The organism is Burkholderia sp. BE17, assembly GCF_009362305.1.
GTDB classification, from domain to species: Bacteria; Pseudomonadota; Gammaproteobacteria; order Burkholderiales; family Burkholderiaceae; genus Burkholderia; species Burkholderia pyrrocinia_C.
The window spans coordinates 114,232-171,902 of sequence record NZ_WHNU01000002.1 but is presented as its reverse complement, the minus strand read 5'-3'; the positions used below and the strand labels follow the sequence as shown (position 1 = coordinate 171,902).

The following is a 57,671-nucleotide window of genomic DNA, read 5'->3' as shown; positions in this document are numbered from 1 at the left end:
CGCGACAACGGATTATTGGGCATCTTGTCCGGGTTTCCGTTTGCGGCGGGGTGCCAACTGCCGCGACATCCGCGCCGTGCGCCGGCGCGATGCCCCGTCATGCCACACCCACGATCGTGACGGCGGCGCCCTATCGAGGAGTGCATTCATGTTGAAACCCGAAGTCGACAGCCTAGTTCCCCACGTCCCGTTCTCGCGCCGCAAGTTCATGCAGGCCGCGCTGGGCGGCACCTTCGCGGCGGCCGTGCTGCCCGTGTCGGCGCAGACGGTCACGACCGACAGCGCCGGGCTGGACGTCGACACCGTCGAGATCCGCTCCGGCGACGCGAGCGTGCCGGCCTATCGCGCGCAGCCGGCCGGCAAGACGAACCTGCCGGTCATCGTCGTGATCCACGAGATCTTCGGCGTGCATGCGCATATCGCCGACGTCTGCCGCCGCTTCGCGAAGCTCGGCTATCTCGCGATCGCGCCCGACCTGTTCGCGCGGCAGGGCAACGCGTCGAAGTATCCGACGATGAAGGATCTTTACGATCACATCATCAGCAAGGTGCCGGACCGGCAGGTCACCGAGGATCTCGATGCGACGGTCGCGTGGGCCGGCAAGAACGGCGGCGACCCGGCGCGTCTCGGCGTGACGGGGTTCTGCTGGGGCGGCCGCCAGGCGTGGCTGTATGCCGAGCACAATCCGCACGTGCGTGCGGCCGTTGCGTGGTACGGGTTCGTCGAGGGCAAGACCGACGAGATGACGCCGTTCAATCCGGTCGATCATGCAGCGTTGCTGAAGGTGCCCGTGCTCGGTCTGTACGGCGAGAAGGATACGAACATCACGCAGGCCTCGCTCGCGGACATTCGCAAGGCGATCCAGACGAGCGATTCGAAGCTCGCGCGCGAATCGGAGATCGTCGTGTATCCGGATGCCGGCCACGCGTTCTTCGCCGACTACCGGCCGAGCTATGTAAAGGGTGATGCAGAAGACAGCTGGAAGCGCGCAGTTGCGTGGCTCCACAAGTACGGTGTGATGTAAACGGAACGCGGCGGCCGAATGGCCGCCGCTTCGCTTCGCCGCCGCGCGCCGGATTACGGGTTGGGGCCGGTCGCGATCGGCCGCGACGGATCGGCGCTCCACTCGCTCCACGAGCCCGGATACAGCGATGCGCCGTGCAGTCCTGCGATCTCCAGCGCAAGCGCGTTGTGGCAGGCGGTGACGCCGGAGCCGCACTGCAGGATCACGAGATTCGGTTCGGTGCCCGCCAGAAGCGTGGAGAACGTCTCGCGCAATTCATGGCCGGTCTTGAAGCGGCCGTCGGCGGTCAGGTTGTCCTTGAAGAACCGGTTGCGCGCGCCGGGGATGTGGCCGCCCACCGGATCGATCGTTTCGTTTTCGCCGCGATAGCGGTCCGGTGCGCGAGCATCGATCACGACGCGCGAGCGCGACGTCACGTTCGCGAGCACGGCTGCCGCATCGACCGTCGATTCGAGCGGCGCTGCCGCGCGGAAATCGCCGGCGGCCGGTTGCGGTACGTCGGCCGTCAGCGGCTGGCCGGCCGCTTCCCACGCCTGCAGGCCGCCGTCGAGCACGGCCACCGAATCGTGGCCGAGCCAGCGCAGCAGCCACCACAGGCGTGCCGCGTAGGCGCCGCCTTGCGCATCGTATGCGATGACCTGCTGGCCTTGCTTGAGTCCGCGGCTCGCGAGCAGCGTGGCGAGCGCGTCGCGGGTCGGCAGTGGATGGCGGCCGTTGGTACCTGTCTTGCGTCCCGACAGGTCGCGATCGAGATGAAGATACTGCGCGCCGGGGATGTGACCGGCTGCATAGGCGGCTTCGCCCGCGCCGGGATCGACGAGATCGAAGCGGCAGTCGAACAGCACGACGCTGCCGGGCGCCGCGGCCAGGCGCTCGGCGAGATTGGCGGCGGAGATGAGCGTGGTGTAATGAGTGTGTGGCATGACAGCTCCCTGGAGTGCGAATGGCCTGACACTCCAAGTCTAAACAAAAAAAGACGGGCCGAAGCCCGTCTTTTCGTCTGCCGGATGCCGTGCGGCGTCAAAGCGCCGCACCGGCCGTCAGATGTCGCCGAGGTGGCGGCGCAGGAACTCGTGGAAGTGCTGCATGCCGTCTTCCATCGGGCTCTGGTACGGGCCGACCTGCGACTCGCCGCGTGCCATCAGTGCACGGCGGCCTGCGTCCATTCGCATCGCGATCTCGTCGTCCTCGACGGCCGTTTCCATATACGCGGCGCGCTCGGCCTCGACGAATTCGCGTTCGAACAGCGCGATTTCCTCGGGGTAATAGAACTCGACGATGTTGGTCGTCTTCTGCGGGCCGCGCGGGATCAGCCACGACACGACGAGCACGTGCGGATACCACTCGATCATCAGGCCGGGGTAGTAGACCATCCAGATCGCGCCGAACTCCGGCGGCACGCCGTTGCGGAACTTCAGCACCTGCTCGTGCCATTTCTGGTAAGTCGCGCTGCCCGGTTTCGCGAGTGCGTTGTGCACGCCGACCGTCTGCACGCTGTACCAGTCGCCGAATTCCCATTTGAGGTCGTCGCACGACACGAAGCTGCCGAGGCCCGGGTGGAACGGGACGACATGGTAATCCTCGAGGTAGACCTCGATGAACGTCTTCCAGTTGTAATCGCACTCGTGCACTTCGACGTGATCGAAGTGGTACTCGGAGAAGTCGAAGTGATGCTTCGTGCCGAGATTGGCGAGGTCGCGCGCGACATTCCGGCCTTCGGCCTCGAACAGCAGCCCCTGCCAGTTTTGCAGCGGGCTCTTGCCGAGGTTCAGGCACGGCTTCTCGGGGAAGTGCGGCGCGCCGAGCAGCTCGCCTTCCAGGTCGTACGTCCAGCGGTGCAGCGGGCACACGATGTTCTGCGTGTGGCCGCGCCCGTTGAGCATGATCGCCTGACGATGGCGGCAGACGTTCGACAGCAGTTCGATCTGGTTCGTCTGGTTGCGGACCAGCACGCGGCCTTCCTTCTCGGACGGCAGCGCAAAATAATCCCCCGCCTCGGGCACCATCAACTCGTGCCCGACGTAACGAGGTCCTTTCTTGAAGAGGGTTTCGATCTCGCGCTCGAGCAGCGCCTCATCGAAATATGCAGTGACTGGAAGCTGGCTGTGAGCCGACTTCAACTGAAGCGCATCGCTCAGATTGGACATTCCCACTCCCGGTGTTAGCGTGAAAGCAGTGAACAACCCAACCATCGAAAAATCGATTTAGGGAAACGCGGAATTATACCCGGTTCGCCTCGCAAGGCCAGGATTAAGTGCCTGATTTGTGTCAATTTTTTGTCGGGCGACAATCGGCAGGTGCACACTGTGTGTCGGAGATGGGGCCGGAATATGTGTCCGGGGGCCAAGTCGGCAGATCGGAGAATTCTCTTTTGCCGTAGAATGTCCGACTTGTTTTGAAATTTGACACCCTCGTCCATGGCGAAAACCGCATCCCCAGGCGCCACGCCGCCCGGCAATGGCACCGAACCGTTGCCGGACAATTATGAGATGGCGCTCGCGGAACTCGAGACGCTGGTTGCCCGGATGGAAGGCGGCGCGTTGAGCCTCGAGGATTCACTGGCGGCGTATCGCCGCGGTGCGACCCTCGTTGCATTTTGCCAACAGCAGCTCGAGAAAGTGGAGCAGCAGGTTCGCGTGCTCGACGGCGCGACGCTGAAGCCGCTTTCGTCCGGAACGGCCGCCACGGACGGCGAAGACGACGATCTATGACATTCGAACAATGGATGCGGTCCGTGCTTGACCGTGTCGAGGACGCACTCGGTCACTATCTGCCCGCTGAAACCGCGATGCCCGCGCAACTCCACGAGGCGATGCGCTACGCGGTCCTCGGCGGCGGCAAGCGCGTTCGCCCGCTGCTGTGCCATGCAGCAGGCGAGCTGACCGGCGCGACGGAAGCGGCGCGCAATGCGGCGGCGGCGGCGCTGGAGATGATCCACGTCTACTCGCTCGTGCACGACGACATGCCGTGCATGGACGACGACGCGCTGCGACGCGGCAAGCCGACGGTGCACGTGCAGTACGACGAGCCGACGGCGCTGCTCGTCGGCGATGCGCTGCAATCGCAGGCGTTTGTCGCGCTGACCGATGCCGACGCGCTGTCGCCGGTGCAGCAGGCCGCGCTCGTGCGCGAGCTTGCGCTTGCGAGCGGCTCGCTCGGCATGGCCGGCGGGCAGGCGATCGACCTGGCGAGCGTCGGCCTCAAGCTGACGCGCGAGCAGCTCGAGACGATGCACCGGATGAAGACTGGCGCGCTGTTGCGCGCGGCCGTGCGGATGGGCGCACTGGCCGGCGAGACGCCGTCGGCGGAAACGATGGCCGCGCTCGACGTCTATGCGGGGGCCGTGGGCCTGGCTTTCCAGGTCGTCGACGATATTCTCGACGTCACGACCGATTCGGCGACGCTCGGCAAGACGGCCGGCAAGGACGCGGCGAACGACAAGCCGACCTACGTTTCGATCCTCGGCCTCGAGGCGTCGCGCGAGCTCGCAGCGCAACTGCGCACCGAAGCGCACGACGCGCTGAAACCGTTCGGCGCACGCGCACAGCGTCTCGCCGAACTTGCCGACCTGGTTGTGAACCGGGTCAGCTGACGCGAAAGCCCGCCGCCGCGCACATGCTACGGTGCGTGCAATAGAATGCGGGCGCGTTTGATTTCCTACAATGGAACGACGATGTACGACTTGCTGAAAACCATCGACGACCCGGCGGATCTGCGCCGCCTCGATCGTCGCCAACTGCAACCGCTCGCGGATGAACTGCGCGCGTTCGTGCTCGACAGCGTATCGAAGACGGGCGGCCATTTGTCGTCCAACCTCGGGACGGTCGAGTTGACGATCGCGTTGCACTACGTGTTCAACACGCCGAACGATCGCATCGTCTGGGACGTGGGCCACCAGACCTACCCGCACAAGATCCTCACGGGCCGCCGCGACCAGATGCATTCGCTGCGCCAGTACGACGGCATCTCGGGCTTCCCGCGCCGCAGCGAATCCGAATACGACACGTTCGGCACCGCGCACTCGAGCACGTCGATCTCGGCCGCGCTCGGCATGGCGATCGGCAGCCAGCTGAACGGTGACGACCGCTTCTCGATCGCCGTGATCGGCGACGGCGCGATGACGGCCGGCATGGCGTTCGAGGCGATGAACAACGCGGGCGTGTCGGAAGATGCGAAGCTGCTCGTGATCCTGAACGACAACGACATGTCGATCTCGCCGCCGGTCGGCGCGCTGAATCGCCATCTCGCTCGCCTGATGTCGGGCCGCTTCTACGCGGCTGCGCGCGCGGGCGTCGAGCGCGTGCTGAGCGTTGCGCCGCCGGTGCTCGAACTCGCGCGCAAGCTCGAGGAGCACGCGAAGGGCATGGTCGTGCCGGCCACGCTGTTCGAGGAGTTCGGCTTCAACTACATCGGCCCGATCGACGGTCACGATCTCGATTCGCTGATCCCGACGCTGCAGAACATCCGCGAACTGCGCGGCCCGCAGTTCCTGCACGTGGTGACGAAGAAAGGCCAGGGCTACAAGCTCGCCGAAGCCGATCCCGTGCTCTATCACGGCCCCGGCAAGTTCAACCCGGCCGAAGGCATCAAACCGTCGACCACGCCCGCGAAGAAGACGTACACGCAGGTGTTCGGCGAGTGGCTGTGCGATGAAGCCGAGCGCGATACGCGCGTCGTCGGCATCACGCCCGCGATGCGCGAAGGCTCGGGCATGGTCGAGTTCGAGAAGCGCTTCAAGGATCGCTACTACGACGTCGGCATCGCCGAGCAGCACGCGGTGACGTTCGCGGGTGGTCTCGCGACCGAAGGGCTCAAGCCGGTCGTCGCGATCTACTCGACGTTCCTGCAGCGTGCCTACGATCAACTGATCCACGACGTCGCGCTGCAGAACCTGCCGGTCGTGTTCGCGATCGACCGCGCGGGCCTCGTCGGCGCGGACGGCGCGACGCACGCGGGTGCATACGATCTCGCGTTCATGCGCTGCATCCCGAACATGACGGTCATGGCCGCATCCGACGAGAACGAATGCCGCCAGATGCTGCACACCGCGCTGCAGCAGCCGAACCCGACCGCGGTGCGCTATCCGCGCGGCGCGGGCACGGGTGTGCCGACGGTGAAGGAATTCACCGAGATTCCGCTCGGCAAGGGTGAAGTGCGTCGCCACACGGCTCAGCCGGAAGGCAAGCGCGTCGCGATCCTCGCGTTCGGCACGATGGTCGCACCGTCGCTCGCCGCGGCCGAGGAGCTCGATGCGACCGTCGCGAACATGCGCTTCGTGAAGCCGGTCGACGCGGCGCTCGTGCGCGAACTCGCCGAGACGCACGACTACCTCGTCACGATCGAGGAAGGCTGCGTGATGGGCGGCGCGGGCTCGGCCTGCGTGGAAGCCCTGATGGAGAGTGGGGTTATCCGACCCGTACTACAATTGGGCCTCCCTGACCAGTTCGTCGACCACGGCGACCACGCAAAGCTGTTGTCGCTATGCGGCCTCGACGGCGCGGGCATCGCGAAATCGATTCGCGAACGCTTCCTGAACCCGGCGGCCGATGTCGCCGGTCAGGCGAAGCGCGTCGCATAAGCTGGCGCCGCCCGCGGGCGGCGCTGGTGCGACTGGCGCAACCGGTCTTCATTGATGCGGAAAACATGGGCCTGCGGGCCCATGTTGCTTTTCCGGCTGCCGCGTGACGCGGCGTGCGCGTCGTCGAACGCGCGGCTTACAAGGATTGAACAAGATGAACCAGATGAATCCCGCCTTCGTGATGCCCGACGTGCAGAGCACGGTGGATACCCGTCAGATCCCGATTCAGCGCGTGGGCGTGAAGGCGGTCCGGCATCCGTTGACGGTGCGTACCGAAAGCGGCGACGTGCAGCCGACCGTCGGTGTCTGGAACCTCGACGTGCGCCTGCCGGCCGACCAGAAGGGCACGCACATGTCGCGCTTCGTCGCGCTGCTCGAAGAGAACCGCGCGCCGCTGACGGTCGAGCGCTTCCGCGCGATGCTCGCGTCGATGCTGGAGAAGCTCGAGGCCGAGGCCGGCCGCATCGAGGTCACGTTCCCGTACTTCGTGAACAAGACGGCGCCGGTGTCCGGCGTGCAGAGCCTGCTCGACTATGAAGTGACGCTCGCGGGCGAAAGCCGCAATGGCGACGCGCGCCTGTTCCTGAAGGTGCTCGTGCCGGTGACGAGCCTGTGCCCGTGCTCGAAGAAGATCTCGCAGTACGGCGCTCACAACCAGCGCTCGCACGTGACGATCGATGCCGAGCTCGCGGCCGACCTGCCGGTCGAGGCGCTGATCCGCATCGCGGAGGAAGAGGCGTCGTGCGAACTGTGGGGCCTGCTGAAGCGCCCGGACGAGAAGTTCGTCACCGAGCGCGCGTACGAGAATCCGAAGTTCGTCGAGGATCTCGTGCGCGATGTCGCACAGCGTCTCGATGCGGACGAGCGCGTGGCCGCGTACGTGCTCGAAGCCGAGAACTTCGAGTCGATCCACAATCACAGCGCGTATGCGCTGATCGAACGCGACAAGCGGCAGGCTGCATAACGCTGCGTCGTTTTGTCGCGCCGATGAAAAAGGCCGCTCGTTTGAGCGGCCTTTTTACGTCTGCACGGTGCGTGCAGCGTCGCGTTACGTTGCGCGGCTCAGCGTGCGAGCGACGCGAGATCCCAGCGCGGCTTCACCGTGAACGCGTAGTCGGCATTCGCCTGCTCGGGCCAGCGGCCGAGCCGCAGTGCGCCCGCGAGCGCGATCATCGCGCCGTTATCGGTGCAGAGCGCGAGATCGGGGTAGTGCACGTCGAAACCGCGCTTGGTCGCGGCGGCCGACAGCGCCTCGCGCAACTGGCGGTTCGCGCCGACTCCGCCTGCGACCACGAGGCGCTTGAGCTTCGTCTTCTTCAACGCGGCGAGCGACTTCGCGACGAGCACGTCGACGGCCGCGTCGACGAAACCGCGCGCGAGGTCGGCTTTCGCGCGTTCGAGCGCTTCGCCCGTCAGCTTCGCTGCCTCGAACTTCTTCATCTGCGTGAGCACGGCCGTCTTCAGGCCGCTGAAGCTGAAGTCGAGGTCGCCCGAATGCAGCATCGGACGCGGCAGCACGACCGCGCCCGGCGTGCCCGTTTCTGCGAGCTTCGACACTTCCGGGCCGCCCGGGTAGCCGAGGCCGATCAGTTTTGCCGTCTTGTCGAACGCTTCGCCGGCCGCGTCGTCGAGCGTTTCGCCGAGCGTCTCGTACACGCCGACGTCGGTCACGCGCATCAGTTGCGTGTGGCCGCCGGAAACCAGCAGCGCGACGAACGGGAACGGCGGCGGCTCGGCGACGAGCAGCGGCGACAGCAGGTGGCCTTCGAGATGATGGATGCCGACGGTCGGCTTGTTCCATGCGAGCGCGAGCGCATTCGCGATGCTCGCGCCGACCAGCAGCGCGCCGGCGAGGCCGGGGCCCTGCGTGAACGCGATTGCGTCGATGTCGTCGCGGCGCGTGCCGCTTTGCGCCATCACTTCCTCGAGCAACGGCAGCGCGCGGCGGATGTGGTCGCGCGACGCGAGCTCGGGCACGACGCCGCCGTATTCGCGGTGCATCGCGATCTGCGAATGGAGCGCGTGCGCGAGCAGGCCGCGCTGCGTGTCGTAGAGCGCGAGGCCGGTTTCGTCACAGGAGCTTTCGATGCCGAGAACGAGCATGGGTACGGGCAGGGCGCGCCATATCGGGCGCGCCGCGGGAAGGTCGACGTAACCGGAAAGTATAGCAGGCGAGGGCAGGCCGCCGCTGGCGGCGGCCCGGGCCCGATGCCGGGCAGGTACAATCCGCGCCATGGAAACTTATGACATCGCCGTGATCGGCGCGGGCGCTGCCGGGATGATGAGCGCCGCGGTCGCCGGACAACTCGGCCGCCGCGTCGTGCTGATCGATCACGCACCGCGGCTCGCCGAGAAAATCCGCATCTCGGGCGGCGGCCGCTGCAACTTCACGAACCTGTACGCAGGCCCCGACAACTACCTGTCGGCGAATCCACATTTCGCGCGTTCGGCGCTGGCGCGCTATACGCCGCGCGACTTCCTCGGTCTGCTTAAGCGCCATCATGTGACCTGGCACGAAAAGCACAAGGGCCAGCTCTTTTGCGACCACGGCAGCGATGCGGTCATCGACGTGCTGAAGCACGAGTGCGACGCGGGCGGCATCGCGTGGCGCCGGCCCGTCGTCGTCGACGCGGTGCGCCACGCACCGGCCGACGGCTTCACGCTCGACACGCAGCAGGCTGGGTCGATCGGTGCGCGCGCACTGATCGTGGCGACCGGCGGCCTGTCGATCCCGAAGATCGGCGCGACCGACTTCGGCTACCGGCTCGCGAAGCAGTTCGGCCACAAGCTCATCGATACACGGCCCGCGCTCGTGCCGCTCACGTTCGCGCAGCACGACTGGGAGCCGTTCGCGGCGCTCTCCGGTGTGTCGCTCGAAGTGCGCGTGTCGACCGGCGACAAGAAGCGCGGCGGCGAATTCGTCGAGGACCTGCTGCTGACCCATCGCGGCCTGTCGGGGCCCGGCATCCTGCAGATCTCGAGCTACTGGCAGCCTGGCGACCCGATCCGCGTCGACCTGCTGCCGCAGCGCGACACGGTGGCCGACCTGCTCGACGCGAAGCGCACGTCGAAGCGCCAGATCGGTTCGCTGCTCGCGGACTGGGTGCCGTCGCGCCTCGCGCACGCATGGCTCGACACGCATCGCGTCGCGGCCGATGCGCGGCTCGCGGACCTGCCCGACAAGACGCTGCGCCAGATCGGCGACGCGCTCGCCGGTTGGACGCTGACGCCGAACGGCACCGAAGGCTACAAGAAGGCCGAGGTGACGAAGGGCGGGATCGATACGCGGGAGCTGTCGTCGGCGTCGATGATGAGCGCGCGCGTGCCGGGGCTGTTCTTCGTCGGCGAGGCGGTGGACGTGACGGGCTGGCTCGGCGGCTACAACTTCCAGTGGGCGTGGGCGTCCGGCACGGCGGCCGGGCAGGCCGCCGCGGAGTATGCGCGCGGCGCCTGACGGGCCGGGCAAGCCCGGTTTTAGCGGGACCAGGCCCCGTGCCTTTGGGCAATCGCTCTGCTATACTCGGTAGTCTTTCCCTGCAATCCTTTATTCGTGTCGGATCATGACGATCATTCGCGTTAAAGAGAACGAGCCGTTCGAAGTTGCAATGCGTCGCTTCAAGCGCACGATCGAGAAGAACGGACTGTTGACCGAACTTCGTGCGCGCGAGTTTTACGAGAAGCCGACCGCGGAGCGCAAGCGCAAGAAGGCGGCTGCGGTGAAGCGTCATTACAAGCGTATCCGCAGCCAGACGCTGCCGAAGAAGCTGTACTGAACGATTGGGCGCCGCGCGGTTCGCTGGGCGGCGCACCGGCGACTCCGTGCGATCGGGTGCGATCGCGCAGCCGATCAGGCGGCGAGTCGCCGATGCCGGATTCGAGCAACCCGCTTGAGACACTGTCCCAAGCGGGTTTTTGTGTTGACGCCCGTTCGCGGGCGTCGGATTCACGTTTCCATCCCGGGTGAAAGATGAGTTTGAAAGAGCAGATCAGCGAAGACATGAAGGCCGCGATGCGCGCGAAGGAAAGCGAGCGCCTGGCGACGATTCGCCTGCTGATGGCCGCGATCAAGCAGCGCGAGGTCGATGATCGGGTCGCGCTCGACGACGCGGGCATCACGGCCGTGATCGACAAGATGATCAAGCAGCGCAAGGATTCGATCAGCCAGTTCCAGGCCGCCGGCCGCGATGATCTCGTCGCGAAGGAGCAGGCCGAGCTGACCGTGCTGGGCGGCTACATGCCCGCGCAACTGTCGGACGCCGAAGTGGCGGCCGAGATCCAGGCGGCGGTCGCGCAAACCGGCGCAGCCGGCCCGCAGGACATGGGCAAGGTAATGGGCGTGCTGAAGGGCAAGCTCGCCGGCCGTGCCGACATGACGGCCGTTTCCGCGCAGGTCAAGGCCGCGCTCACGAAGTAAAACCCGTTCCCGGCGCGCGCGGCGTTGCGTGCGCCGGGCGTCGTATTGTCTTTTTTCGCTCGATCCCACGGTGATTCCGCATTCGTTCCTGCAGGACTTGCTGAACCGCGTCGATATCGTCGACGTGGTGGGTCGGTACGTGCAGCTCAAGAAGGGCGGCGCCAACTTCATGGGGCTGTGCCCGTTCCATAACGAGAAGAGCCCGTCGTTTACCGTCAGTCCGACCAAGCAGTTCTATCACTGCTTCGGCTGCGGCGCGCACGGCACGGCGATCGGCTTCCTGATGGAGCATGCGGGGCTCACGTTCCCGGAAGCCGTGCAGGAGCTCGCGCAGTCCGTCGGGCTGACCGTGCCGCACGAGCCGTCGATGCGCGGCGGTGGGGGCGGAGGCGGCGATTATCCGGCGCCGGTGTCGAAATCCGTCGCGACCGCGCTGTCCGACGTGATGTCCGCCGCGTGCGATTACTACCGCAAGCAATTGCGCGGCGCGACCGTCGCGATCCAGTACCTGAAGAACCGGGGCCTGACCGGCGAGATCGCCGCGCGTTTCGGGCTCGGTTATGCGCCGGACGGCTGGCAGAACCTCGAAACCGCGTTTCCCGACTATCGCGACGAGTCGCTCGTCGAGTCGGGGCTCGTGATCGTCAGCGAGAAAACCGATGCACAGGGCGTCGCGCGCCGCTACGACCGGTTCCGCGAGCGGATCATGTTCCCGATCCGCAACGTGAAGGGGCAGGTGATCGGCTTCGGCGGCCGCGTGCTCGGCAGCGGCGAGCCGAAGTACCTGAACTCGCCCGAAACGCCGCTGTTCAACAAGGGCAGCGAGCTGTACGGGCTGTTCGAGGCGCGGCTGGCGATTCGCGAGCGCAAGTACGTGCTGGTCGTCGAAGGCTACATGGACGTCGTCGCGCTCGCGCAGCTCGGTTTCCCGAACGCGGTCGCGACGCTCGGCACCGCGTGCACGCCGATTCACGTGCAGAAGCTGCTGCGCCAGACCGACACGGTCATTTTCAGTTTCGACGGCGACTCGGCCGGGCGGCGTGCGGCCCGGCGCGCGCTCGAGGCGTGCCTGCCGCATGCGGCGGACAACCGCACGATCCGGTTCCTTTTTCTGCCGGCCGAGCACGATCCGGACAGCTATGTGCGCGAGTTCGGCGCGGATGCGTTCTCCGAGCAGGTCGAACGCGCGATGCCGCTGTCGCAATTTCTGTTGAACGAAGCAATTGCCGGCAAGGCGCTCGATCAGCCGGAAGGCCGCGCGAAGGCGCTGTTCGATGCGAAGCCGCTGCTGCAGGCGCTGCCCGCGAACGCGTTGCGCGCGCAGATCATGCACATGTTCGCGGACCGCCTCGATATCCCGTTCGAAGAGGTCGCGGGGCTGTCCGACGTCGACGCGCGGATCGCGGCGCCGCCGCGCCAGGCGCCCGCGCGCAGCGAGCGGCGCCGCGTGACGGACAGCGAAAAGCGTGCGTTGCGCACGCTGGTGATGCATCCGCGTATCGCGTCGCAGCTCGACGACGAACAGATTGCGACCCTGCGCGCGTTGCCGCGCATCGGCGAATTGTTCGCCGAAGTCGTCGACCATGCGCGTGCGCTGGGCGACGGCGCGGAGTTCCGGCTGCTGTCGGATGTCCTGCGGACGTCCTCGAACGGGGCGACTTACGAGGAAATCTTCCGCGAAATTCTGGACTATGATGAAAACGTCCGCGATTTGCTGTTACAGAATCCGGAAGACGAGACGGTGCCCGAGCGGCAGCGTGAACAGGAACGGATCGCGGGGGAGGAACTGCAGGCGGCGGTGCTCAAGATGCGTTACGACGCCTGCTGCGACCGGCTCGATCGGCTGGCGCGGCAATCCACCTTCACACCCGAGGAACTGGCTGAATTGACGGAATTGAACCAGCAGCGAACCGACATGAAGCGTCGGCTCGGGCTGTAGGCGGCCGGGGCGCTTAGAGAGGGCTCCCCAGCGTGCTATAATATAAGGTTTCCAGCGGTTTGTTTTCCAAGCAGAGGCGAGAATCGCGATGGCAAAGACGACAGGCGGAAAGAAAGCAACAGGCAAGGGCTCGACGGAGCCGACCAAGAAGGTCACAGCGGCCAAGTCTGCTTCTTCCACCAGGACAACGTCTTCAGCATCGTCAGCCCCGGCAGGAAAGAAAACCGCGGCCGGCACTGCTCAGGCTGCGCCGGCGCCGGCAGCCAGAACACGGGCTGCCGCCAGACCCGACTCCGGGCCGGCCAAGCCGGCGGCGAAGCGGGCAAGTGCGAAAAGCGCAAGGGACACGACTGCCGCCGCGGACGAAACGGCAGTACGTACTACTCATGCACCCACGGTTCAACCGGCTGTCGTCCAGCAGCCGCGAGTCGATATAGCCGGTACGGCGAACTCCATGACCAAAAAGCTGAACGAAGTATCCGTCGTTGACGACGCAAATCAGAGCGACGAGCAGCCCGCAGCCGCGGCTGCACCGGGCAAATCCAAGGTGCGCGATCGTCGCGCCAAGGAAAAGGCGCTGCTGAAGGAAGCGTTCGCGACGAGCACGCCGGGCACGGCCGAGGAGCTCGAAGAGCGCCGCGTGAAGCTGCGCGCGCTGATCAAGCTCGGCAAGGAGCGCGGCTTCCTTACGTACGCCGAAATCAACGACCACCTGCCGGACAACTTCACCGAGACCGAAGCCCTCGAAGGCATCATCGGCACGTTCAACGACATGGGCGTGGCGGTCTACGAGCAGGCGCCGGACGCGGAAACGCTGCTCCTGAACGACAACGCGCCGGCCGCGTCGTCGGACGATGAAGTCGAAGAGGAAGCGGAAGTCGCGCTGTCCACCGTCGATTCGGAATTCGGCCGCACGACCGATCCGGTCCGAATGTACATGCGCGAGATGGGCACGGTCGAGCTGCTCACGCGCGAAGGCGAAATCGAGATCGCGAAGCGGATCGAGGACGGCCTGCGCCACATGGTGATGGCGATTTCCGCGTGCCCGACGACGATCGCCGACATCCTCGCGATGGCCGAGCGCGTCGCGAACGAAGAGATCCGCGTCGACGAGCTCGTCGACGGCCTGCTCGATCCGAATGCTTCGGACTCCGCCGATACGGACGGCTTCTCCGCGAAGGAAGCGGAAGCCATCGAGAACGAGGACGAGGAAGCCGAGGAGGAAGAGGAAGAAGAGGAAGAGGAGGAGGATGACGGTGCCGCACAGGCATCGGCCAACGCCGCCCAGCTCGAAGCCCTCAAGCGTGCCTCGCTCGACAAGTTCTCGCAGATCAGCGAGTGGTTCGACAAGATGCGCCGCGCGTTCGAAAAGGAAGGCTACAAGTCGAAGGCCTACCTGAAGGCGCAGGAAACGATCCAGACCGAACTGATGACGATCCGCTTCACCGCGCGTACCGTCGAACGCCTGTGCGACACGCTGCGTGCGCAGGTGGACGAAGTGCGTCAGGTCGAACGTCAGATCCTGCACATCGTCGTCGACAAGTGCGGCATGCCGCGTTCGGAATTCATCGCGCGCTTCCCGGGCAGCGAGACGGATCTCGACTGGTCCGAGAAGATCATGGCCGAAGGCCATTCGTACAGCGCGGTGCTGTCGCGTAACGTTCCGGCGATCCGCGAACAGCAGCAGCGCCTGCTCGACCTGCAGGCGCGCGTCGTGCTGCCGCTGAAGGACCTGAAGGAAACCAACCGCCAGATGGCGGCCGGCGAACTGAAGGCACGCCAGGCGAAGCGCGAAATGACCGAGGCCAACCTGCGTCTCGTGATCTCGATTGCGAAGAAGTACACGAACCGCGGCCTGCAGTTCCTCGACCTGATCCAGGAAGGCAACATCGGCCTGATGAAGGCGGTGGACAAGTTCGAATACCGTCGCGGCTACAAGTTCTCGACCTATGCGACGTGGTGGATCCGTCAGGCCATCACGCGCTCGATCGCCGACCAGGCGCGCACGATCCGAATTCCGGTTCACATGATCGAGACGATCAACAAGATGAACCGCATCTCGCGGCAGATCCTGCAGGAAACCGGTCTCGAGCCGGATCCGGCAACGCTCGCCGAGAAGATGGAGATGCCGGAAGACAAGATCCGCAAGATCATGAAGATCGCGAAGGAGCCGATCTCGATGGAAACGCCGATCGGTGACGACGACGATTCCCATCTCGGCGACTTCATCGAGGACAACAACACGGTCGCGCCGGCGGATGCCGCGCTGCATGCAAGCATGCGCGACGTCGTGAAGGACGTGCTCGATTCGCTGACGCCGCGCGAGGCGAAGGTGCTGCGGATGCGTTTCGGTATCGAAATGAGCACGGACCACACGCTCGAGGAAGTCGGCAAGCAGTTCGACGTCACGCGCGAGCGGATCCGTCAGATCGAGGCCAAGGCGCTGCGCAAGCTGCGTCACCCGAGCCGTTCCGACAAGCTGAAGTCGTTCCTCGAAGGGAACTGATTTCCAGCGTCTCTCCTGCGAACGCCGCCGGCATCTGCGTGATGCCGGTGGCGTTTGTCTCCTTTGTTGTTACAATGCCGGCCCGGCTTCTTTGCCGGGGCTGCGTGTAGCACGCGTCAAATCTCATCAGGGCTTGTAGCTCAGCGGTTAGAGCAGTCGACTCATAATCGATTGGTCGCGGGTTCGAACCCCGCCGGGCCCACCAGATTTCATGCCGCGCCGTGTCGTGGCATGCTGTGCCGTTAAGCATAAAGTGGCCGGCTGGCCACCTTATGCTTTATTGCCTATCGATGGATGGCAATTTGAGAAATTTTGCCGCCCAAGTGGAAGGCAGGTGCTGACAGGTGCTCGTCCGTCCTACCCAGCAGGATCACGGCAACCGCCAAGTTCGGCGAAGAGTCGGTGATCGTGGGCACCCTCTGGCAATGCGACGAGGACCCGGTTCTCCCGTTCTTCCACGACACTCCCTAGCTTCAAGTGCTTGTACGAGGGCACGCCATCACTCTTCCGAGGGGCTTCAGCCTCCGCGACAATAAATCAGTCCATTGAGTGCCACCAGGGGACTCGGAGCGAATCTCAAGGAAAAGGTATTCCTCGCCGCGGTAGCCGTGAGCCGTGAAACCTGACGCTTGGTGACCTTTGCTGTGCTGTTGATGCCTTGAACGATTTTGATATTGAGCAGATGCCGGCAGTGAGCCGGAATTCCGTGCCGGTAACCAACAGTTCCGCGTGCTGATCGCGAGATAGCAGATCACCCAGGCTTCACCCGTGGATGCGGAGCGGTTCGTACCGATCCCGTTCATGCACGCGGTATACAGGCTGGCGTGGCGTCGTGACGGATGTCCGGCATGCTTACCCGGTACTGGCAACGGACGGCCGGCGCGGTACGAAAGCGTACAAAGTGTGCGCCGGACCGGACATGGGTCTGTTGGATCGACGCGGATCAGGATAATGAATCGCCCGGAATCGAAAGGTCGATGTGTTTCCGATGTTCACGAGTCGCGCGGATGGTCGCTTCGAGTGGATGCGCGGCGGCTACTCCTTCCTGTCGCGCGCATTGGCCCCGTACTCGCGGACACGGCTTCGCACGACGGTCGACGAATCCACGGGCCAACGGATCTCATGCCGCACCGTGTCATGGCGTGCCGAAAACCGCGATGGCCCCATGCGTCGCAGTTTTTCTTTGCGTAGGCGAGCGTCCGGACCGCATGCCGGACCGCCGTGAAACGGGGCGCACTGTGCCGCGTATGCCCGCATCGATCTCCACCCTGAACCTCAGCGCGAGCGTTTCCGCCGCGAGCGACCGCGGCAAGTCGCGCATCTTCGGAACACCGCCGCCGGGAAAACACAGGGAGGGTGCCGTCCCGACGGCAATCGAAGTATGCTGTGGCGCGGCACGGTCCGCGCGCGATGCCTGTCGGGCGCCCGGGCAGCCGTCGAGCCCCGTGGTCCATCCGGCGGCCAGAATAAACATACTTCGCCGGGGAGTGGCGACGGCAATCATGATCATGCTGCGTTCGTGGGGTGCGATTCTTTCGTTGCTGGCGCTCGTCGCGTGCGCCAGCCTGCCGCCGCAGGCCGACCGCGCGTCGACGCATGCGTTCACCGACACGGAAAACACGCGGCTGGGCGTTGCGTTCCGCCAGCAGGCCGGCATGCATACGGGGCAGGACGCGTTTCATCTGCTGACCGATCCGGTCGATGCGCTGGATGCGCGTGTGCTGCTTGCGGACCGCGCGGACCGGTCGCTGGACCTTCAGTACTACATCTGGCACGACGACCTGACCGGGCACGAGTTGGCCGACGCGATCATTCGTGCGGCCGATCGCGGCGTGCGCGTGCGCGCGCTGCTCGACGATCTCGGCACGAACGCGGACGACCGCAAGCTGCTCGAGATCAGCTCGCACCCGAACATCGAGATTCGGCTATTCAACCCGGTCGCCACGCGCCGGTTCAAGAAGATCGGCACGGTGTTCGAGTTCTCGCGCGTCAACCGGCGCATGCACAACAAGGCGATGATCGCGGACAACCAGGCGGCGATCGTCGGCGGCCGCAATATCGGCGACGAATACTTCGGCGCATCGTCGATGCTGGAATTCGGCGATCTCGATGTCGTCGTCCACGGTCCGGTCGTGAAGGACATCTCGACGGAATTCGATACGTTCTGGAATTCACCGTATGCGTATCCGATCGACGCGCTGGTCGGGCACGACGCGGCGCCGGGCGGGCTGGACCGCGAGCGTGAGCGGCTGCGCGACTACCTGAGGGCGATGGAGGACAATCCTTACGTGCTCGAAGCGAGGCAACGGCTCGACCGGATCGTTCATGGGCAGGGCGCGGAACTGTCGTGGGGGCGCGCGACGGTACTGTACGACGACCCGTCGAAGATCGCGCATTCGCCGAAGGACAACGACGGGCATCTGATGCCGCAGTTGCGCGCGCTCGCATTGCAGCCCGAACATGACCTGCTGATCGTGTCGCCGTATTTCGTGCCGGGCAAGGCCGTCGTCGAGCGGCTGCGCGCGCTCTCGGCGAGCGGCGTGCGCGTGACGGTGCTGACCAATTCGCTCGCGTCGACCGACGTGGCGGCCGTGCATGCCGGCTACCGGCGCTACCGAAGCGACCTCGTGGCGGCCGGCGTGCGGCTTTACGAGCGGCGGCCGTCGGGAGACAAGAGCATTTCGAAGCAGGTCATCATCGGGTCGTCGCGTGCGTCGCTGCATGCGAAGACCTACGTGTTCGATCACAAGAGCATTTTCATCGGGTCGATGAACCTCGATCCGCGCTCGCTGAACCTCAATACGGAGATCGGTGTTTACTGCGAGAGTCCGGCGATTGCGTCGCAGGTTGCAAACGATCTGGAATCGCGACTCGACCGGATCGCATGGCGCGTCGAGCCGAGGACCGACCCGGCGGGGAAAGGGCAGCTCAAGTGGGTTCAGACCGATTCGGACGGGAAGGTCACCGAGCTCGATCACGAACCGGAAGTTTCGGCCGCGCGCCGGATGGAAGTCTGGTTTCTGGGGCTGTTTCCGATCGAATCGCAACTGTGAGCGACGATGCGTCGCGCTGCGCTCAGCACCGCGTGCGGCCGTGCTTTTCGATGACGTCCGCGAGCTGGATCGTCGCTGTCTCGATCGTCGCGTCGGTCAGCCCGGAATACCCGAGCACGAAGCCGTTGTACCGGCGGCCGTCGCCGACGGCGTAGCTGCTCAGCGGCTGAAGCAGCAAGCCATGCGCGGATGCGGCGCGCGCGACTTCGGTGTCGTGCAGCGGTAGCGCGAGATCCGCCGAAAGATGCATGCCGCCGGGGCTTTCCCGAACGCTCAACGCGGTGCCGACGTGGCGCGCAAGCGCGCCTTCGAGGCTGCTGCGCCGCTCGGCGTATAGCGCCCGCATCCGGCGCAGGTGCCGCGCAAAGAGGCCGGTGTCGATGAATTCGGCCATCGCCAGTTGATCGGCCGAATGGCCGCGATGGACGAGTTCGCGCAGCGTTCGGGTGAAGCGGTCGACCAGGACCGGCGGCACCACCATGAAGCCGAGCCTGAGGGCAGGAAACATCGTCTTGCTGAACGTGCCGAGATAGCAGACCGGCGCGTCGCCATGGAGGCCCTGGATCGCCGGGAGCGGCTGGCCGCCATGGCGGAACTCGCTGTCGTAATCGTCCTCGATGATCCACGCACCGCAGGCACGCGCATGCTCGACCAGCGCCGCGCGTCGCCGCGGGCTCATCAGCGCGCCGAGCGGGTATTGGTGCGACGGCGTCGTATAGATCAGCCGGGGCGGGTGGGCGCGCCACTGTTCGTCGGTCGGCGCCATGCCTTCGTGGTCGACCTCGATCGGCACGATATTCAGGCCGGTCGAGCGGAATGCCGCGCGGGCGCCCTTATAGCAGGGGTTTTCGAGCCAGCCGAATTCGCCGGGATTCGCGAGCATGCGCGCACACAACTCGAGGCTGCTCTGCGTGCCGTCGGTGATGAATACCTGGCCGGTCTCGCAGCGCACGCCTCGCGAAACCCGGATATAGGCGGCCACGGCGCGCCGCAATTCGGGCAGCCCTTCGACCGGGCCATATGCGAGCTGGGCGGGCTTGACGGCTTTCCATGCGTGCTCGATGCAACGGCGCCACTGGGCGACGGGGAATTCGTCGAGCGAAGGAAGGCCGGGGACGAACGGCAGCATGCGTTCGGGCTCGGGATCGGCGTTCTCCAGGCCGTGCACGCGCTCGGACAGGTGAACCGGGGCCGGGCCGTCGTCGGTCCCGGCGCTCGAACGGCCGCATCCGTCCCACAGCGTGATCGTGCCGTTGCGCGTGGCCGCCACGAAGCCTTCTTCGGCAAGACGCTCGTACGCATAGACCACGGAATTGCGTGCGATGCCCAGCTCCGCCGCGAGCACGCGCGTCGACACGAGCCGCGTGCCGGGCGGAACGTGCCCGTCCAGCAGCATGTTGCGCAGGCTCCGGTACAGGGCTTCCTGCTGGCTGTGTCTTGTTGTACCGTCCTGCCCGGAAAGCGAGGAGATGAGCAGCGCGAGGTCCATGGGCTGGTTCCAGATTTTTCCTTGGGCTGGTTCTTTTTAAGAATCAGCGCACGTCGTATTGTTCACGTTCTCGCGGTGCAGGCCCGTGCCGGACGATTCGCGGCGGATGGCCGGTACCCGGGCGATCGTTGCAGCCGCGTATTTTCAACGATTTGGCGCGCGACTGTCGATGAGTCGATCGACCCGTCGTTCACGCACGGATGCTGCACGATTCCGATTCCATTCATTTCGCAGTGCATAGATGTTTTCGATCGAATGCGACGTGTTGTCGAAACGCGGCCGATCGATGTGCGCAAGGCTGCGTGCAAGGCTGCGCACGAACAGGAAAACGAAACATGAAAGACCAGACCCTCGTCTCTCCCACATCCCGTACCACCATTCGCCGCCTGCCCGAACTGGCGAATCACGATCGCACGATGCTCTACCGCATCGTGGACGATGCGTACGTCTGTCACATCGCGTTCGGCGACGGACAGGATACGCACTGCATCCCGACCGCACACTGGAGACGGGGCGACGATCTCTATATCCACGGGTCGAACGGAAGCCGGATGATCAAGGCACTGTCTGCGGGCACGCAGGCTTCCGTGGCGATTACGCTGCTGGATGGTCTCGTGTTGGCCAGGTCGGCCTTCAGTCATTCGATGAATTATCGATCGGCGGTGATCTACGGGCAGTTCGACGCAGTGGAAGGAAGCGCGGAAAAGCTCGCGGCGCTGGATGCCTTCATGGACAAGATCGCCGCGGGCCGCAAGCATGAAGCGCGACCGGGCAATTCGAAGGAAATCAACGCAACCAGCGTGCTGCGGATTTCTCTTGCGGAGGCGGCGGTGAAAGTCAGCGATTCGCTGCCGTTCGACAAGGAGGAAGACCTCTCGCTCGCTGTGTGGGCGGGGGTTCTGCCACTGAAGACGAAGCGTGGTACACCGGTTCATGCCGATGGCAACGACGGCGTGCCCGTGCCGGACTACGTCCTGAACTGGGCCGATTGAGTTTGGCGGCACGACCGGGAGGCTTCGAAGAATACGGCGGCGCGCGCCGTACGCGAATGCAGAAAACCCGCGAGGGCTTCGCAGCCTTCGCGGGTTCTTTACGCAGTTGCACGCGGTTCCGGGCGCGCGAAACGGCACACCCGGAACCGCGTCGGTCATCGGCCCATCAGCGCGCGAAATCCGACGTGCTCTGGATGAACGCATTCAGCTTCGAGATATTCACGCTGCCGAAGCCCGTCGTCGCGTCCCAGCCGGCCTTCGCCTTGTAGCCGTAGGTGCCGCTGCCGTTGTTGCCGGACGTGACGTCGTGCAGCAGCGCCGCGTTGGACGGGAAGTACTTGTAGATGCTCGACGCGGGGAACCCGAGAGCATTGTTGTTTGCCGACTGCAGCCGCGCCCAGATGCCCGTGAAGATCGGCGCGGCGAGGCTCGTGCCGCCTTCGTTGTTCAGGTAGCCCGAGCCCCACAGCGTGTCGGACGTCTGGCCGTTCACCACCAGAATCGCGCCGGTGCGCAGGTCGGCGTCGAAACCGACGTCCGGCAGTGCGCGCTTGGTCGATCCGGTGAGGCTCGACGATTGCCACGACGGCGCGGCCTCGTACTTGCTGTATCCGCCGCCTGTCGACCACACGGTGCCCGGCTGCCAGCTCGGATCGTTCCAGACGATCTCGCTGTTGTATGCGTTGGTCGACGTGCTGGTGAACAGCGTCGTGCCGCCCACGGCGATCACGTACGGCGACGTCGCCGGTTCGCTCACCGTGTAGGTCGAGCGCGACGGCGCGCCGCTCGCGCATTCGTACGCGCCATGGTCGCCCGCGGAGACGGAGAAGGTCTGCCCCTGCGCGACCGCCTGCTTGAAGATGGTTTCGTCGGTCGCCTGCGAGCCGGTGCTGTTTGCGGACGATTCGCACACGCCGAGCGACACGTTGATCACCTTCGCGACGTTGTCGGTCACCGCCTTGTTGTACGCGGCCGTGATTGCCGTCAGTGTCATCGACGGCGCCGCGTAGAACACGACCTGCTTCACGCTGCCGCCGGCCGCACCGACGATCGACTGGCTGTCGAGGTTCCACTCGACGGTGCCGGACGTATCGGTGTACGAACTGCCGGCCGGACCGGTCGGCACGATGCTGCTGCCGATCGTGCCGAGGCCGTTGTTCGCGGCGAACGTATTGAGGTCGCTCACCGTCTGCGACAGGTCGCCTTCGGAGATGATGCCGACCGTGGTTTGCGAGGCCGTCGGCGTGCCGTCACCGCCGTAGATCGACGAGAATTCGGTCGGGTTGTGCGGCACCGCCGACGCGCCGGCCGGGATCGTCAGGTTGCTGGTGTTGCCTTGCGGCTTGCTGCCCGCGCCGGTATGCATCAGCTCGACGTTCTGCAGGCCGAGCACGGCGCCCACGATGCCGCCGATGGCGTTCGGCACTTGCGCGGCGTCGGTATTCGCATAGACGCTGCGGCCGTTGCGCGTGAAGCGCTTGAGCGTCGTGCGGAACGCCGACTTGATGGTCGCCGCGGTGCCGGACGCGGACACCAGCAGCCGGTTCGGTGCGACCACGATGTTCACGAAACCTTCCTTGCGCAGGTGCGCGACGACGGACGCGACCTGCTGGTCGGTCGGCGCGTATTGCGCGGCGAACTGCGCCGGTGTGAGGAACTGCCGGTAGTGCGGCGAGCCGGGCGTATGCAGGTCGCGCAGGTACTGGTCGAGTTGCACCTCGTTGCGCAGGTTCAGCCCGAGCACGATGTCCACCGATTCGCCGGGCGCCAGTTCGATTGCCGCGGCCGCGGCGGCAGCCGTGCTGGCGGCAGGCGCGCCGGCCACGCCGGCTTCGCTCTGCTGCACGAGCGGCAGGAATCCCTTGGTGCGCGTTTCCGTCCAGCCCGCCGCCGGCGCGGCGTGGACGGTCGCCATGCCGAACGAAGCGGCCGCGGCGGCGGCGAATGCGAGCTTGACGATGCGAACGTGTTTTTGTTTCTTGTTTGCAACCTGATTCATTTGAGTTACCCCTCCGGTTGAACATCGAACGGCACGAACAACAACGGTCGACAGCGGTGCGGATCGTGCACCGCCGCTTTCTGTCGCGCTCTGCGGTTGGCGCGGACGCGACAGGGCCTTTCGCCCGATCCGGAAAGATGGTTTCTCTCCGGGGGCGAAATACGAAAAACGCGGTAGCGAAAGGGCTGCGCCGCGATGCGGGGCAGCCGCGCGGACATGGCGCGGGCGGGATTGCTAGAGCAACAGCTTCGTTGTCCTGCTCATTTTGTTCGATCCTTCGGCCCGCTGCCGGATGGCAGCCGTCCAATGAGATGCATCGGGGTATCGCATGCGCCGGTGCGCGAACGACACATCCGGCGGCGAGCACTACGGTGCGACGGAAGCGAAAAAACGTGGAGCGGAATCGATTGCGTGATCGGCAATTCGTCGGATTGCTTGAATCGGACGGTATCAAGAACGAAAGCCGAGTGTCAAACTTTTTCTGATTATATGAAACAAAATTAAATCGAATAAGGTGCAATGTTTTTGAAAAGATCGGCGGCGTTTTGTAATTTTCGAAGCCGGCCGTGAAGGTAATGCCGAAGGCGGTTCGCCGATCATTTCTGATTCATGGGGTAATTGTGTAATTGACCGACCGCTATCGAGGAAGCACTCGAATTGCCGGCGCGTGCCGGCGAATGTCGAATTCGAGAGCGGCGTGCCGGATGCGCGCGCCGTTGCATGTCGCGACGGGCGCGTCGGTCGTCAGGCCGACGACGTATTCCATCCGCGAAATGCTTCGCGCACCGAATCGACAGCGCTTTCGATTTCGCGATCGAGCGCCGTTGGCCGCGCCGGTCAGTTCGGCTTGCGCTCCGGTTGGCCGGGCGACGGCGGCCGGGCCGCCGTTTCCGTGGCGTTGCCGTTGCGGGTGTTGCCGCCGCTTTCGTCCTCGCTTGCGCCGTTGCCTTCCGGCCGCGATCCATCCGCGTACGCGACGAGGCTGCGTTGCGGATTGGCGATCCGGATGCCGCGTTCGCGGAACGTCTCAGCGATCCGCCGGTTGAATTCACGCTGCACGCTCCAGCGCGTCGAGTCCGTGCACTGCATCTGTCCCGCGAGCGCAAGTGCCGCGCCGTCGACCTGGTCGATGCCCCAGTAGCTGAAGTCCGACAGGATGCCGTCGTGGTACTTCGGATCGTCGCGCAAGGCGGCGCCGATCTCCTTCAGCGTCGCGATTGCGCGATCGATGTCCTCGCCGTAGGCGATGCTGACCTTGACGGCCGCGTTGCCGAGCCCGCGATTCGTGTTGTTGACGGTCGTCACCGAACTGAACGGAATCGTGTACAGCGACCCGTCGCCCGCGCGCAGCCGCACCGTGCGGATCGACAGGTATTCGACCGTGCCCGATACGCCGGCGAGCGTGACCCAGTCGCCGACCTGCATCGCGTTTTCCATCAGCAGGAAGATCCCGGTGATGAAATCCTGCACGAGCTTCTGCGAACCGAAGCCGAGCGCGACGCCGAAGATGCTGGCGCCGGCCAGCAGCGGGCCGATGTTCACGCCGAGCTCGCTGAGGCCCGTCAGCACGACGACGAGCGCGATCATCACGAACAGCAGCGAGCGCAGCATCGGCAGCAGCGTGCGCAACCGCGCCGCGCGCACGAGATTGCCTTCGCGGGTCCAGCGCTGCAGGCGGCGCTCGATCGCGATGTTCGCGGCTTCCCATACGACGAGCGCGACGATGGCCGCGATCGCGATCGTCACCAGCGCCGACGCGAGCCGGTGGCCGATCGTGCCGGTTTCGAACGCGCGGAAGATCGGTACGCCCCAGATCTGCAGCAACAGCACGACGGTCACGATGCCGATCGCGCCCGATACGATCCGGCGCAGCAGCGGGTAGTAGCGGTACGCATGCAGATGGACGAGCGTGCGGTCTTCGTCGCGGCGCTGGAACAGCCGCGCGAGCGCGCCGAACGCGACGATCGACACCATCCGCATGCCGATCATCACGGCGATCGAGCGGCCGCCGAGCGTGATCAGCACGCGGTAGCCGTTGTGGACGTCGAGCGCCCACACGAACCACAGCGCCATCACGATGAACACCGAGACGGGCGCCCAGGCGTCCGCGAGCGCGTTGCCGACCACCGCGAAGGTCGGCCGGTCCGCGCCGGCCGCGCGGATCCGCGCGGCGACCGGCCGGCGGCACTGCAGGATCAGCGCCGAGATCATCACGTGCCCGACGAGCGCGACCGCTTTCAGCAGCGCGACGTGACCGGCCTCGCTGAGCCCGAAGTTCGCGGCGATCTCGACCACGGCCGTGCTGACACCGACCACGACCACGATCCGCACGATCGAGCGTTGCGCGAAGTCGGCCCATGCGTCGCTGATGTGAAGCAGCCGCAATTGCCGCGCATCGGGCTGGAAGAACAGCCGGCTGACGATCGTGACGAGCCGGCAGATCACGTAGATGTCGATCAGCGATTCGAGCGAGGATTCGATCGGCGTGCCTGCGTTGCCGATCATCGACATCGTCAGGCTCGCGACGCCGACGAACACGAGCAGCGGCACCGCGCGCAGCGCGAGGCTGACGAGCGCGCGCGGCATCCGGTGCAGCAGCGTGGTGTGGCGCCGCGCGTCGATGGGCCCTTGCGGTGACGCGGGTGCGGCGTTGGATGCGTCGGTAGTGTCAGATGCGTCAGGGGGGGCTGGCGGGTCTGATGAATCCGGTGGCGGCGCGTTGTCGTAGTCGGGCGCGGTGCTGCGCGACGAGTCGGCGCGCCGTGCGGCCAGCGCGGCCAGCGCGCGCCGCAGCAGCCGCTTCGCGAACCATTCGAACAGGAACGCGGGCACGAGCACGGCGATGATGATCCAGATCGCGCGCGCGAGATCCGCGCGCTCGTCGGCGCGCACCAGCTTGTCATGCCACCAGCTTCCGACCGAGCCGACGTCGAGCAGCGAGCGCAGCGATTCCTTCAGCGCGCTGCCGATTTCGGCGGTCCAGTGCGCTCCCTGGCGGACGAGCATCGACGCGAGCCCGTTCGACGTGAGGGCCGTCGGGGCCGCGGCAGCCGACGCGCCGCTGGCCGCGGCCGCTTCGCTTGCGGCGACCGCGGGCGCGCTCAATGCGCCGACGGCCGCGATCGCACGCAGCGTCGTTTCGACCTGCGCACGCTGGCGCGGGTTTTCGAGCACGTCGAGTGCCTGCTGCGCTTGTTGCGGCGTCAGCGCGGGCGCGGTGCCGGAGGCGGCCGACGCGGCGGCCGGTGCGGGAGCGGCCGCGTGCGCGGCCGAGACGGCGGCGGCAAGCAGGCAGCCGAGAAGAAGTTGTCGCATGAGTAGGCATGCGGGCGCGCATCGGCGCACGGCCCGCCGGGCTGAACGATGGACGGAAGTTAACATGATCGCGATCGGAACCGAATAGTTCCATCGACGAATATTCGAATCTGGCATATCTGAAGTGGCGTGGGCGTTTGCGGCTTGTATTTGCGTCGCATCGAGATCTTGTCGGCCGGGCGTTCGGACGGGCAAGCGTCCGACACGAGACTGTGGACAGTCCGATATGTGGACACATCGTTCTCGTCGGATCGTAAGCGCCCTGTAACGCGTGGCTGTTGGGGGCCCGGTGTGCAGATGTGAACCGGGAACGGTTGTTGAACGCAAACGGCGTATCGTCAGGCGAGCGCTCGACCGATCATGAAAGAAGGACCATCATCGCAACGCACACGTCGCATGTGATGGATTCGTATTCCTGACGAATCATGCCCGCCCGTCGTGAAAAACCGGCAGTACATGCTCGGCGAGTTCTTCGATGACCTCGCGCACGGGACGGTCCGATCCCGGATTCAGCGTGACGTGATGCGCGCCCGCCGCGCGCATGTCCTGCAGGATGTCGACCAATGCGCGGCGCCCGGCGGCATAACCGAGCGTCAGCGCGGTGGCCGGCGCATCGGGGTGCGCGGCGAGGTCGAGCCGCATCGACACGCCGAACGCGCGAAAGGCCGGCGACGCGAGCCGCTCGACTGCCGCGCGCCACATCGAATAGCGGGCGCGCTGCGTGCCCGGGTCGCGGTGGTACGTCATCCAGCCGATCGAGTGCCGCGCGATCCAGTCGACGCTCTGTCCGCCCGAGCCGACCGCGAGCATCGGCACTGCGTCTTCGCCGCGTGGCAGCAACATGAATTCGGTGGCGTCGGGCGGCGTTTCGTCGGGCAGCACGCGCGACAGTACGCCGAGCGCGGCCGCGACGACTTCCCAGTGTTTGCGATAGCGGTCGCGCCGCGTTTCCGCAGCGACGCCGAACGCCGCGTATTCAGGCGGCCGGTCGCCGGAACCGAGCCCGAGGATGAAGCGTCCGCCCGACAGCGTCGCAACCGACAGCGCGCCTTTCGCGATATGCAGCGGATGTCGCAGCGGCAGCACGATCGCGCCGCTGGCGAGCGCGATCCGGCGCGTACGCGACGCCAGCGCACCGAGCAGCACCCACGGGTCGAGGTGGCCGACAGGATCGGGATAGTCGGCGCTGTTCAGCGGCACGTCGCGAATCCACAGCGCGCGAAAGCCGAGCGTATCGGCAAGCGCCGCGAGTTCGAGCTGTTCGTTGAAGTCGGCGACGATATTGCCGCTGCGAAGCAGCGGCAGCGTGAGGCCGATCGACAACTGCCCGGCCGCAAAGACGCGGTGTGCGACGTCGGCGCGGGCGAGGGCTGGCGTGGTCATGTCGAATTCCTGGAGACGGTGCAGGGCGAACAACGATCGGCGGTTCGTGCGAGCGCGGCGTTCCGTGTCCGAATGCTAACGTGTTTGCGCCAGGCCGGAGCGGGGCGGCTCGCGCCAATCACGGCGCTACACGATCCGTAGCGTCGTGCCGCGCAGCGCGAGGCCCAAGCGTGACGCCACGCGTTGCGACGCACGGTTGTCGCCGTCGGTGCTGTAGAACAGCGTGCGAGTGCGAAGCGACGGCAGCCGCGACCATGCAGCGGTGACGGCGGCTGCCAGGCCACGCCCCCGAAACGCCGGAGCCGTCGCGAGACCCAGTTCGGCGCCGACATCGGACAGCCGCGCGGCGAACGCAACCGACACGATTTCGCCGTCGACGACGGCCGCGCACCACGGCGTCCACAGATCGGCGACGCTTCGAAAACCCATCGACAACAGCCCTTCGGGCATCCCGTGCGTGGACAGCGATTGGCGCAGCTGCCGGCCCGCGTCGCTGTCGCCGTCGATCAGCGCGATGCGTGCGTCGGTGTCGAACCCGAGCGCGTGCGGCAGTGCGTAGACGAGGCCGGTATTCCAGTGCGAAACGGGCGCGAGTATCGACAGATAGCGTTCGAGATGCGCGGGCTGCGTGCGGCCCGCAAACGGAGGTTCACTGTCGGCCACGCACGCCAGTTCGTCCGCAAGGTGGCCGGGCACGTCGGCGCGTACGCCCGACAGGTGGCCGTCCGCGCATCGGCCCAGCCAGAAGCGCGGCCCCGGCGAGCAGTCGGGATCGTTCTCGCGTTCGATCCGGCGATCCGGGTGCAGCCGGAACAGCGTGCGGTAGTCGATATCCAGCCAGTCCTTTGCGTCAGGCATGCGTCGAGCGAGGTTTTCCGGTCAGGTGGCGGGGAGCCGCGCGAAGGGCGCAAGGCCAGGCGAGCACGTCCGGTCATGCGTGCGCCGCCGCTGTCGGGCGATTGTAAGACGATTGGCGGCGGCGCGGCGCGCAGAAACAACGTCGCGATGCCCGCCCGGGCCGGTGCGGCAAGCCGGCAGGCATCGCCGGCCGTCGTCGATCCGGTGGGTGTTTCAGTTTCGAAACGTTAGCGCTCCTAGTCGGTGCGCGGTCCCCGTCAAAGGCCTTGCATTCGCCCGCGCGGCCTTGCGGCATGAAGCATGGTGCGCTCCTTGCATATCTGTATGCGCCGTGAGCGCGATCGCTAGCGCAGTCGGCCCGGCGATCGCTTCAGTGGGTCGGACGTATCGAATACGGGGACAAGAGAATGAAAAGAGACCGAATCGCAACGTGTCGTGTTGCAAACTTGAATCGCCGACCTGCCAGGGTATTCGCTTCGCCGTTGATTGCGGCGACGTGAGTGCGCGGCTTTCCGTTCCATCCGAGCAATCGGGTTCGTTCTGAACGACGACGTGCATGCGTGACGCACGAGGCCGACCGGTGCCGGTCGGCCGTCGGGGATGACCCGTGAACGCATGCGGATGGCCCCGGCCTGGATCCCGGATCGTCATTCCGTAGTGCAACGCGAGTCGTCGCGCGGCGGATGCGTTCGCGCGCCGCGCATGGCATCGGCGTGACGGGCCCGAAGAACCGGATCGCTCCGGAAAGCCGGTGGCGCAACGATGCGAGCGTCATCGCGGAACACGCGTAGTCCAGGGGAAGCGTTCGCCATGCGCAGCGTGGCGGACGCCACACCATTGTGCTGTCAGTTGATCCACTACCCCGATGGATCAATTGTTGAAGCGCCCATCGCCGAGCGGCGATGGGCGTCTTTTTTTGTGCGCGGGTTTGCCGTGCGTGGCGCCGGCCGGATCGCGCGGCGTTCTGTATCATGTGCTGGCGCGCGGGCCGCTCGTGCGGTCGCACGGCTTGCCGGCGCGCCCGATCACGCGTTATCTACATGAACGATCAAGCCCTGCATGACCCCTCATCCGCCTGTGTCGAGCCGGCCGCGCTCGACGCGCTGCACACGTTCGTCGAGCGTCATCCGCGCCTGCTCGTGCTGACAGGCGCGGGCATCAGCACCGATTCCGGCATTCCCGGCTATCGCGACCGCAACGGCCAATGGATGCGCTCGCCGCCGATCCAGCTCCACGAATTCCTCGGCTCCGATGCCGCGCGGCGACGCTACTGGGCGCGCAGCATGATCGGCTGGCCTGTCGTCGGCCGCGCGCAGCCGAACCGGTCGCACGTCGCGCTGGCGCGGCTCGGCGGCGCGGGCCGGATCGAGCGCCTCGTCACGCAGAATGTCGACGGCCTGCATCAGCGCGCGGGCAGCGACGACGTGATCGAGCTGCACGGTGGGATTAACGGCGTGACGTGCCTCGAATGCGGTGCGCATCATGCGCGCGCGACGATCCAGACCGTGCTCGAAGCCGACAATCCCGAGCTGCTGGGCACGCAGGCCGAGCCGGCCGCGGACGGCGACGCGCACCTCGAATGGGCCGCGCTCGACACGTTCCGGATTCCGGCGTGCCCCGCGTGCGGCGGCCTGCTGAAGCCGGCGGTCGTGTTCTTCGGCGAGAACGTGCCGCGCGAGCGTGTGGCGCTGGCCGCGCAGGCGCTCGATGCAGCCGATGCATTGCTCGTCGTCGGGTCGTCGCTGATGGTGTATTCCGGGTACCGCTTCTGCGTGTGGGCGCAGGCGCAGCACAAGCCGGTCGCCGCGCTCAATCTCGGTCATACGCGCGCCGATCCGATGCTGACGCTGAAGGTCGAGGCGCAGTGCGCACCGGCGCTCGACGCACTGACTGCGCGGCTGGGCCTCGCGGGCAACGCAGCGGAGCACGCATCGTGAGCGGCCCGATACCTTCGCCCGATCCGTCCGCGCGGTTGTCGGCGCCGGCGGCCGAACGCAATCGCGGGCCGATTCTCGACGTGTTGCGCCGCGTGCTGCCGGCGACCGGCAGCGTGCTCGAAATCGCGAGCGGCACGGGGCAGCACGTCGTCCATTTCGCGCAGGCGCTGCCGGGCCTGCGCTGGCAGCCGAGCGATCCCGACGCGCACGCGCGGCGCTCGATCGCCGCGTGGATCGCGCATGCGGGCGTCGCGAACGTCGCCGGGCCGCTGGCGTTCGACGTGCGCGACGCGTCGTGGCCGGTCGACGCGCTCGACGCGATCGTCTGCATCAACATGATTCACATCTCGCCGTGGGCCTGCACCGAAGCACTGTTCGCGGGCGCGTCGCGCCTGCTGCGGCCAGGCGGCGTGCTGTTCCTGTACGGCCCGTATCGTCGCGAAGGCCGGCATACGGCGCCGTCGAACGAAGCATTCGACCTGCAGTTGCGAAGCCGCGACCCGTCGTGGGGCGTGCGCGATCTCGAGACCGTCGTCGCGCTCGGCCTCGATCGCGGGCTCGACTGCATCGAGGTCGTCGAGATGCCGGCGAACAACCTGAGCGTCGTGTTCCGTCGGCTTCCGCACGCGGAGCAATGACACGCAAGCGCGCATCGCCGCCGGGTTTCCACTATCCTTTCGCCTGTGCGCGCGGCCCGGCTCGGGTCGCGCCCTGTTTTTTCCGGAGAATTGACTAATGGGCAAACAAGCAATCGGTGTGATCGGACTCGCGGTGATGGGCCGCAATCTCGCACTCAATATCGAGAGCCGCGGTTACGCGGTGTCGGTGTACAACCGCAGCCGCGAGAAAACCGACGAACTGATCGCCGAATTCCCCGGCCGCAATCTGGTGCCGACCTACACGCTCGAGGAGTTCGTCGCGTCGCTCGAAACGCCGCGCCGGATCCTGATGATGGTGAAGGCCGGCGAGGCGACCGATGCGACGATCGCGTCGCTCAAGCCGCTGCTCGAGAAGGGCGACGTGCTGATCGACGGCGGCAATACGCACTTCACCGACACGATCCGCCGCAACCAGGAACTCGCGCAATCGGGCCTGCACTTCATCGGCACCGGCGTGTCGGGCGGCGAAGAGGGCGCGTTGCGCGGCCCGTCGATCATGCCCGGCGGCCAGCGCGACGCGTACGACCTCGTCGAGCCGATCCTCAAGCAGATCGCCGCGAAGGCGCCGTCGGACGGCGAGCCGTGCGTCGCATACATGGGCCCGGATGGCGCGGGCCACTACGTGAAGATGGTCCACAACGGCATCGAATACGGCGACATGCAATTGATCGCCGAAAGCTACTCGGTGCTGAAGGACGTCGCGGGCCTGACCAACGACGAGCTCGGCGCGGTGTACACCGAATGGAACCAGGGCGAGCTCGACAGCTACCTGATGGAGATCACGTCGAAGATCTTCGGCAAGAAGGACGAAGAGACCGGCAAGCACCTCGTCGACGTGATCCTCGATCGCGCCGCGCAGAAGGGCACCGGCAAGTGGACGAGCCAGAACGCGCTGGATCTCGGCGTGCCGCTGCCGCTCATCACGGAATCGGTGTTCGCGCGCGTGCTGTCGTCGCTGAAGACCGAGCGCGTCGCGGCCAGCAAGATCCTGTCGGGCCCGACCGCCGCGCCGTTCGATGGCGATCGCGCCGCGTTCGTCGAAGCGGTGCGCCGCGCGCTGTACCTGAGCAAGGTGATCTCGTACGCGCAGGGCTTCGCGCAACTGCGCACGGCGTCCGAAGAGTACGGCTGGAACCTCGATCTCGGGACGATCGCGAAGATCTTCCGCGCGGGCTGCATCATCCGCGCGCGCTTCCTGCAGAAGATCACGGATGCTTACGCGAAGGATCCGGCGCTCGCGAACCTGCTGCTCGATCCGTACTTCCAGGACATCGCCGCGAACTACCAGGCATCGCTGCGCGACGTCGTGGTCGCCGCGGTGAAGGCCGGCGTGCCGGTGCCCGCGTTCGCGTCGGCGGTCGCGTACTTCGACAGCTACCGTTCCGAGCGGCTGCCGGCGAACCTCGTGCAGGCGCAGCGCGACTTCTTCGGCGCGCACACGTTCGAGCGCACCGACAAGCCGGGCAGCTTCCACGCGAACTGGTCGTAACCGGCCTGCGGGGCCAGCATTGTTGCGAAAATCTATTCTCTGAATAGGGTTTTTCTATCCCGGATGCCGACATTGTTGGCTTCCGGGAAACAGTGTTTTCGTTCTTTCATGGTTTTCCCTAGGCGACGCCGGGACTAAACTCTGTTCCATCGCTGCAGACATGGTGTGTGCGGCGGAGCAAAAAAATCCCGGAGGTAATCATGAAATCGCTGATCGCAACGTTCGCTGCAGCTGCTGTCCTCGCCGTCCCCGCCGTCTCGTTCGCCCAACAGAACGCGCCCGTCACCCGTGCGCAGGTGAAGGCCGAACTGGTCCAACTGCAACAGGCCGGCTACAAGCTGGGCAGCGACCGGACGAACTACCCGGAAGGCATCCTGGCTGCTGAAGCCCGTGTGAACCCGCAACAGAACGTCGCCGCCGCCGACACGACCGGCTATGGCGCGCAACCGGCCGCCGCGCAAGAATCCGGCGCTCCGGCCGCGGCAAAGACCGGCTGGCAAGTCAAGCGTATCGCTGACGGCGCACCGGTCTACAAGGGTCGTTAATGGCGCGGCCGCCCCGGCGGCCGGACCTGACCCCGCGTAGTACAAACAGCCTGTCGTTCCGAAGGACGGAACGACAGGCTGTTTTCATTTGAGGCGCCTGCGGCGCCGGTTCCGTCATGCGGAAAGATGGGCCGTTTTCATTGGTGGCGCGTACTGCGCCGGCAGTCAGTGCAGCGGGCGGCGGCCGCGCCCGATATCCCGGAACAGCGCTTCGGCCGGCTCCAGCACCTGGAGCCACGTTTCGTCGTAGCCGCTCAGCGTGTCGAGCGCCTCGCGCAGCCGCTCGAGCGCGAGGATCGGCAACTCGACGCTGTGGCGCGTGGCACCCGTCAGGTGCGTGACGCTCGCCAGCTGGACGAGCGCATCGGCCGCCTCGGCGACGTCGGTTGCGAACAGCAGGTGCCGGTTGAGCAATTCGACCAGGCCGCTGGAACCGGCGAAATCGTCCGCGTTGAGCTGCACCGAAAGAAACGTCGCATTGTTCATTGTCATGCTCCTCGTTGTCGTTGGATCGCGCTGCGCATCACCGAGTATAGGCGGCGATCGAAGGGGGGAATGTGACGGAGCCGAGACGGCAGATGACGGCGGCGAGGGATGCGGAAGACCGGCTGCAGGCTCACCGGATCGGGCGCGCGGCGCGGCTCGCGGGCCGTCGGCACGCATGGGCGGCGCCGCAAGATTGTTGCCGGAACCCGCAACTGTCGCGGTCCTGACCGCGACAAATGGTATCTTTGCCGGTCGGAGCGACACGAAAAAGGGGCCGGTGAGCCCGTTCGCGCAGACGTTCCGATGTGGAAACTGACGGCCGCGACAGCGGTCGGATACTGGTTGGTTCGGCCGTCCGGCCGGACATCGTGCGTCGCGCGCCGGAGGGCGGTGGGCGGCGCAACGACGCAAATCCGGGAGGACCCTTGAGAAAAACTATTCCCATCCACGATTCGCTGGCACGCTGGCTGCCGCAGGCGGCGTTCGTCGCCGCAGCCGTCGCGCTGTCGGGCTGTACGCTGACGCCGTGGACCGACAACTGGCAGCCGGCGCGTTCGTCGGCGCCGATGTCGGCCGCGACGCCGGGCGTAATCGCCGGCTATTACCGCGTGAACCCGGGCGACACGCTCGCGGGCGTCGCGAGCGCCTACGGGCAGCGCGTGCAGGACGTGGCGAGCTGGAACCACATGGCGCCTACCGACGCCTTGTCGCCCGGCCAGGTGCTGCGCGTCGCGCCGCCGCCTGCCGCGACGTCGCTCGGGCAGCCGCCCGCGGCGGCCGCACAGCCGGGCTCGCTCGCATGGCCGGCCACGGGCGTCGTCGCGGCGCCGTTTGCGGCCGGCAAGACGCGCGGCGTCGTGATCGCCGCATCCGGGCCCGACCGTTCGGTGCGGGCCGCGGCGAACGGGCGGGTGGTCTACGCCGGGTCGGGTGTCAAGGCGTACGGTCCGCTCGTGATCCTGAAGCACGACAACGGGCTCATCACGGCCTACGGCCACAACGGCAAGCTGCTCGTCAACGAAGGCGACGCGGTGCGCACGGGCCAGCCGATCGCCGAGATGGGCACCGACGCGAGCGGCCGTTCGACGTTCGAGTTCGAAGTCCGCCAGAACGGCAAGGTCGTCGATCCGATGATCTTCCTGCCGCGCAACGGCGGCTGACGAACCGCATCGCCACGTGTGCGCCGGGCGGCGCACACGCTCCCGCCTTCGTTCTACTTCATCCTTCCTTCAGCGTCGCGGTGCCGGGCTGTCTCGCATGATTGCCGAGCCAGCGGATGCCCAGTGCGAGCGCCGTCGCGCCGAGCGCGATCAGCGAACACTGGATCGCGACCGGCAGGTAGCCGTGCGGCCGCGGATCGACGAACGGGTAGGGATACCAGTTCTCCAGCGCGCCGCGCACGAGCGTATAGCCGAGATAGACGACCGGAAAACCGAGCCACGCGAACGCGCTGCGCCGCGCGATCGGCGAGCGCGGCTCCACGTACAGCCAGTCGCACAGCATGACGAGCGGCACGATCCGGTGCAGCACCCAGTTGTTGAACGCCGGCGTGACATGTCGCAGCGCATCGAGCCGCGCGAGCAGGAGTTCGTAGACGATCGCGGTGATCAGCATGTACAAGACCGCCGCGCCGCGCATCGATTCGTAGCGGGCCGAGCCGGGGCGCGCGATGCACCAGAGCCCCGCGGTCAGCATCGCCGCCGCATAGAGGCTGCTCAGTTGCGTGAAATAGCTGAGGAAGTTGCCGAGATGAATTGCGGGCATGCCCCAGTAGCCGGCGATGCTGTGCAACGTCGTGGACACCGCGAGCAACGCGGCAATCAGCCGGTAGGCCGCAACGAAGAACGCCTTGCTCATGATGCGCGCGCAACGTCGACACCAAAGCTTCATCGTGCCACAGCCGTTCCCGGGCGCGATGCGGATTTTCCATATGACAGCCCCGCTCGGCGTGCGTCGACGATTCGTCGGATATTTGACCGAGTCGCGCAAAACCGGACACCCGTGCGGCTACAATCGTGGCAGCTCTGCCGGGCGCGGAGCCGGTTTCGGCATGCGCCCCTCCCCGCATACAACACGAGACGACGCATGAAAAACATCCTCGCGAAACAGACGCGCTACAGCTCGCCCGCGATCTTCTTCCACTGGGCCATCTTCCTGCTGGTCGCGCTGGCCTACCTGGCCATCGAGATCCGCGGGCCGAAAGGCAGCGACAGCCGGGTGTTCTGGATGAACGTGCACCTCACCGCGGGCACGCTCGTGCTCGTGCTGTCGGTGCTGCGCGTACTGTGGCGAGCCGTCAGCCGCGTGCCGGAAGCCATTCCGCAGGCCGCGCTGCTGCGCTGGCTCTCGAAGCTCGCGCATGTCGCGCTCTACGTGTTCATCATCGCGCAGCCGCTGCTCGGCATCATGTTGATCAACCTGGGCGGCAAGCCGGTATCGCTCGACTGGCTCGGCGTGTCGTTCACGCTGTTCGGCCCGGACAAGGCGCTGCGGCCGACGATCAAGGGAGCGCACGAGCTGATCGGCAATGCGTTCTACTTCGTGATCGGCCTGCATGCGCTGGCTGCGCTGTACCACCATTTCATCCGGCGCGACGCCGTGCTGCGGCGCATGGCGCCCTGAGCGCCGCACTCCGGACGCGCGCAGCAGGCGGGGGCGCATGGTTGTGTTGACAACCATGCGCCCCCGCTTCGTTTACCGTCATCCGCGGCTGGCCATCGCGGTGAACATTCTGTAACATCTCGGCTGTTTTTACATTCCGCTTACTCGCCGCCGCGCATGCTGCACCGACATCGTCACCTGACCGCCTGGCTTGGCGTGCTCGCGATCTGGCTCGCGATCGCGGCGCCGCTGGTGTCGCAGTGGCGCATCGCGCAGGCAGCCGCGCCCGACGCGACCGTCTGCAGTGCAGAGCACGGCGCGCATCGGTCGCCCGATGCGGGTCGCATGCACGATCACGCGTTGCATCTCGAGGCGTGCGGCTACTGCGGCTTCTTCGCGCACAGCCCCGTGATCGGCGCGCCGGCCGCCGCGTCGTTCGCTTCCGTTTCCGTCGTTTCCGTTTCCGCCGCCGCGCCGCCTGCCGTTGCGGCGCGCGCCGACCGCTATCCGCGCGCGTATCCACGCGCACCGCCCGAGCGCGCCTGACGCGCCGTCTTCTGTTCTTTCCACCGCCGATATCCGTGCGGCCCGTCGAGGCCGCGTGGAGGGCGTCACTCGGGCTTTCGATCATGACCATTTTCCAGTTGCGTGCGCCGCGGGCGTCGCGCAATGCCTGTGCGCGGCGCGTGCCGCGCGTGTTGAAACTCACCGTTCCCGCGCTCGCCGTCGGCGCGCTGGCCGCGACCGCTGCGGCGGCCGAAACGGCTCGCGCGACCGGCGTGCCTGCGGACGATGCGGCCGCGCTGCTGCCGGCCGTCGAGGTCGTCGCGTCGCCGCTGACGACGCCGCTCGTCGTCGTCACGGATCCGAAGGCACCGCGCCAGCCGCTGCCCGCCAGCGACGGCGCGGATTACCTGAAGACGATCCCCGGCTTCACGTCGATCCGCAGCGGCGGCACGAACGGCGACCCCGTGCTGCGCGGGATGTTCGGTTCGCGGCTGAACATCCTGGCGAACGGGATGCCGACGCTCGGTGCCTGCCCGAACCGGATGGATGCGCCGACGTCGTACATCGCGCCGGAAAGCTATGACAAGGTCACCGTCGTGAAGGGGCCGCAGACCGTGCTGTACGGTCCCGGCGCGTCGGCCGGCACCGTGCTGTTCGAGCGTGTGACGCCGCGTTTCGACAAGCCGGGCATGCGTTTCGAGGGCAGCCTCGTCGGCGGCTCGTTCGGTCGCAACGACCAGAACATCGACGTGACGGCCGGCACGCCGGACGTCTATGGCCGCGTGACCGCGAACCACGCGCATTCGCAGGACTACAAGGACGGCAACGGCAACACGGTGCCGTCGCAGTGGGACAAGTGGAACGCCGATGCGGCGCTCGGCTGGACGCCCGACGACCATACGCGGGTCGAACTGACGGCCGGCACGGGCGACGGCTACGCGAAGTATGCGGGCCGCGGGATGGACGGCGCGCATTTCCGCCGCGAGACGTTCGGCCTGTCGTTCGACAAGCGGCATCTCGGCGACGTGCTCGACCGGATCGAGGCACGCGTGTACTACAACGAAGCCGACCACGTGATGGACAACTACACGTTGCGGCAGCCCGACCCGACCAGCAGCATGCCGATGCGGATGGCGTCGGAGGTGCGGCGCCGCACGGTCGGCGCGCGCGCGGCCGCGACGTTCCGTTTCGGCGACGACTTCAAGCTCGTGACGGGCGTCGACGCACAATCGAACCGGCTCGATTCGCGCTCGGCGATGGGGCGGCAGAACTACGGCGACCAGCCGTGGGATGCGCAGGCGACGATGTGGAACGCGGGCGCGTTCGGCGAGCTGACGTGGTACGCGAGTGACGTATCTCGTGTGATCGGCGGCGCGCGTGTCGACTACGCGAGCGTACGCGACAAGCGCGCGACGACGAGCGGGATGATGATGAAAAAACCCAACCCGACCTTCGACGACGACCGCGCGCGCGTGCTGCCGAGCGGTTTCGTGCGCTACGAGCGCGATCTCGCGTTGCTGCCCGTCACGTGGTATGCGGGGATCGGTCATGCGGAGCGCTATCCCGACTACTGGGAGCTGTTTTCCGCGAAGCGCGGGCCGGCCGGTTCGGTCAACGCGTTCTCGGCGGTGCAGCCGGAGAAGACCACGCAGCTCGACATCGGCGCGCAATACAAGAGCGACCGGTTCGATGCGTGGGTGTCGGCCTACGCGGGCTACGTGCAGGACTTCATCCTGTTCAACTACGGGGCCGGCATGATGGGCCCGACCACGCAGGCGACCAACGTCAACGCGCAGATCATGGGTGGCGAAGCAGGCGTGTCGTGGCGGCCGGTTGCGCCGCTGCGCGTCGAGACTTCGCTCGCGTATGCGTGGGGGCGCAACGTGGCGAGCGGGGATCCGCTGCCGCAGATGCCGCCGCTCGAGGCGCGCATCGGGCTCGAATACACGCGCGGCGCGTGGTCGGCCGGCGGGCTGTGGCGGATCGTTGCGCCGCAGCATCGTTATGCCCTGAATGAGGGCAACGTGGTCGGCAAGGACTTCGGTCCGAGTGCCGGATTCGGCGTGCTGTCGCTGCATGCGCAATACAACGTCAGCAAGACCGTGCAGGTGTCGGTCGGCGTCGACAACGTGCTGAACAAGGCCTACACCGAGCATCTGAACCTCGCCGGCAATGCGGGCTTCGGCTATCCGGCGAACGCGCCGGTGATGGAGCCGGGCCGTACCGCATGGGTACGCGTGAGCGCGAAGCTGTAGCGCGTTGCGCGTGTGCGATGCAGCATGCGCGTGCATGAACATGGCCCCGCCCGAACGGGCGGGGCGCGTCAAGCGATTAGAGAACCGTATCTAGTCAGGGCGCAAACGTTGGCCACTCGTGATTCACTCCCGCATTCGACGGTCACGGCGCACGCGAGGGCGCCGCATGCGTCGATTCGATTTCATTCGCACCGGCAGCACAATAATCAGGAGAACATGCATGGCCAGATCGATGCGTTCCAGGGTGGTGGCAGGGGCAGTGGCATGCGCGATGAGCGTCGCGCCGTTCGCGGGGACGACCGCTTTGATGGCGCTCGCGACGACACACGCGGCGATGGCGGCAACCGCGCCCGTCGACAACTACGCGACGACGCGTTATCCGATCGTCCTCGTGCACGGGCTTACGGGCACCGACAAGTACGCGGGCGTGCTCGAGTACTGGTACGGCATCCAGGAAGACCTGCAGCAGCATGGCGCGACCGTCTACGTCGCGAACCTGTCGGGCTTCCAGAGCGACGACGGCCCGAACGGGCGCGGCGAACAGCTGCTCGCTTACGTGAAGACGGTGCTTGCCGCGACGGGTGCGACCAAGGTCAATCTCGTCGGCCACAGCCAGGGTGGGCTCACGTCGCGGTATGTCGCGGCCGTCGCGCCCGATCTCGTCGCGTCGGTGACGACGATCGGCACGCCGCATCGAGGCTCCGAGTTCGCCGACTTCGTGCAGAGCGTGCTCGCATACGATCCGACCGGGCTTTCGTCATCGGTGATCGCCGCATTCGTCAATGTGTTCGGAATCCTCACGAGCAGCAGCAACAACACGAACCAGGATGCGCTCGCCGCGCTGAAGACGCTGACGACCGCACAGGCCGCCGCGTACAACCAGAACTATCCGAGCGCGGGCCTTGGCGCGCCGGGCAGTTGCCAGACCGGCGCACCGACGGAAACCGTCGGCGGCAACACGCATCTGCTGTATTCGTGGGCCGGCACGGCGATCCAGCCGACGATCTCGGCGTTCGGCGTCACGGGTGCGACGGATACGAGCACCATTCCGCTCGTCGATCCGGCGAACGCGCTCGACCCGTCGACGCTCGCGCTGTTCGGTACGGGCACGGTGATGATCAACCGCGGCTCGGGCCAGAACGACGGACTCGTGTCGAAGTGCAGCGCGCTGTACGGCAAGGTGTTGAGCACGAACTACAAGTGGAACCATATCGACGAGATCAACCAGCTGCTCGGCGTGCGCGGCGCGTATGCGGAAGATCCGGTCGCGGTGATCCGCACGCATGCGAACCGGCTGCAGCAGGCGGGCGTGTAATCGATGGCGGCACGCGAAGGGCGCGCGCCGCTGGCGCGGCGCGCTGCGGTCTACGGTGTCGTGGGGCTGGCGGCGATCGCCGGCGTCGCGATGTGGAGCGGTGCGGGATGGCATCGCGGTGCGGGTAGCGCCGGCGAGTCGCCCGATGCGGCGGTGGTGGGCGGTGTGGCTGCGGCACCGCCGCAGGTCGCCGTGCCGGCGAGCGCGGGCCTGCCGTCGTCGCTGGCCGGTTCCAGCGCGCCGCGGCTGCCGCTCGATGCCGGCGGCCATCTCGCGAAGGTGCGCGCGGTGCGCGATTTCTTCGACTATTGCCTGACCGCGCAGGGCGACCTGAGCGCGGCCGCGCTCGATGCGCTCGTCGTGCGCGAGATTGCCGCGCAGCTCGACGGCACGGCCGCGCAGGCCGAGACGCTCGACGTGTGGCGCCGGTATCGCGCATATCTCGACGCGCTCGCGAAACTGCGCGACGCCGGCGCGGTCGACAAGTCCGACCTGGGTGCGCTGCAACTCGCGCTCGACCAGCGCGCGTCGATCGCGTATCGCACGCTCGGCGACTGGAGCCAGCCGTTCTTCGGTGCGGAGCAGTGGCGGCAGCGCTACGATCTCGCGCGGCTGAAGATCGCGCAGGATCGCACGCTGACCGATGCGCAGAAGGCCGAGCGGCTCGCGGCGCTCGAGCAGCAGATGCCGGCCGACGAACGCGCGGCGCAGCAGCGGGTCGACCGGCAGCGGGCCGCGATCGACCAGATCGCGCAGTTGCAGAAGAGCGGGGCGACGCCCGATGCGATGCGCGCGCAACTGACGCAGACGCTCGGGCCCGAGGCCGCTGCACGCGTCGCGCAGATGCAGCAGGACGACGCATCGTGGCAGAGCCGCTACGCGGACTATGCGGCGCAGCGTGCGCAGATCGAGTCGGCCGGCCTGTCGCCGCAGGACCGCGACGCGCAAGTTGCCGCCCTGCGGCAGCGCGTGTTCACGAAACCCGGCGAAGCCGTGCGCGCGGCGTCGCTCGATCGCGGGGCGGGCAGCACGCAGTAACGCGGGCCGCGCTGCGTGCGGCCAACGCTATGCCGCACGCGTGATGTGCTGTGGCAGATGCTGCTCGATGGCAGCGGCGAGCGTGTCGAACGCGGGCCCGATGCCTTCGTGCGGGACGCACGCATAGCCGAGCAGCAGGCCGCGTTGCGCGGTGTCGAGGTTGCTGTAGTAGCTGGTGAGCGGGCGCACGATCACGCCCGCGTCGAACGCGCTCTGCGTGACCGCGCGATCGTCGCACGCGTCGGGCAGGCCGAGCACCAGGTGCAGGCCGGCCTCGTCGCCCATCACGGGCAGCGCGTCGCCGAAGCGCGCGCGGATCGCGTCGATCATCAGTTGCCGGCGCTCGCCGTACAGCGTGCGCATGCGCCTGACGTGCGACGTCAGGTGGCCGTCCATGATGAATTCGGCGAGCACGGCCTGCTGCATCAGCTGGCCCTCGCGGTACAGCTCCGACAGCCCGGTGCGGAAAGTGTCGACCAGATGCTCGGGCACGACCATGTAGCCCATCCGCAGGCCCGGGAACAGCATCTTGCCGAGGCTGCCGACGTAGATCACGCGGCCGCCGTCGTCGAGCCCCTGCAGCGACGCGAGCGGGCGGCTGCCGTAACGGAATTCGCTGTCGTAGTCGTCCTCGATGATCCAGCAGCGGTGCTGGCGCGCGTATTCGAGCAGCATCCGGCGCCGCGCGAGGCTCATCACCATCCCGAGCGGGTACTGATGCGACGGCGTGACGAGCACGAGCCGCGGCGGATGCTGCATGTCGCCGGCACGCGGGGCGAGCCCTTCCTGGTCGACCGGCACCGGCGCGAGCGTGAGGCCGGCCGCCTGCAATACGCTGCGCACGCCCCAGTAGCACGGTTCCTCGACCCACGCGCGATCGCCGATGTCGGACAGCAGCCGCACCGCGAGATCGATCGACTGATGAATGCCCGTCGTGATGATCACCTGGTCCGGCGAGCATTTGACCGAGCGCGCGACGCGCAGGTAATCGGCCAGCGCGCGCCGCAATGGCCGGTAGCCGCCGCCCGGCGCGTAGGTCAGCAGCTCGGGGTTCGCCTCCTTCCATAACCGCGCCTGCAAGCGGCTCCACGTGCGGCTCGGAAACTCCGACACGTCCGGCACGCCCGGCATGAACGCGCCCCACTGGCGCCGCGACACGCCCGCGTGCTCGATCAGTTGCCGGCCGCGCATCGACAGGCTGCCCTGCGCGTCCGGCGGCGGAAGCGTACCGGCGTCGGTCGGCGGCGGCACGGCGCCCGGCGCGCGAATCGCGGCGGTGTCCGGCCGCGTGTCGGCCACGTAGGTGCCGCTGCCGGTCGTCGTCAGCACGTAGCCTTCGGCCGTCAGCTGGTCGTACACGTGCAGCACGGTATTGCGCGCGATCGACAGGTCCGCCGCGAGCGTCCGGGAGCTGGGCAGCTTTGTCCCTGGCCCCAATTCCCCGGTCAGGATGGCCTGCTGCATCTGTTGCAGCAACTGCCGGTACATCGGCTCGGACGAGCCGCGGTCGAGGCGGGCGGAAAGCCAGTCGGCAAGGATCACGGTATCCAAAGTGGTCCTACTAGTAATATTGAAATGGTTCCCTATTGTAGAACCGTGCGCATCGTATAGTGGATCGCATCTCAAAAACGATTGTCGCGACGCAAGGGGACAGCATGATGAAGTCCGATGATGTGATCGTCAGCTTTCGCGGCGTGCGGAAGACCTATGACGGCGAAACGCTGGTCGTCAAATCGCTCGACCTCGATATCCACCGAGGGGAATTCCTGACGCTGCTCGGGCCGTCGGGCTCGGGCAAGACGACCTGCCTGATGATGCTCGCCGGTTTCGAGTTTCCGACCGGCGGCGAGATCCGCCTCGACGGCGAACTCCTGAACAACGTGCCGCCGCACAAGCGCAACATCGGCATGGTGTTCCAGAACTACGCGCTGTTCCCGCACCTGACGGTCGAGCAGAACGTCGCGTATCCGCTGACCGTGCGCAAGCTGCCGGCCGCCGAGCGCGCGGAGCGCGTCGCGCATGCGCTGAAGATGGTGCAGATGGAGCGCTTTGCGAAACGCTATCCGGCGCAGTTGTCGGGCGGCCAGCAGCAGCGCATCGCGCTGGCGCGTGCGCTCGTGTTCGAGCCGAAGCTCGTGCTGATGGACGAGCCGCTCGGCGCGCTCGACAAGCAACTGCGCGAACACATGCAGTACGAACTGAAGGCGCTGCACGAAAAGCTCGGCGTGACCTTCGTGTACGTGACGCACGACCAGGGCGAGGCGCTGACGATGTCCGATCGTGTGGCCGTGTTCGACAAGGGCATCGTGCAGCAGCTCGACACCGTCGACCGCCTGTACGAATCGCCGTGCAACGAATTCGTCGCGAACTTCATCGGCGACAGCAACCGGCTGCGCGGCACCATCGCGCGCGTCGACGGCGAATTCTGCGAGTTCCGGCTCGACGACGGCACGCAGCTCGTCGGCCGCCATATCGGCGAAGCCGCCGAGGGCGCGTCGGCCGTCGCGTGCATTCGCCCCGAACGCATGAGCCTGGCCGCGCACGGCGCGAACGGGCACGCGAACGGCGCAGCCGCGAACCGGCTGACCGGCGAGGCACGCAGCCTCATCTATTTCGGCGATCACGTGCGCATGCGCTGCGCGCTGCCGGGCCAGGACGAGTGCTTCGTGAAGGTGCCGCTCGGCACCGGTGCACTCGACGCGTTCTCGCCCGGCGCGCCGGTTTCGCTCGCATTCGCGCCCGAACACCTGCGCGTGTTCGCGTGACCAGGGTTTCCCCGATTTACCGCAGCACGTCGTCAACAACAAAGCCCACTTCCACCACGAGAGGAGAGGAACCATCATGAAACGAGCAAGCTTTACCGCGCGCCGCACCTCGCTGGCACTGGCGCTCGCCGTCGTCGGCGCAACGGCTACGGCCGCCGAACTCACGGTCGTCAACTTCGGCGGCGCGAACGGCGACGCGCAGAAGGCCGCATTCAACCAGCCGTTCGAGAAGGCGACCGGCAACAAGGTCACCGCCGTCGAATACAACGGCGAGCAGGCGAAAGTGAAGGCGATGGTCGAGGCGAAGCACGTCAACTGGGACGTGGTCGAAGTCGAGTCGGGCGACCTGAACCGCGGTTGCGACGAAGGGCTGTACGAGAAGCTCGACTGGTCGAAGATCGCGAAGAAGTCCGACCTGATTCCGGAATCGCCGCAAGTGTGCGGCGTCGGTTTCTTCGTGTGGTCGACGGCGCTGTCGTACAACGCGGACAAGCTGAAGTCGGCACCGACCGGCTGGGCCGATTTCTGGAACGTGAAGAAATTCCCCGGCAAGCGCGGGATGCGCAAGGGCGCGCGCTATAACCTCGAGTTCGCGCTGATGGCCGACGGCGTCGCGACGAAGGACGTGTACAAGGTGCTCGGCACGAAGGCCGGCCAGGACCGCGCGTTCAAGAAACTCGACGAGCTGAAGCCGTACATCCAGTGGTGGGAAGCGGGCGCGCAGCCGCCGCAGTTCCTCGTCGCCGGCGACGTCGTGATGTCGACCGCGTACAACGGCCGCATCGACGCCGCGCAGAAGGAAGGCAAGAACCTGAAGGTCGTGTGGAACGGCAGCATCTACGACCTCGACTACTGGGCGATTCCGAAGGGCTCGCCGAACAAGGCGCTGGCCGAGCAGTACATCGCGTATTCGCTGACGCCGAAGCCGCAGCAGGCGTATGCGCAGCACATCGCGTACGGCCCCGCGAACGTCGCCGCGATCAAGTCGCTCGACGCGAAGACGCTCGCGAACCTGCCGAACTCGCCGGCCAACGGCAAGAACGCGGTGCTGGAGGATATCGGCTTCTGGACCGACCACAGCGACGAGCTCGAGCAGCGCTTCGCCGCGTGGGCGACGAAGTAATCGTTCAGGCATCCTGATGCAACCTGCCGCGCGGCGCGTCGTTCGTGTCGCGCGGCATTCCGCCGGAGCGTGCCCGGCCGGAGAGAACCGTTGAATACGATGACGATCGCGCCTTCCTCGCCGTCGACAGCCGCGCTCAAGCGCGAGCTGAAGGCCGCCGAAGCCCGCAAGCGCACGATGGCGCTGCTGCTGGTCGCGCCGCTCGCGATTTTCCTGATGCTGATCTTCGTCGTCCCGATCGGCACGCTGCTCACGCGCGCGGTGCAGAACCCCGAGATCGCGACCGCGTTGCCGAACACGGTCGCGGCGCTGTCCGGCTGGGACCGCAAGACGCCGCCGGCCGACGCCGCGTATGTCGCGCTCGCGGCCGACATGACGAAGGTGGCCGATAGCGAGGCGATGGGCGCGCTCGCGCGGCGCCTGAACACCGAGATTCCCGGTTATCGCTCGCTCGTCGCGAAGACGGCGCGCGCGATGCCGCTGAAGGGCGACAATGAATCGACGCTCACGTCTGCGCAGACGCGCACGAAACTCGTCGAACTCGATTCGCGCTGGGGTGACACGGCGTACTGGCAGGCCATCGCGAAGAACGGCAGCACGGTTTCGCCGTTCTACCTGCTCGCCGCGCTCGACCACAAACAGGACGGCTTCGGCCACATCGTGCAGGCCGAACCCGACCAGTCGATCTACCTCGCGATCTTCGGCCGCACGTTCGTGATCGGCGTCGCGGTCACGCTGTTCGCGCTGCTGCTCGGCTACCCGCTCGCATACTGGATCTCGACGCTGTCGGAGCGGCGCGCGAACCTCGTGATGATTCTCGTGCTGATTCCGTTCTGGACCTCGGTGCTGGTGCGCGTCGCCGCGTGGATCGTGCTGCTGCAAAGCGAAGGGCTCATCAACACGGCGCTGATCGGCAGCGGGCTGATCTCGCATCCGCTGACGCTGCTGTTCAACCGCGTCGGCGTGTATATCTCGATGACGCACATCCTGCTGCCGTTCATGATCCTGCCGCTGTACAGCGTGATGAAGTCGATCCCGCCGACCTACCAGCGCGCGGCCGTGTCGCTCGGCAGCCATCCGTTCGCCGCGTTCTGGCGCGTGTACGTACCGCAGACCTATCCGGGCGTCGGCGCGGGCGCGCTGCTGGTGTTCATCCTCGCGATCGGCTACTACATCACGCCCGCGCTGCTCGGCGGGCCGAACGACCAGATGGTCAGCTACTACGTCGCGTACTTCACGAACGTGACGATCAACTGGGGCATGGCGTGCGCGCTCGGCGGGCTGCTGCTCGCGGCGACGCTCGTGCTGTACGTGGTGTACGGGCGCTTCACGCGCACCAACGTGAGCCTCGGTTGAGCGCCACGCACCAGGAAACGGGAAAGGGAATCCGACCATGAAACTGCTCGCCAGGCCGCTGTTTGCGCCGCACATGTCGTTCGTCGAGCGCGCGTGGTACGTCGCATTGCGCGTGCTCGTCGTGCTGACGCTGCTGTACCTGATCCTGCCGGTGCTCGCGATCGTGCCGCTGTCGTTTTCGTCGAGCACGTTCCTCGTGTATCCGATCCCGGGCTTCTCGATGCGTTGGTACGAGAACCTGATCGCGTCGGACGAGTGGCGGATGGCCGCGAAGAACAGCTTCATCGTCGCGCCGTCGGCAACCGTCGTCGCGACCGTGCTCGGCACGCTCGCCGCGATCGGTCTCACGAAGGCCGACTTCCGCGGCAAGGGGCTGCTGATGGCCGTGCTGCTGTCGCCGATGATCGTGCCGGTCGTCGTGGTCGGCGTCGGCATGTACCTGTTCTTCGCGCCGCTCGGGCTCGCGAACACTTATACGGGGCTGATCGCCGCGCACGCGGCGCTCGGCGTGCCGTTCGTCGTGACGACGGTCGCCGCGACGCTGCAGGGGTTCAACCACAATCTCGTGCGCGCGAGCCTGTCGCTCGGCGCGAATCCTGTGTCGACGTTTTTCCGCGTGACGCTGCCGGTGATCGCGCCGGGCGTGATGTCGGGCGCGCTGTTCGCGTTCGCGACGTCGTTCGATGAAGTGGTCGTCACGCTGTTCCTCGCGGGCGCGGACCAGACGACGCTGCCGCGCCAGATGTTCACGGGTATTCGCGAGAACATCAGCCCGACGATCGCCGCGCTCGCGACGATCCTGATCATCTTCTCGACGAGCCTGCTGCTCGCGCTCGAATGGCTGCGCGGACGCAATGCGCGGCGCGCGGTGACCTGATCCGGCCTGGCGCGACGGCGGTGCACGCACGCCGCGCATCGACGCATCGGTGCGATTCCGATGCGCGGTGCCGCCGGCAGACGCGGCCGGGTCTGCAGCCAGCGCCGGCACGATGAAGCCGGGCGCGAGCCCGGAAGGCCAGCCGGCGCTCGCCGGCTCGTCGATCGTTGTGCGCTCAACGATGCCGCGAGCAAGGCACGGCATCGCGCAAGCTTTCGTTTCGCTGACTGACGAGTCGGCCGCCTGCACGTTCGATACGGCTCTGCAACAATACGGATCGCGGCAGCGCGCGCGCCGGTCTTGCGGTCCGGAACGCACGCCGCCGCGCCGCTCAATCCGCGACGCCGCGCGTCGCTCGTCAGCCGAGCCTCATCTTGTCCGAATTCGCATCCTCCGCCGGCGCCCGGGAGCCGGCCGTCAACTGGCGCGCGATGTCCGCCGTGCTGCTGGCCGTCGCGCTCGCGACGCTCGACACCGCGATCGCGAACACCGCGCTGCCCGCGATCGCCGCCGACCTGCATGCGTCGCCGGCCGCCTCCGTGTGGATCATCAATGCGTACCAGCTCGCAATGGTCGCGACGCTGCTGCCGTTCGCGTCGCTTGGCGACATCGTCGGCCACAAGCGCGTGTATATCGCCGGGCTCGCGGTGTTCACGCTCGCGTCGCTCGGTTGTTCGCTCGCCTCGACGCTGCCGATGCTGACGGCCGCACGGATCGTGCAGGGCTTCGGTGCGAGCGCGATCATGAGCGTCAACGTCGCGCTGATTCGCGGCTTGTTTCCCGCGCACCGGCTCGGGCGCGGCGTCGGCTTCAACGCGCTCGTCGTCGGCGTATCGTTCGCGGTGGGGCCGACGATCGCGTCGCTGATCCTGTCGGTTGCCGCATGGCCGTGGCTGTTCGCGGTGAACGTGCCGCTCGGCGTGTTCGCGCTGGCAGTGGCGATTCCGTCGCTGCAGCAGATGGCGCGCGGCAAGCATGCGTTCGATCCGGTTGCCGCGCTGTTCAACGTGATCACGTTCGCGTCGCTGATCTTCGCGCTCGGTGAATTCGCGCAGCGCGGGCCGCTGCGTATCGTGCTCGCGTCGGCGGCGGTCGCGCTGGTGTTCGGCTGGCTGCTGATCCGCCGCCAGGCCGGGCACCCGGCGCCGATGCTGCCGATCGACCTGTTTCGCCGGCCCGTGTTCACGCTGTCCGCGCTGACCGCCGTGTGCGCGTTCGCCGCGCAGGGGCTCGCGTTCGTGTCGCTGCCGTTCTATTTCGAAACCGTCCTGCATCGCAACGCGGTCGAGACGGGGTTCCTGATGACGCCGTGGTCGGCGATCGTCGCGCTTGCCGCGCCGATCGCGGGCCGGCTGTCGGATCGATACCCGCCCGGCCTGCTCGGCGCGATCGGGCTTGCGTTGTTGAGCGCGGGCATGGTGTCGCTTGCCGCGCTGCCGGCGGCGCCGAACGTATTCGATATCGGCTGGCGGATGATGCTGTGCGGCGCCGGCTTCGGCTTCTTCCAGTCGCCGAACCTGAAGGCGCTGATGTCGAGCGCGCCGCCCGAGCGCAGCGGCGGCGCGAGCGGGATCATCGCGACCGCGCGGCTGATCGGGCAGGCGACCGGTGCTGCGCTCGTCGCGCTGTCGTTCGGGATCGCTGGGCGTCACGGGCCGACGCTGGCGTTGATGCTCGGTGCGGGTTTCGCCGGGGCCGCGAGCGTCGCGAGCGGGTTGCGGCTGTTTGCGCCGTCGCACCGGAGTGGTGTGCCGGCCGCGCCGGAGCGTGTGAAGGCGTGTGCGACGGAGTAGGGTTGTGCGCGAATACCGCGCGACCTGAAGGCGACCAGGCCGGCGCGCGGCAAATCACTGCCGCGCGCCGGCCTTCACATATCGCTCAGAACCCGCCCGACTTGATCAACTGGTTGAGGTTCGCGATGTTCAGGCTGCCGAAGCCGGTCGTCATATCCCAGCCGGTGCCGGCGGTATAGCCATAACCCTGATAGCCGTTGTTCCCCGACACGACGTCATCGCGCACGAGCGACGGGTTCGACGGGATCGCGCGATACAGATTGCTGGCCGGGAAACCGAGGCCGGTGCCGTTCGCCGCGAGCAGGCGCGCCCAGAAGCCCGTGAAGATCGGCGCGGCGAGACTCGTGCCGCCGATCTGCTGCAACTGGCCGTAGTTGTAGATGTACGCGCCCGTGCTTTGCGCGGCGTCGAACGAGACATCCGGCAGCTGACGGTTGCTGCCCGACTGCCACGACGGCGCCGGCAGGATCGTGCTGACGCCGCCGCCGGTCGCCCACAGCTTGCCGTTGCCGTCGAGCCCTTCGTTCCACACCGTTTCGTTCGAGAACGCGCCCGCCGACGTCGTGTAGAGCGTCGTGCCGCCGATCGCGAGCACGTGCGGCGACGAAGCCGGCCACGACACCGTGTAGTTCGAGCCGTCCGGATAGCCGCGGTTGTTGCACTCGTACACGCCTTCGTCGCCCGACGAAACCGAGAACGTCTGGCCTTGCGCCGCGGCCGTCGTGAAGATCTGTTCCTCGGCGTCGATCGTGCCGTCCGCGTTCGCGTCGGTTTCGCACCAGCCGAGCGACACGTTGATCACTTTCGCGGTGTTGTCCGACACCGCGCGGTTGAACGCCTGCGTGAGGCCCGTGTTGCCCGAGGCGTTGAGGTCGGCCATGTAGAACACGAGCTTGCCGACCTGGCCGCCGGCCGAGCCGACGATCGACTGGCTGTCGAGATCCCATTCGCCCTGGCCGTCCTGGTCGTCGCTGTAGCTGCCGCTCGTGCCGTTGGTCTTGACGGTCTGCGTGGAGACCGTGCCGTAACCGTTGCTCGACGTGAACTGCTTCAGGTCCTGCAGCGTCTGCGACACGCCGCCGATCGTGATGATGCCGACGGTCACGCCGGCCGCGGTCGGCACGCCGGTCGCGTTGTAGAGGCCCGGGAATTCCTTCGGATAGTGGCCCGTCGCCGTGCCGGCCGCGAGTGCCTGCGGCTTCGCCACGTTGCCGATGCGCAGCATCGGCCGTGCGCGCGCGACGTTCTGCAGCCCGAGCACCGAGCCGACGACGTCGCCGAGCGCGCTCGGCACCTGTGCGGTCGATGCGTTCGCGAAGCCCGAGCGGCCCGCGTACTCGAAATGCACGAGCGACGTGTTGAACGCGGTCTTCACGGTGCCGGCCGTGCCGCGCGCGGACACCAGCAGCCGGTTCGGCGCGACCTCGATGTTCACGAAGCCGCTCTTGCGCAGATAGTCGACGACCGACTTCACTTGCGCGTCGGTCGGCGCGTAGCTGGCGAGGAATTGCTCGTGCGTCAGGTACTGGCGGTAATGCGCGCTGCCGGGCCGGTTCACGTCGCGCGCCAGTTGCTTGAGCTGCGCGGCGTTGCGCAGCTTCAGGCTGACGACGACGTCCGTCGTCTCGCCGGCCGCGAGTTCGAGCGACGGCGCCGCGCTGCGCGCCATCAACTGCGGGCCGGTCAGAAAGGCCTTCGTGTGAGTATCAACCCAGTCCGTCGTCGCGTGTGCGGCGCCGGCGGCGAGCACGAGCGGCCACACGCATGCAAGGCGACGGGGCGACGGAAGGGGCAGGGCAAACCGGGCGTTCCTTTTCATCGGGAGTCCTTTTTAGGAGAGACGACGTTGCTGGAGCCCTCGACCCTTGTGGGGCCGCGAGCGGTGACGAGCGTAGGGCGTCGGTGCGGTTCAGGTAGCTGCCAGTTTCCATAGCTGTCAGTTCTGACACCGGCGTGCGGAATCGCATGTAGCGCGCGGTGAACGCGGCGAGCGGCGGGCGCCGACGAGGGAACCGGTTCGCGACACGACGGCACGACGACGCGCGACGTTCGCGCGCACGAGTCGTTCGTCGCAGTGCCGGAACGTGCGCGATGGCGTCGCGGACCGGCCACACGCGTGCGTGCTTCGAGATCGGGTGCGGACTCAGGCCGAGTCGCACTATGTGGTCAAACGATGCGATGCAGGCCGAGCCGGTTCGCGCATGCACAAAAACAGGGCCGGCCGATCGCAAACGTTTCCCGAACTGTGGAACAGCGTGTGGCCCAGTCTTGCAGGCGGCTTTCGGCCGCGAGGCCGTCGTCGCGAATTAGAGCGAATACTCGAATCCGGACGGGTAAAGCAGGCGTGATCTGGTGGCAAGCGAAGCCTTCGGCAAGCTTGCTTTCGGCGCGATTGCGCCCGACGCGAAGCGCGTCGTATGCGGCAGCGGTGCGCATCGGCATCCGCGAAATTCCTTCTTGACTCTTGCCGTTCAGCAGATATCCTTCAATCCATAACCAACGGGTTATGAATTTGGACATGCAGAACGCTCACGACATGCTTTTCAGGACGCTTGCCGATCCGACGCGCCGCGCGCTTTTCGAGCGGCTGTGCGAGGAGGGCGAGTTGACGGTTGCCGCGCTGACGGCCCATGCGGGCGTCTCGCAGCCGGCCGTGTCGAAGCATCTCGGCGTACTGAAGCAGGCCGGGCTCGTGAATGATCGTCACGAAGGCCGGCAGACGCACTACAGCGCACAGCCGCAAGCGCTGGCCCCGCTGATCGACTGGACGAGCCAGATGGCAGGTTTCTGGCAGAACCGGTTCGATGCTCTCGAAGATCTGCTCAAAAGGATGGATCAGTAATGAACCAAGCCACCACCGAAACGCGCTCCGTCGTCGTCGAACGGGAACTGCCCCATCCGCCGGAGAAGATCTGGCGCGCGCTCACGCAACCGCACCTGATCGAGGCGTGGCTGATGAAGAGCGACTTCGAGCCCGTCGCGGGCCGCGCCTTCAGCTTCCGCGCGGACTGGGGCTCGGTCGACTGCACGGTCCTGACGATCGAGCCGCCGCGCGCGCTGTCCTACACGTGGGCCGCGTACGGCCTCGAAAGCGTCGTCACGTGGACGCTCTCGCCGACGCCGGCCGGCACGCACCTGCGCATGGAGCAGGTCGGCTTCCGCGCGGATCAGGAGCAGGCATACCGCGGCGCGCAGCAAGGCTGGGTACGGTTCTTCGAGTCGCTCGAACAGGTGCTGGCGCGCCCTGACGAACGTACGGAGGCCCGCGCATGAGTGCAGCGGACCTGCAACCGTCGGCGCGCATCGACGCGCTGATCGCCGGCATCGCCGACTGGCGCGGCCCGCTCTTCGCCGACCTTCGCCAGACGATCCTCGCGGCCGAAGAAGGGATCGTCGAGGAATGGAAATGGATGGGCAGCCCCGTGTGGTCGCGCGACGGGATGATCGCGGTCGCGAACGCGCACAAGGGCAAGGTGAAGCTGACGTTCATGCACGGCGCGCATCTGCCCGATCCCGATGGGCTGTTCAATGATGGCCTCGAAGGCAATGCGCGGCGCGCGATCGATTTCTTCGAAGGCGACCGGATCGACAAACGCGCGCTGAAGACCCTCGTGCGCGCGGCGATCGAATACAACCGCACCCACTTGAAGAAGAACGCACGAGGAGCGGGCGCGAAGGCGCGCGGTGACAAGGCGGCGTGACGCGGCTGACAATCGGCAACATCGCGTAACGCGCGCAGGCAAAAAAAAGCCCGACACGAGGTCGGGCATCCAAATCGGCCGCAACCGCCCGCGAGGCGGCTGCGGCACCTGCAAAAGCAGGGCGCTTACGCTGCGAGCAGCGAGCGCAGCACGAACGGCAGGATACCGCCGTGCTTGTAGTAGTCGACTTCGATCGGCGTATCGATGCGCAGCAGCACCTGCACGCGCTGCGTTTCGCCGTTCTTGCGGTTGATCACGAGCGTGACGTCCTGCTGCGGCTTGAAGTCGTCGCCGAGGCCTTCGATGTCGTACGTCTCGTCGCCGGTGATGCCGAGCGACTGGACGCTGTCCGAGCCCTTGAACTGCAGCGGCAGCACGCCCATGCCGACCAGGTTCGAGCGGTGGATGCGCTCGAAGCTGCGTGCGATCACGGCCTTCACGCCGAGCAGTTGCGTGCCCTTCGCGGCCCAGTCGCGCGACGAGCCCGTGCCGTACTCTTCGCCCGCGAACACGACGGTCGGCGTGTCGGCTGCGATGTACTGCATCGCCGCGTCGTAGATCGACTGCTGTTCGCCGCTCGGCTGGTGGATCGTCAGGCCGCCTTCGACGCGCGTGCCGTCTGCCTTCACCGGGATCATCAGGTTCTTGATCCGGACGTTCGCGAACGTGCCGCGCATCATCACGTCGTGGTTGCCGCGGCGCGAGCCGTAGCTGTTGAAGTCGGCCTTCTGCACGCCGTTTTCCTTCAGCCACTTGCCTGCCGGCGAATCTTCCTTGATCGAGCCTGCCGGGCTGATGTGGTCGGTCGTGACCGAGTCACCGAAGATGCCCAGTGCGCGCGCGCCCTTGACCGTCGGGATCGAAGCGGCCGGCTCCATCGAGAAGTCGTGGCCGAAGAACGGCGGCTCGGCGATGTACGTCGACTTCGGCCAGTCGTAGACCTGGCCCGATTCGCCTTCGATCTTGCTCCAGAGGTCGCCCTTCTTGGTCAGCTTCGAGTAGTTGTCCTCGAACTTCTTCGGATCGAGCGCGAACTTGAGCAGCGCGTGGATTTCGTCGCTCGTCGGCCAGATGTCGCCGAGGTAGATGTCGCGGCCGCCCTTGCCCTTGCCGACCGGCTCGGTCATCAGGTCGCGCGTGATGTTGCCGGCGATCGCGTACGCGACGACGAGCGGCGGCGACGCGAGGAAGTTCGCGCGGATGTTCGGGTGGATACGCGCTTCGAAGTTACGGTTGCCGGACAGCACGGCCGCCGCGACGATGTCGTTCTTCGTGATCGCTTCGTTCAGTTCCGGCGTCAGGTCGCCCGCGTTGCCGATACAGGTCGTGCAGCCGTACGCCGCGACTTCGAAGCCGAGCTTCGACAGGTAGGGCAGCAGGCCCGTCTTCGTCAGGTATTCGGTGACGATGCGCGATCCCGGTGCGAGCGAGGTCTTGATCTTCGGATCGACCGTGAGGCCGGCCTCGACCGCCTTCTTCGCGAGCAAGCCGGCAGCCAGCAGCACGCTCGGGTTCGACGTGTTCGTGCACGACGTGATCGCGGCGATCAGGATGTCGCCGTTCTTCACGTCGACGCCGTTGCTCGTCGTGTACTGCGTGCCCAGGTCGTCCGCCTTCTTCGCGAAGCCGTTCTCCGCGACCGGCTTCGAGAACAGGTCGGTGAACGTCGACTTGACGTTGCCGATCTCGATGCGGTCCTGCGGGCGCTTCGGGCCGGCCAGCGACGGTGCGACCGTCGCCAGATCCAGCGTGACCGTCTTCGTGTAGTCGATGTCGCCGGCCTTCGGGATGCCGAACAGCTTCTGCGCCTTGAAGTAGTTTTCGAACGCGGCGATTTCCGCCTTCGTGCGGCCCGTGCCTTCGAAGTAGTCGATCGTCTTTTCGTCGACCGGGAAGAAGCCCATCGTCGCGCCGTATTCCGGCGCCATGTTGCCGATCGTTGCGCGGTCCGGCAGCGACAGCGACTTCGTGCCTTCGCCAAAGAACTCGACGAACTTGCCGACGACCTTCTCCTTGCGCAGCATTTCGGTGATCGTCAGCACGAGGTCGGTGGCCGTCACGCCTTCGCGCAGCTTGCCCTTCAGCTCGACGCCGACGACGTCCGGCGTCAGGAAGTACACCGGCTGGCCGAGCATGCCGGCTTCGGCTTCGATGCCGCCCACGCCCCAGCCGACCACGCCGATGCCGTTGATCATCGTCGTGTGGCTGTCCGTGCCGACGAGGGTATCCGGGTAGTACACGGTGTCGCCGCCGTCCGCCTTCTTGTGGACGCCGCGCGCGAGATATTCGAGGTTCACCTGGTGGACGATGCCGACGCCCGGCGGCACGACCTTGAACGTGTCGAAGGCCTGCATGCCCCACTTCATGAACTGGTAGCGCTCGTTGTTGCGCTGGAATTCCAGTTTCATGTTCAGGTCGAGCGCGTCCTTCTGGCGGAAGTAGTCGATCTGGACCGAGTGGTCGACGACGAGATCGACCGGGACCAGCGGCTCGATCTTCTTCGGGTTCTTGCCCGTGCGCTCGGCGACGCCGCGCATGGCCGCGATGTCGGCGAGCAGCGGCACGCCCGTGAAGTCCTGCAGCACGACGCGCGACACCACGAACGGAATCTCGTCGACGCGCTTCGCGGTCGGCTTCCAGTTCGCGAGCTGCTCGATGTGCTCTTCGGTGATCTTCTTGCCGTCGTAGTTGCGCAGTACGGACTCGAGCACGATACGGATCGACACCGGCAGGCGCTCGATCTTCGTCTTCAGCTCCTTGCCGAGTTGCGGCAGCGAGTAGAACTTGCCTTTGCCGGAACCGCTGTCGAATTCCTTGAGGGTCTTGTGGAGATTGTGGGCCATGGTGATTTTCCTGGGTTTAAGGCTAGGAAACAACGTGTCCTGTAGATGACGGCTATATCACATACAAGTCGACGTACTCATTGACCGGCATCGCTTCGAGCTTTGCCTGGTCCAGCGACACGTCGAGAATCGCTTGTTGCTGCTTTGCCGGGAAGCGGCGGGCGAGGTTGGTCCGGAACTTCTCGACCAGCAGCGGGATGCCGTCCGCGCGGCGTCGCTTGTGGCCGAGCGGGTATTCGACCGCCACTTCGGCAAGTTTCGATCCGTCCGTGAACTCGATCGTCAGCGCATTCGCGATCGATCGCTTGTCCGGATCGTGGTAATCCTTCGTGAACTGCGGATCCTCGACGCACACGGTTTTCGCGCGCAGCGCGTCGATGCGTGGGTCCGCTGCGGCCGAATCTTCATAATCGGCCGCGGTCAGCCGGCCGAACAGCAGCGGCACGGCGACCATGTACTGGATGCAATGGTCGCGGTCGGCCGGATTGGCGAGCGGGCCCTGCTTGTCGATGATGCGGATCGCGGCCGCATGCGTGCGGATCGTGATCCGGCTGATGTCGTCGGTCGTGCGGCCCGCCGCGGCGAGCTGCGCGTGCAGCTGCAGCGCGGCCTCGGCGGCCGTCTGCGCGTGGAATTCGGCGGGGAACGCGATCTTGAACAGCACGTTCTCCATCACGTACGTGCCGTACGGGCGCTGGAAGCGGAACGGCTGTCCGTCGAACAGCACGTCGTAGAAGCCCCAGGTCTTGGCGGTGAGCGCCGACGGGTAGCCCATTTCGCCGGTTTTCGCGATCAGCGCGAGGCGCACCGCGCGGGACGTGGCATCGCCGGCCGCCCACGATTTGCGCGAGCCCGTATTCGGTGCGTGGCGGTAGGTGCGCAGCGCGTGGCCGTCGACGAAAGCGTTGGAGACCGCGTTGATCAGCTCGTCGCGTGTGAGCCCGAGCAGCCGGCCGACGACGGCCGTCGACGCGACCTTCACGAGCAGCACGTGGTCGAGCCCGACTGCGTTGAACGAATTCTCGAGTGCGAGGCAGCCCTGGATCTCGTGGGCCTGGATCATCGCGACCAGCACGTCGCGCATGAGCAGCGGCTTCCGGCCGGCCGCGACGGCCGTGCGGGAGAGCCAGTCGGCCGTCGCCAGGATTCCGCCGAGATTGTCGGACGGATGGCCCCATTCGGCGGCGAGCCAGGTGTCGTTGAAGTCCAGCCAGCGGATCATCGCGCCGATGCCGAACGCAGCCTGGACGGGATCGAGCTGGAAGGACGTGCCGGGCACCTTCGCTCCGTTCGGCACGATCGTGCCGGGCACGACGGGGCCGAGCAGCTTGGTGCAGGCAGGGTAGGACAGCGCCTCGAGTCCGCATCCGAGCGTGTCGATCAGGCAATGACACGCCGTCTCCAGCGCGAGCGCGCTGTCGATGCCGGTGTTCAGCACGTAGTCGACGATATCGACGAGTACCGTATCCGGAGCAGGGCGGACGTTGGAGACCGGGGCGGACATCGAGGGGCCGGGGGGAACGCGCTTAGTTCGTTGCCGGCTTCAGCTCGTTCGACTGCGTCGGTGCCGGCGTGCCTTGCGCCATTTCCGGCGTCACGCACTCGTCCGCGAGGCGCTCGCCGCCGTTCGCGTCGGAGAACAGCATCGCCTTGGACGGGATCACGACCAGCTTGAAGCCCGCTGCCGGATCGTAGAACGTGTCGGCGCCCGTCGTCGTGGCCTGACGCGGCAGCTTGTAGTTCTTCTTCGCCCAGTGAACCGTGACGACCTGGTCGCGCTTCATGTCGCCGGCGAGGTCGAACGACAGGCCTTCCTTACAGGACCACTTGA

The 57,671-nt window shown here is 66.5% G+C and carries 47 protein-coding genes and 1 tRNA gene (1 of these 48 running past the window's edge); 32 read left to right on the top strand and 16 right to left on the bottom strand.

Annotated elements, in window-relative coordinates:
- Positions 1-148 precede the first annotated feature (148 nt).
- Positions 149-1,024, top strand: coding sequence for a dienelactone hydrolase family protein (locus GD429_RS03255; RefSeq protein ID WP_152855642.1), 876 nt, complete (start codon positions 149-151; stop codon positions 1,022-1,024).
- A gap of 53 nt (positions 1,025-1,077) precedes the next feature.
- On the opposite strand, the gene GD429_RS03250 is transcribed toward GD429_RS03255, so the two are convergent.
- Positions 1,078-1,947: a sulfurtransferase gene (locus GD429_RS03250; protein WP_152855641.1), complete on the bottom strand. Its 870-nt coding sequence runs from the start codon at positions 1,945-1,947 to the stop codon at positions 1,078-1,080.
- Positions 1,948-2,064: 117 nt separating this feature from the next.
- The gene (locus GD429_RS03245; RefSeq protein ID WP_152855640.1) at positions 2,065-3,171 is read right to left on the bottom strand and encodes an aromatic ring-hydroxylating oxygenase subunit alpha; all 1,107 of its coding nucleotides are present in this window, start codon (positions 3,169-3,171) and stop codon (positions 2,065-2,067) included.
- 270 nt (positions 3,172-3,441) lie between these two features.
- Here GD429_RS03245 and GD429_RS03240 point away from each other — a divergent pair, with 270 nt between their 5' ends.
- From GD429_RS03240 to folE2, 4 genes are all read left to right on the top strand, one after another.
- On the top strand, positions 3,442-3,735 hold the full coding sequence (locus tag GD429_RS03240; protein WP_006479428.1) for an exodeoxyribonuclease VII small subunit: 294 nt from the start codon (positions 3,442-3,444) through the stop codon (positions 3,733-3,735).
- Positions 3,732-4,616 carry a polyprenyl synthetase family protein gene (locus GD429_RS03235; protein ID WP_152855639.1) on the top strand — a complete coding sequence of 295 codons (885 nt, stop codon included), beginning with the start codon at positions 3,732-3,734 and terminating at the stop codon, positions 4,614-4,616. Before GD429_RS03240 ends, GD429_RS03235 begins: the two co-directional genes overlap by 4 nt.
- A gap of 81 nt (positions 4,617-4,697) precedes the next feature.
- The gene (dxs, locus tag GD429_RS03230; RefSeq protein WP_152855638.1) at positions 4,698-6,602 is read left to right on the top strand and encodes a 1-deoxy-D-xylulose-5-phosphate synthase; all 1,905 of its coding nucleotides are present in this window, start codon (positions 4,698-4,700) and stop codon (positions 6,600-6,602) included.
- A 154-nt stretch (positions 6,603-6,756) separates the two neighbouring features.
- A complete protein-coding gene (folE2, locus tag GD429_RS03225) occupies positions 6,757-7,566 on the top strand; it encodes a GTP cyclohydrolase FolE2 (protein WP_152855637.1) in 810 nt (269 codons plus the stop codon).
- Between the two features lie 98 nt (positions 7,567-7,664).
- On the opposite strand, the gene tsaD is transcribed toward folE2, so the two are convergent.
- A complete protein-coding gene (gene tsaD, locus GD429_RS03220; RefSeq protein WP_152855636.1) occupies positions 7,665-8,705 on the bottom strand; it encodes a tRNA (adenosine(37)-N6)-threonylcarbamoyltransferase complex transferase subunit TsaD in 1,041 nt (346 codons plus the stop codon).
- Positions 8,706-8,835: 130 nt separating this feature from the next.
- On the opposite strand from tsaD, the gene GD429_RS03215 reads away from it, so the two are divergent.
- The 7 genes from GD429_RS03215 (at position 8,836) to GD429_RS03185 (ending at position 18,514) form a co-directional block, all read left to right on the top strand.
- The gene (locus GD429_RS03215) at positions 8,836-10,056 is read left to right on the top strand and encodes an NAD(P)/FAD-dependent oxidoreductase (protein ID WP_152855635.1); all 1,221 of its coding nucleotides are present in this window, start codon (positions 8,836-8,838) and stop codon (positions 10,054-10,056) included.
- Positions 10,057-10,162: 106 nt separating this feature from the next.
- Positions 10,163-10,375 carry a 30S ribosomal protein S21 gene (rpsU, locus tag GD429_RS03210; protein ID WP_006479415.1) on the top strand — a complete coding sequence of 71 codons (213 nt, stop codon included), beginning with the start codon at positions 10,163-10,165 and terminating at the stop codon, positions 10,373-10,375.
- A 194-nt stretch (positions 10,376-10,569) separates the two neighbouring features.
- Positions 10,570-11,016 (top strand): GatB/YqeY domain-containing protein, encoded by a 447-nt coding sequence (locus GD429_RS03205; RefSeq protein WP_152855634.1) that lies wholly within the window; start codon positions 10,570-10,572, stop codon positions 11,014-11,016.
- Between the two features lie 70 nt (positions 11,017-11,086).
- Positions 11,087-12,955 carry a DNA primase gene (gene dnaG / locus GD429_RS03200; RefSeq protein ID WP_258283311.1) on the top strand — a complete coding sequence of 623 codons (1,869 nt, stop codon included), beginning with the start codon at positions 11,087-11,089 and terminating at the stop codon, positions 12,953-12,955.
- Positions 12,956-13,043: 88 nt separating this feature from the next.
- A complete protein-coding gene (gene rpoD / locus GD429_RS03195) occupies positions 13,044-15,461 on the top strand; it encodes an RNA polymerase sigma factor RpoD (RefSeq protein WP_152855633.1) in 2,418 nt (805 codons plus the stop codon).
- A 129-nt stretch (positions 15,462-15,590) separates the two neighbouring features.
- Positions 15,591-15,666, top strand: a tRNA-Ile gene (locus GD429_RS03190).
- 1,297 nt (positions 15,667-16,963) lie between these two features.
- Positions 16,964-18,514, top strand: coding sequence for a phospholipase D family protein (locus GD429_RS03185; RefSeq protein WP_152855632.1), 1,551 nt, complete (start codon positions 16,964-16,966; stop codon positions 18,512-18,514).
- Positions 18,515-18,536: 22 nt separating this feature from the next.
- Here GD429_RS03185 and GD429_RS03180 read toward each other — a convergent pair whose 3' ends face one another.
- The gene (locus GD429_RS03180; protein WP_152855631.1) at positions 18,537-20,003 is read right to left on the bottom strand and encodes a PLP-dependent aminotransferase family protein; all 1,467 of its coding nucleotides are present in this window, start codon (positions 20,001-20,003) and stop codon (positions 18,537-18,539) included.
- A gap of 21 nt (positions 20,004-20,024) precedes the next feature.
- Between GD429_RS03180 and GD429_RS03175 the strand changes: the two genes are divergently transcribed.
- Positions 20,025-20,342, top strand: a complete 318-nt coding sequence (locus tag GD429_RS03175) for a hypothetical protein (protein ID WP_152855630.1) — start codon at positions 20,025-20,027, stop codon at positions 20,340-20,342.
- Complete coding sequence (locus tag GD429_RS03170; protein WP_152855629.1) at positions 20,339-20,995, top strand: pyridoxamine 5'-phosphate oxidase family protein; 657 nt, start codon at positions 20,339-20,341, stop codon at positions 20,993-20,995. Before GD429_RS03175 ends, GD429_RS03170 begins: the two co-directional genes overlap by 4 nt.
- A gap of 166 nt (positions 20,996-21,161) precedes the next feature.
- Here GD429_RS03170 and GD429_RS03165 read toward each other — a convergent pair whose 3' ends face one another.
- From GD429_RS03165 to GD429_RS03145, 4 genes are all read right to left on the bottom strand, one after another.
- A complete protein-coding gene (locus GD429_RS03165) occupies positions 21,162-22,994 on the bottom strand; it encodes a protease pro-enzyme activation domain-containing protein (RefSeq protein WP_152855628.1) in 1,833 nt (610 codons plus the stop codon).
- An 837-nt stretch (positions 22,995-23,831) separates the two neighbouring features.
- Positions 23,832-26,309: a mechanosensitive ion channel family protein gene (locus tag GD429_RS03155; RefSeq protein WP_152855627.1), complete on the bottom strand. Its 2,478-nt coding sequence runs from the start codon at positions 26,307-26,309 to the stop codon at positions 23,832-23,834.
- 423 nt (positions 26,310-26,732) lie between these two features.
- On the bottom strand, positions 26,733-27,692 hold the full coding sequence (locus GD429_RS03150) for an LLM class oxidoreductase (protein WP_152855626.1): 960 nt from the start codon (positions 27,690-27,692) through the stop codon (positions 26,733-26,735).
- Between the two features lie 126 nt (positions 27,693-27,818).
- Entirely contained in the window at positions 27,819-28,550 is a 732-nt protein-coding gene (locus GD429_RS03145) for a GNAT family N-acetyltransferase (RefSeq protein WP_152855625.1), read from the bottom strand.
- 1,040 nt (positions 28,551-29,590) lie between these two features.
- Here GD429_RS03145 and GD429_RS03135 point away from each other — a divergent pair.
- The 4 genes from GD429_RS03135 to GD429_RS03120 all read left to right on the top strand — a co-directional run bounded on the left by GD429_RS03135 (position 29,591) and on the right by GD429_RS03120 (position 33,180).
- Entirely contained in the window at positions 29,591-30,487 is an 897-nt protein-coding gene (locus GD429_RS03135) for an NAD-dependent protein deacetylase (RefSeq protein ID WP_152855624.1), read from the top strand.
- Positions 30,484-31,125 (top strand): DUF938 domain-containing protein, encoded by a 642-nt coding sequence (locus GD429_RS03130; RefSeq protein ID WP_321574372.1) that lies wholly within the window; start codon positions 30,484-30,486, stop codon positions 31,123-31,125. Before GD429_RS03135 ends, GD429_RS03130 begins: the two co-directional genes overlap by 4 nt.
- A 97-nt stretch (positions 31,126-31,222) precedes the next feature.
- On the top strand, positions 31,223-32,635 hold the full coding sequence (gndA, locus tag GD429_RS03125) for an NADP-dependent phosphogluconate dehydrogenase (protein WP_152855623.1): 1,413 nt from the start codon (positions 31,223-31,225) through the stop codon (positions 32,633-32,635).
- A 200-nt stretch (positions 32,636-32,835) separates the two neighbouring features.
- Positions 32,836-33,180 (top strand): DUF4148 domain-containing protein, encoded by a 345-nt coding sequence (locus GD429_RS03120; protein WP_047901374.1) that lies wholly within the window; start codon positions 32,836-32,838, stop codon positions 33,178-33,180.
- Between the two features lie 165 nt (positions 33,181-33,345).
- On the opposite strand, the gene GD429_RS03115 is transcribed toward GD429_RS03120, so the two are convergent.
- The gene (locus GD429_RS03115; RefSeq protein WP_152855622.1) at positions 33,346-33,666 is read right to left on the bottom strand and encodes a hypothetical protein; all 321 of its coding nucleotides are present in this window, start codon (positions 33,664-33,666) and stop codon (positions 33,346-33,348) included.
- Between the two features lie 425 nt (positions 33,667-34,091).
- Here GD429_RS03115 and GD429_RS03110 point away from each other — a divergent pair, with 425 nt between their 5' ends.
- Complete coding sequence (locus GD429_RS03110; RefSeq protein WP_152855621.1) at positions 34,092-34,826, top strand: peptidoglycan DD-metalloendopeptidase family protein; 735 nt, start codon at positions 34,092-34,094, stop codon at positions 34,824-34,826.
- Between the two features lie 58 nt (positions 34,827-34,884).
- Here the strand turns inward: GD429_RS03110 and GD429_RS03105 are convergent, their stop codons facing one another.
- Complete coding sequence (locus GD429_RS03105) at positions 34,885-35,523, bottom strand: Pr6Pr family membrane protein (protein ID WP_152855620.1); 639 nt, start codon at positions 35,521-35,523, stop codon at positions 34,885-34,887.
- 228 nt (positions 35,524-35,751) lie between these two features.
- On the opposite strand from GD429_RS03105, the gene GD429_RS03100 reads away from it, so the two are divergent.
- The 5 genes from GD429_RS03100 (at position 35,752) to GD429_RS03080 (ending at position 41,382) form a co-directional block, all read left to right on the top strand.
- Positions 35,752-36,288: a cytochrome b gene (locus GD429_RS03100; protein WP_152855619.1), complete on the top strand. Its 537-nt coding sequence runs from the start codon at positions 35,752-35,754 to the stop codon at positions 36,286-36,288.
- Between the two features lie 156 nt (positions 36,289-36,444).
- Positions 36,445-36,813, top strand: a complete 369-nt coding sequence (locus tag GD429_RS03095; RefSeq protein ID WP_152855618.1) for a DUF2946 domain-containing protein — start codon at positions 36,445-36,447, stop codon at positions 36,811-36,813.
- Positions 36,814-36,896: 83 nt separating this feature from the next.
- Positions 36,897-39,029: a TonB-dependent copper receptor gene (locus GD429_RS03090; RefSeq protein ID WP_152855617.1), complete on the top strand. Its 2,133-nt coding sequence runs from the start codon at positions 36,897-36,899 to the stop codon at positions 39,027-39,029.
- A 220-nt stretch (positions 39,030-39,249) separates the two neighbouring features.
- On the top strand, positions 39,250-40,344 hold the full coding sequence (locus GD429_RS03085) for a triacylglycerol lipase (protein ID WP_152855616.1): 1,095 nt from the start codon (positions 39,250-39,252) through the stop codon (positions 40,342-40,344).
- Between the two features lie 3 nt (positions 40,345-40,347).
- The gene (locus tag GD429_RS03080; protein ID WP_152855615.1) at positions 40,348-41,382 is read left to right on the top strand and encodes a lipase secretion chaperone; all 1,035 of its coding nucleotides are present in this window, start codon (positions 40,348-40,350) and stop codon (positions 41,380-41,382) included.
- 27 nt (positions 41,383-41,409) lie between these two features.
- Here the strand turns inward: GD429_RS03080 and GD429_RS03075 are convergent, their stop codons facing one another.
- Positions 41,410-42,933 (bottom strand): PLP-dependent aminotransferase family protein, encoded by a 1,524-nt coding sequence (locus tag GD429_RS03075; RefSeq protein ID WP_152855614.1) that lies wholly within the window; start codon positions 42,931-42,933, stop codon positions 41,410-41,412.
- Positions 42,934-43,040: 107 nt separating this feature from the next.
- Here GD429_RS03075 and GD429_RS03070 point away from each other — a divergent pair, with 107 nt between their 5' ends.
- From GD429_RS03070 to GD429_RS03050, 5 genes are all read left to right on the top strand, one after another.
- The gene (locus tag GD429_RS03070) at positions 43,041-44,147 is read left to right on the top strand and encodes an ABC transporter ATP-binding protein (RefSeq protein WP_065502544.1); all 1,107 of its coding nucleotides are present in this window, start codon (positions 43,041-43,043) and stop codon (positions 44,145-44,147) included.
- 76 nt (positions 44,148-44,223) lie between these two features.
- Positions 44,224-45,270 carry an ABC transporter substrate-binding protein gene (locus tag GD429_RS03065; protein WP_152855613.1) on the top strand — a complete coding sequence of 349 codons (1,047 nt, stop codon included), beginning with the start codon at positions 44,224-44,226 and terminating at the stop codon, positions 45,268-45,270.
- Positions 45,271-45,369: 99 nt separating this feature from the next.
- The gene (locus GD429_RS03060; RefSeq protein WP_193727050.1) at positions 45,370-46,626 is read left to right on the top strand and encodes an ABC transporter permease; all 1,257 of its coding nucleotides are present in this window, start codon (positions 45,370-45,372) and stop codon (positions 46,624-46,626) included.
- Between the two features lie 37 nt (positions 46,627-46,663).
- Positions 46,664-47,503, top strand: coding sequence for an ABC transporter permease (locus GD429_RS03055; RefSeq protein WP_152855611.1), 840 nt, complete (start codon positions 46,664-46,666; stop codon positions 47,501-47,503).
- Between the two features lie 374 nt (positions 47,504-47,877).
- Positions 47,878-49,296 (top strand): MFS transporter, encoded by a 1,419-nt coding sequence (locus GD429_RS03050; protein WP_152855610.1) that lies wholly within the window; start codon positions 47,878-47,880, stop codon positions 49,294-49,296.
- Positions 49,297-49,381: 85 nt separating this feature from the next.
- Here the strand turns inward: GD429_RS03050 and GD429_RS03045 are convergent, their stop codons facing one another.
- Both GD429_RS03045 and GD429_RS03035 read right to left on the bottom strand, forming a co-directional pair.
- Complete coding sequence (locus GD429_RS03045; RefSeq protein WP_152855609.1) at positions 49,382-51,115, bottom strand: protease pro-enzyme activation domain-containing protein; 1,734 nt, start codon at positions 51,113-51,115, stop codon at positions 49,382-49,384.
- 347 nt (positions 51,116-51,462) lie between these two features.
- Positions 51,463-51,816, bottom strand: a complete 354-nt coding sequence (locus tag GD429_RS03035; RefSeq protein ID WP_152855608.1) for a hypothetical protein — start codon at positions 51,814-51,816, stop codon at positions 51,463-51,465.
- Here GD429_RS03035 and GD429_RS03030 point away from each other — a divergent pair.
- From GD429_RS03030 to GD429_RS03020, 3 genes are read left to right on the top strand one after another with little or no spacing between them, the layout of a single operon-like run.
- The gene (locus GD429_RS03030; protein ID WP_034180131.1) at positions 51,815-52,138 is read left to right on the top strand and encodes an ArsR/SmtB family transcription factor; all 324 of its coding nucleotides are present in this window, start codon (positions 51,815-51,817) and stop codon (positions 52,136-52,138) included. The two genes, GD429_RS03035 and GD429_RS03030, sit on opposite strands and share 2 nt — an antisense overlap.
- Complete coding sequence (locus GD429_RS03025; RefSeq protein WP_152855607.1) at positions 52,138-52,569, top strand: SRPBCC family protein; 432 nt, start codon at positions 52,138-52,140, stop codon at positions 52,567-52,569. The genes GD429_RS03030 and GD429_RS03025 overlap by 1 nt, the downstream gene beginning before the upstream one ends.
- On the top strand, positions 52,566-52,997 hold the full coding sequence (locus GD429_RS03020; protein ID WP_152855606.1) for a DUF1801 domain-containing protein: 432 nt from the start codon (positions 52,566-52,568) through the stop codon (positions 52,995-52,997). The genes GD429_RS03025 and GD429_RS03020 overlap by 4 nt, the downstream gene beginning before the upstream one ends.
- A 125-nt stretch (positions 52,998-53,122) precedes the next feature.
- Here GD429_RS03020 and acnA read toward each other — a convergent pair whose 3' ends face one another.
- The 3 genes in view from acnA to GD429_RS03005 are tightly spaced (at most 52 nt apart) and all read right to left on the bottom strand, a layout consistent with a single transcriptional unit that may run on beyond the window.
- Positions 53,123-55,840 (bottom strand): aconitate hydratase AcnA, encoded by a 2,718-nt coding sequence (acnA, locus tag GD429_RS03015; RefSeq protein ID WP_152855605.1) that lies wholly within the window; start codon positions 55,838-55,840, stop codon positions 53,123-53,125.
- A 52-nt stretch (positions 55,841-55,892) separates the two neighbouring features.
- Positions 55,893-57,344 carry a bifunctional 2-methylcitrate dehydratase/aconitate hydratase gene (locus tag GD429_RS03010; RefSeq protein WP_152855604.1) on the bottom strand — a complete coding sequence of 484 codons (1,452 nt, stop codon included), beginning with the start codon at positions 57,342-57,344 and terminating at the stop codon, positions 55,893-55,895.
- Positions 57,345-57,366: 22 nt separating this feature from the next.
- Positions 57,367-57,671: the 3' portion of a hypothetical protein gene (locus GD429_RS03005; RefSeq protein WP_152855603.1), read on the bottom strand. The gene runs 211 nt beyond the window's last position; 305 of the gene's 516 nt are visible here — the last part of the coding sequence; the start codon falls outside the window, past its right edge; it ends in the stop codon at positions 57,367-57,369.

Excerpts from the sequence above, each read along its gene's own strand:
- GD429_RS03135 (WP_152855624.1), top strand. The coding sequence starts at position 29,591 with ATGAACGATCAAGCCCTGCATGACCCCTCATCCGCCTGTGTCGAGCCG.
- GD429_RS03010 (WP_152855604.1), bottom strand. The coding sequence starts at position 57,344 with ATGTCCGCCCCGGTCTCCAACGTCCGCCCTGCTCCGGATACGGTACTC.
- acnA (WP_152855605.1), bottom strand. The coding sequence starts at position 55,840 with ATGGCCCACAATCTCCACAAGACCCTCAAGGAATTCGACAGCGGTTCC.
- GD429_RS03090 (WP_152855617.1), top strand. The coding sequence starts at position 36,897 with ATGACCATTTTCCAGTTGCGTGCGCCGCGGGCGTCGCGCAATGCCTGT.
- GD429_RS03205 (WP_152855634.1), top strand. The coding sequence starts at position 10,570 with ATGAGTTTGAAAGAGCAGATCAGCGAAGACATGAAGGCCGCGATGCGC.
- GD429_RS03100 (WP_152855619.1), top strand. The coding sequence starts at position 35,752 with ATGAAAAACATCCTCGCGAAACAGACGCGCTACAGCTCGCCCGCGATC.
- GD429_RS03020 (WP_152855606.1), top strand. The coding sequence starts at position 52,566 with ATGAGTGCAGCGGACCTGCAACCGTCGGCGCGCATCGACGCGCTGATC.
- GD429_RS03120 (WP_047901374.1), top strand. The coding sequence starts at position 32,836 with ATGAAATCGCTGATCGCAACGTTCGCTGCAGCTGCTGTCCTCGCCGTC.
- GD429_RS03235 (WP_152855639.1), top strand. The coding sequence starts at position 3,732 with ATGACATTCGAACAATGGATGCGGTCCGTGCTTGACCGTGTCGAGGAC.
- GD429_RS03150 (WP_152855626.1), bottom strand. The coding sequence starts at position 27,692 with ATGACCACGCCAGCCCTCGCCCGCGCCGACGTCGCACACCGCGTCTTT.
- GD429_RS03170 (WP_152855629.1), top strand. The coding sequence starts at position 20,339 with ATGAAAGACCAGACCCTCGTCTCTCCCACATCCCGTACCACCATTCGC.
- rpoD (WP_152855633.1), top strand. The coding sequence starts at position 13,044 with ATGGCAAAGACGACAGGCGGAAAGAAAGCAACAGGCAAGGGCTCGACG.
- GD429_RS03245 (WP_152855640.1), bottom strand. The coding sequence starts at position 3,171 with ATGTCCAATCTGAGCGATGCGCTTCAGTTGAAGTCGGCTCACAGCCAG.
- GD429_RS03180 (WP_152855631.1), bottom strand. The coding sequence starts at position 20,003 with ATGGACCTCGCGCTGCTCATCTCCTCGCTTTCCGGGCAGGACGGTACA.
- GD429_RS03145 (WP_152855625.1), bottom strand. The coding sequence starts at position 28,550 with ATGCCTGACGCAAAGGACTGGCTGGATATCGACTACCGCACGCTGTTC.
- GD429_RS03085 (WP_152855616.1), top strand. The coding sequence starts at position 39,250 with ATGGCCAGATCGATGCGTTCCAGGGTGGTGGCAGGGGCAGTGGCATGC.
- GD429_RS03105 (WP_152855620.1), bottom strand. The coding sequence starts at position 35,523 with ATGAGCAAGGCGTTCTTCGTTGCGGCCTACCGGCTGATTGCCGCGTTG.
- rpsU (WP_006479415.1), top strand. The coding sequence starts at position 10,163 with ATGACGATCATTCGCGTTAAAGAGAACGAGCCGTTCGAAGTTGCAATG.
- GD429_RS03185 (WP_152855632.1), top strand. The coding sequence starts at position 16,964 with ATGATCATGCTGCGTTCGTGGGGTGCGATTCTTTCGTTGCTGGCGCTC.
- tsaD (WP_152855636.1), bottom strand. The coding sequence starts at position 8,705 with ATGCTCGTTCTCGGCATCGAAAGCTCCTGTGACGAAACCGGCCTCGCG.
- GD429_RS03070 (WP_065502544.1), top strand. The coding sequence starts at position 43,041 with ATGAAGTCCGATGATGTGATCGTCAGCTTTCGCGGCGTGCGGAAGACC.
- GD429_RS03030 (WP_034180131.1), top strand. The coding sequence starts at position 51,815 with ATGCAGAACGCTCACGACATGCTTTTCAGGACGCTTGCCGATCCGACG.
- gndA (WP_152855623.1), top strand. The coding sequence starts at position 31,223 with ATGGGCAAACAAGCAATCGGTGTGATCGGACTCGCGGTGATGGGCCGC.
- GD429_RS03115 (WP_152855622.1), bottom strand. The coding sequence starts at position 33,666 with ATGAACAATGCGACGTTTCTTTCGGTGCAGCTCAACGCGGACGATTTC.
- GD429_RS03065 (WP_152855613.1), top strand. The coding sequence starts at position 44,224 with ATGAAACGAGCAAGCTTTACCGCGCGCCGCACCTCGCTGGCACTGGCG.
- GD429_RS03155 (WP_152855627.1), bottom strand. The coding sequence starts at position 26,309 with ATGCGACAACTTCTTCTCGGCTGCCTGCTTGCCGCCGCCGTCTCGGCC.
- GD429_RS03080 (WP_152855615.1), top strand. The coding sequence starts at position 40,348 with ATGGCGGCACGCGAAGGGCGCGCGCCGCTGGCGCGGCGCGCTGCGGTC.
- GD429_RS03255 (WP_152855642.1), top strand. The coding sequence starts at position 149 with ATGTTGAAACCCGAAGTCGACAGCCTAGTTCCCCACGTCCCGTTCTCG.
- dxs (WP_152855638.1), top strand. The coding sequence starts at position 4,698 with ATGTACGACTTGCTGAAAACCATCGACGACCCGGCGGATCTGCGCCGC.
- GD429_RS03250 (WP_152855641.1), bottom strand. The coding sequence starts at position 1,947 with ATGCCACACACTCATTACACCACGCTCATCTCCGCCGCCAATCTCGCC.
- folE2 (WP_152855637.1), top strand. The coding sequence starts at position 6,757 with ATGAACCAGATGAATCCCGCCTTCGTGATGCCCGACGTGCAGAGCACG.
- GD429_RS03240 (WP_006479428.1), top strand. The coding sequence starts at position 3,442 with ATGGCGAAAACCGCATCCCCAGGCGCCACGCCGCCCGGCAATGGCACC.
- GD429_RS03055 (WP_152855611.1), top strand. The coding sequence starts at position 46,664 with ATGAAACTGCTCGCCAGGCCGCTGTTTGCGCCGCACATGTCGTTCGTC.
- GD429_RS03060 (WP_193727050.1), top strand. The coding sequence starts at position 45,370 with ATGACGATCGCGCCTTCCTCGCCGTCGACAGCCGCGCTCAAGCGCGAG.
- GD429_RS03165 (WP_152855628.1), bottom strand. The coding sequence starts at position 22,994 with ATGAATCAGGTTGCAAACAAGAAACAAAAACACGTTCGCATCGTCAAG.
- GD429_RS03035 (WP_152855608.1), bottom strand. The coding sequence starts at position 51,816 with ATGTCCAAATTCATAACCCGTTGGTTATGGATTGAAGGATATCTGCTG.
- GD429_RS03025 (WP_152855607.1), top strand. The coding sequence starts at position 52,138 with ATGAACCAAGCCACCACCGAAACGCGCTCCGTCGTCGTCGAACGGGAA.
- GD429_RS03215 (WP_152855635.1), top strand. The coding sequence starts at position 8,836 with ATGGAAACTTATGACATCGCCGTGATCGGCGCGGGCGCTGCCGGGATG.
- GD429_RS03045 (WP_152855609.1), bottom strand. The coding sequence starts at position 51,115 with ATGAAAAGGAACGCCCGGTTTGCCCTGCCCCTTCCGTCGCCCCGTCGC.
- GD429_RS03095 (WP_152855618.1), top strand. The coding sequence starts at position 36,445 with ATGCTGCACCGACATCGTCACCTGACCGCCTGGCTTGGCGTGCTCGCG.